Below are 47821 nucleotides of genomic sequence, written 5' to 3' on the forward strand. Positions count from 1 at the left end.
TGCTGCCCTGGTGCGGCTCGCCCTGCCGCTTGTCCTGCCGCTCGTCGCCGTCGTGCTGGCGGCGGTGAGGCTGGTCCGCTGAACCATTGAATCCCACCGGGAACGGACCTACCGTTTAAGGACATCCAAGGGGGTGGCCAGAATGGAAATTCATCTGTGGTGGCTCGAGCTTGACCTGCCGGCGAAGGAGTGGCTGCGTGAGAACCTCGAGGCGGAAGCGGTGCCGGAGCATGTCCTGGCGGCGGTAAGGGCCGCAGGGGGCGAGGTCGCCAACGGGACGCTGACCGGGAGGGAGTGGAACTTCATCGAGACCCAGTCCGAGTTTGTTGACTAGCCCGCGCCGGCGCGTCGCCCGCGGCTTGAGTGCGTCCAAATGTGACATTGACTGCCACGGTAGGACAGAAGTCCCGCGGTAGGGGACAATGGAAAGGATGACTTCCCCCAAAAACGCCCCCGCACTTGCCGACGCGCCCGCAGCAACGGCCGCCAAGCTGCGCCCCGCCCGCCGCGCCGCCCAGGTCAAGCCCGCCACCGAGGGCTGGCAGCAGGCGAAGGATCCGGGGGGCCGCCCGCTGCTGCAGTTCAAGTCCCCGCGCGTGTCGCAGCCCCCGACCCACCTGGCTGACCTGACGCTGGCCGAACGCGAGGCGAAGTTCAAGGAGATGGGCCTGCCGGCGTTCCGCGCCAAGCAGCTCTCCGTGCACTACTTCCAGCACTACACGACCGACCCCGAGCTGATGAGCGATCTTCCCAGGGACCGCCGCGCCGAGATCACGGCCACCATGTTCCCCAAGCTGCTGACCGAGGTCAAGCGCCTCACCACGGACAACGGCGACACCATCAAGTTCCTGTGGCGCCTCTTTGACGGCTCGCTCGTGGAGTCCGTGCTCATGCGCTACCCCGGCCGCGTCACCCTGTGCGTGTCCAGCCAGTGCGGCTGCGGCATGAACTGCCCGTTCTGCGCCACGGGCCAGGCCGGGCTGACCCGCAACATGTCCACGGCCGAGATCCTGGATCAGATCGTCCAGGCGAACCGGGTCATCGCCGAGGGCGGCCTGGGCAACCTTCGGCGCGACGGCGGGCACGACGCCGAACGCGTCACCAACATCGTCTTCATGGGCATGGGCGAGCCGCTGGCCAACTACAAGCGTGTCATGAACGCCGTGCACCGCATGGTGGCCGACGGCCCCGAGGGCCTGGGCATGTCCGCCCGCGGCATCACCGTCTCCACGGTGGGCCTGGTCCCGGCCATCAACAAGCTGGCGCAGGAGGGCGTGGCCGTCACGTTCGCCCTGTCCCTGCACGCGCCCGACGACGAGCTGCGCGACGACCTGATCCCGGTCAACGACAAGTGGAAGGTCGACGACGCCCTCGACGCCGCCTACAACTACTACAAGGTCACCGGCCGCCGCGTCTCCATCGAGTACGCGCTGATCAAGGACATGAACGACCACCCCTGGCGCGCCGAACTCCTCGCCAGGAAGCTCAACCAGCGCGGCCGCGGCTGGGTCCATGTGAACCCGATCCCGCTGAACCCGACGCCTGGCTCCATCTGGACCTCCTCCGAACCACACGTCATGCAGGAGTTCATCGACACGCTGATCGCGCATGGCGTGCCCACCACGCTGCGCGACACCCGCGGCAAGGAGATTGACGGCGCCTGCGGCCAGCTCGCCGCCGCCGAGTAGCGCCAGTCCGGTGCGGCCGGGGAAGGGCTACGTGGCCGTCCTTGTGACGTACGCCGTGGCGGAACCGGGCTCGATCTCGGTGCGGCCGGCGTCGTGGATGAGCGGCCCGGACGCCTTCCGCGCCCCCTTGCGGAAATCCCTGGCCGGCAAGTGGACCACGCCCACGGGGAACCCCGCGGCGGCCCAGGCATCCACGGCGGGCCTTCCGGCGTCGAGCAGCCACGCAAACAGGGCATGGGCGGCCTGCGCGGCGGCCTTCCCGGTGGACATTGCCAGCGAGCCGTTGAGCACTATTGTCAGCGCCCGGGGCGCCAGCGGCGGGCCGTCGGGCAGCTGCGTGCCGGACACCTGCAGCCTGGCCAGCAGCTTTGGCAGCGCATCCGCCGGCATCGGCGGCAGGCCCACGGCGCGCGCCGCGCCCACCGCGGCCAGGGCGTGGCCGGGGAAGGCCTCCTCGACCTTGGCGAACATCCTGGCATCGGCCCGGCGCACGGACTTCGCGAACGCCCCGGCAGCCCAGGGTGCCCAGCCGGGGTGGTCCGGCGCCTGCAGGTATGCCTGCACCGAGGCCAGCGCGGCTGCCGCAATGCCTTCGTCCCGGCCGGCCGGTTCCACCCGGTCGACGAGCAGGACGATGGGCTGGACCAGCTCGCGGCGGACAGGGGGCGTCATCTCAGTCACCGCACCAGCCTATGCCGCGGACTGCCTGGACCTGGCGCCGGGCGGCCGGAAAAACCGCACGACGCCCGGCCCGGCGGCATATGCTGGGAGGGTGAACCTCTTCCAACGGACAACCACCAGCCCCAGCGAAGAATAGGATTGCAACCATGACAGGAACCACCGTCAACACCAGCTTCGACTGGACCGCCGCCACGGCACTGCTCTTTGACCTCGACGGCGTGCTGACGCCCACCGCCCTGGTGCACGAGCAGGCCTGGCGGCAGCTCTTCGACGGCTTTCTGGCCGACACCGGCCACGCAGGCTACCGGGACAGCGACTACTTCGACTTCATCGACGGCAAGCCCCGCTTTGACGGCGTCCGCGACTTCCTGGCCTCCCGCAACATCACCCTGACCGAGGGCCCCCTGGATGACGACCCCGCCCACGACACCGTCCACGGCCTGGGCAACCGCAAGAACGCGGTGTTCAACGCCATCATCGAGAGCGGCGGGGTGAAGCCGTACCCGGGCTCGGTGCGCTTCGTGGAGGCCGCACTGGCCCGCGGCCTCAAGCTCGCCGTCGTCTCCTCCTCCCGCAACGCACCGGCCGTGCTGAAGGCGGCCGGGCTGGACCACCACTTCCCCGTGGTGGTCGACGGCGAACTGGCGGCCGGACGCGGGCTGCCGGGCAAACCGAACCACGACACCTTCAGCTATGCGGCGGAACTGCTGGGCGTGCCCACCCGGGACTGCGTTGTGGTGGAGGACGCCGTCTCGGGCGTCCAGGCCGGGAGCTCCGGCGACTTCCGCGCCGTGATTGGTGTGGACCGTGGCGCCGGGCGCCAGGCGCTGCTCGACGCCGGCGCCACCCTTGTGGTGGACGACCTCGCCGAACTGCTGTAGCCCCTGCCCGGCAGCCCCAGCTTGAGACTTCACTTCCTCCGGAGGAGAGAATAATTACATGGCACTGATCAATTCCGACCGCCAGCGCTTCCCCTGCGACCCCTGGAAGCTGGTGGAGACTTCCTTTGACCTGGACAGCGAAGGCACCATGGAGACACTCATGGCCCTGGGCAACGGCCACCTGGGAACCCGCGGTTCACATGCCTTTTCCGGCCCCGGGGTGCTGCCGGGCACGTTCATCAACGGCTTTTATGAAACCTGGGACATCCAACACGCCGAGAACGCCTACGGCTTTGCCCGGACGGGCCAACGCATTGTCTACGTCCCGGACGCCAGCAATTTCACCGTCATCATCGACGGCGAACACCTGCAGCTGACCGAGTCCACGGTCCTGGACTACCGGCAGAGCATCGACTTTGCCACCGGCATCTATGAATCCGCCATTGTTTGGGAGGCCCGCTCCGGCGCCACGGTCACCACCGTGCTGCGGCGCGCCGTCGGCTTTGAATCCCGCGGATCCCTGGGCATTGAACTGACGATCTCGGCGGACCAGGAAGTCTATGTCGACGTGACGAGCGCGGTCGTGGACCGGCAGGACCAGCCGGCCACCGAGCCGTCCCTCAACGACCCCCGGAGGCCCGGCCGCCATGCGGACAGGATCCTGCAACCGCTCTATCTGGAAGGGACCGGCGGCGCCCTGGACCTGGCGTGGGAGACGGCCTCCTCGCGCCAGCGCGTGGCCTTGGCCGTCCGCCACCAGATCAATTCGGAGGAGCAGCCTTTTGAGACCCTGGTGGCCGAAGACGTTTCAACGGTCCGCTATGTCCTGGCCGTCGAGGAAGGCAGGACGTTTCGGCTGGAAAAGACCGTGAGCTATGCGGTGGGCGGGGAAAGCGCCGCAGAAGACCGGGGCGCGGTGCTTGCCGCCGAAGCAGGCGCGGCGCTGCTGGACGTCGAGGCCATCTTCGCTGACAGCGCCGACCATTACCGCCGCTACTGGGAAATGGCGGACATTGTGGTGGGCGGGGAACCTGAGCTGCAGCAGGCCGTGCGCTGGAACCTGTTCCAGCTGGCCCAGGCCACCGCCCGGGCCGGCGTTTCCGGCATCCCGGCGAAGGGCGTCACGGGAGCCGGCTATGAAGGCCACTATTTCTGGGACCAGGAGATCTACCTGCTGCCCTACCTGACCTACACCAATCCGCACGCAGCCCGGCAGGTGCTCGAATCGCGGCACCAAATGCTCCCGACGGCCCGCCGCCGCGCCGCGGAGCTGAGCGTGGACGGGGCCCTGTTTGCCTGGCGCACCATCAACGGGCTGGAGGCAAGCGCCTACTACGCGGCCGGCACGGCGCAGTTCCACATCGCCGCCGCCATCGCCTTTGCCGCCAACCGCTATGAATGGGCCACCGAGGACCCCACCTTCCGGGAAGAAATAGGCGCCGACCTGCTCATTGAGACGGCCCGGATGTGGGTGTCCCTGGGTTTCTTCGGCAAGGACGGCATGTTCCACATCCACGGCGTCACCGGCCCGGACGAATACACTGCCGTGGTCAACGACAACCTGTACACCAACGTCATGGCCCGCTTCAACCTGCGCAAGGCGGCCGCCGTCCAGGGACGCCCGGACGTCTCCGAGCGGGAACGGCAGGTCTGGGAGCAGGCCGCCCGCCGCATGTCCCTGCCCTACGACGCGCACCTGGAGGTCTACAGCCAGGACGCGGACTTCATGACGCTCGAGCCGTGGGACTGGTCCACACCCAGGGACAAGTACCCCCTGCTGCTGCACTTCCACCCGCTGGTGATCTACCGCCACCAGGTGCTCAAGCAGGCCGACACGGTGCTGGCCATGTTCCTGCAGTGGCAGGACTTCACGGACGAGGAAAAGCAGCGCGCCTTCGACTTTTATGACCCGATCACCACGGGGGACTCCACCCTGTCCGCCTGCGTGCAGGGCATCATGGCCGCGGAGGTGGGCTATGGCCAAACCGCCTTGAAGCATTTCACCGAAGCGGTCTTCATCGATCTTGACAACACCCACGCCAACACCGTGGACGGGGTGCACATCGCCTCGGCCGGTGGGATTTGGAGCTCCCTGGTGTGTGGTTTCGCCGGCATGCGCGACCAAGGCGACAAGTTACACTTTGACCCGCGACTGCCCCTCGGCTGGGAAAGCCTGTCCTTCAAGCTGACCGTGCGGGGAATCCTGCTGTCCGTTGCCCTGGCCGCCGACTCGATCACCCTCAGCCTCCAGGACGGGCGCGACGTCGCACCGCTGGCCGTGGACGTGCGCGGCACCACCTTGCTCCTCACCCCGGGCGACGACGTCAAGGTGCCCCTGCAGCCGGCGCCCGTGGCAACCAAGGCCGTGTTCCCCGGATCCTTCCCGACCACCGGCATCCCGATCATCGGCAAGGGCCTGTCCTAGCGGCGCCCGCAGTCGGCCATGGCCGTGCTTTCGGGTGCGGCGGGGGCCCGTGTGGCAAGCTGGAAGCTGCGGCCGCGCCGCCGCGCCGCCGCCGTTTCCCGCCAGGAGCCTGCCATGAACCGACCGCTGACCGTTGCCGCACGCGCCCAGGTGCCGCCGTTTGCCGTGATGGACATTCTGGCGCGGGTGGCCGAGCTGCGTGAGGCGGGCCGGAACGTCGTTTCGCTGTGCGCCGGTGAGCCCGGCGGCGGAGCGCCGTCGGGGGTGTCGGCAGCGGCCGCGGCCATCCACGGAGCCGGGACCCCACTGACTTATACGCCGGCACTCGGCATTTCCGAGCTCCGGGATGCCATTGCGGGCCACTACCGGCGCTGGTACGGCCTGGACATTCCGGCGCGCAATGTCGCCGTGACGACCGGCTCGTCCGGGGCTTTCCTCCTGGCCTTCCTCTCCGCGTTCAATGCGGGCGACCGCGTGGCCCTGGCACGCCCCGGCTACCCGGCCTACAAGAACATACTGCGTGCACTCGGGATCGAGGTGGTGGAGCTGGACTGCGGCCCCGACACCCGCTTCCAACCCACGCCCGCGCAGCTTGACGCCGCCGTCCGCGACCACGGCCCGCTGTCCGGGCTGGTGCTGGCCTCGCCGGCCAACCCCACGGGAACCATGGTCTCCCGGGAGGAGCTGGCTGCCCTCGCGGCGTGGTGTGCTGGCAACGCGGCCCGCCTGATCAGCGATGAGATCTACCACGGCATCACCTACCCCGCCGCGGGCGACCCCGATCCCCGGGGCGTCTGCGCCTGGGAAATGGACCGGTGCGGCGTCGTCATTTCCAGCTTTTCCAAGTACTGGGGCATGACGGGCTGGCGGCTGGGGTGGGCCCTGGTGCCGGACGACCTCATCGGGACAGTGGACGCGCTCGCCGGCAATGTGGCCCTGTGCCCGCCCGCCCCGGCCCAAATGGCGGCCGTGGCGGCGTTCAGCCCGGAATCCTATGCCGAGGCCGATGCGGCCGTGGCGGAATTTGCCCGCACCCGCGCCTTCGTGCTGGCGAACCTTGGCCGGCTGGGCTGGGCCGGTGCCGCCCCGGCCGACGGCGCCTTCTACCTCTATGCCGGCCTTGGCGCCGCCATGGACCGGTTTGCCGACTCGGCGGCCTACTGTTCGGCCCTGCTCGAAGCAGCGGGCGTGGCCGTGGTGCCGGGGCTCGACTTTGACACCGTCGGCGGCGGCCGCACGGTACGGCTGAGCTTTGCCGCGGGGTATGACGCCGTCCGCGAGGGTGTGGAGCGGATCGCGGCCTTCCAGCGGCCCGGGGCTTAGCGACGGCTCCGGAAGGCAACTGGAGTCCGTAGCCGCTACGGGGTGACGTGGAAGGCCCCGAAGGAAACCCGCCTGCCGTCCTTGTCCGGCAGGACCAGCGTGTCGAGGCCGTTCCCGGTTCCTTCGGGGACCGTGACTGTGACGGTACCGCCCGTGTCGGCCAGGAACCGGCCGAACCGCTGCCCGTGCCGGTTCAGGTACACGTAGCCCCACTGGCCGGCGGGCGCGCCCTGCACCGCGGTCCTTAACCACCCAGCCCTGGGCGGCCAGCCTCGCGAAGGCTTCCGTCAATGACGTGCCGCCGACGACTGGCGCCGCGCCGCCGCCGTACGTGGTGACGGTGATGGGCGCGTCCGTGGTGCCATAGCCCCAAAAGGGGGTGTCCGAGGCCGCGCAGCTGGTGCCTGCCTTCACATGGATGGTGGCACCGGCGGAGATTTCCGCCTGCCGGAACTGCTCGAGCGGGTTGAACGGGCGGTCCCGCGTTCCCGTGCCCGCCAAGGGGGCCGAACAGTCAAGAGGGAGGTCCCCGGCCGGTTCCGGGACGGCGGCCAGTGTCCCGTACGGCGAGATGTTGGAGAGGAACGCGGGCGCGCGTGTGGCGGTGACAGTGATGCGGAACTCCTGGGCCGTGACGGTGGAGGCGAACTTGTGGATGCGCAGGACGCCGATGTTGCCGACGTGCTCGCTCAAGGCGATGCGATCCACTGCCTGTGGCGACCCCAGGTCGATTTCCGCGGTGCTGCCCTGGGCCAGGGCCTTTTGGCGTTCGGCCGGGAAACCCTGCAGGGCGGCCGGTGATTTCGGCACATCGGTGGGGTGGGCGAACCACCCCTGCGTGGGCTTCATGTCCGCCTCGGCGGGCCACCAGTGCAGGCTGTTGGCGGCGCCGGACTGCACCGACTGGATCATGGAGGTGCGGGCGCCACGATTGGCGTCCGTCTCACCGGGTACGGCGCTGATCTTGCCGCCGTCGGCGGGGACGCTGACGGGGACCACGTTCCATTCGTTCTGGCGGGCGGTGCCGTCCTCGTTGCCGATCCAGCGGACGTCGTTGCCGCCCACGGCCACCACGGCCTTGGGCTGGAGCTCAAAGTCTCCCGCGTGGAACACTGACGTGGCCGCGGCAAGGCGGACCTCATGCAGGGTGCCGGTGAAGCCGCGGTCGGAACCTTGGGGGTTGACCTCATTGCCAAACACGAAGGCCGACCCCAGCCCGGGCGCAATTTGGGCAGGGTCGTCGCTCGTGACGGGCGGAAGGACGACGCCGTCGAGCATCACCGAGAGGGTGGTGCCGAGGCTGACGGCAGATAGTGGAAGGACAGCGCGTGCTCCTGCTTCCGGGCCGGGTAGTCCGCTTCCTGCATGTCGGTGCACCACCTCGAAGCCCCGGACAGGGAGTCGAAGCCGTATCGGAGCCTGCCGTTCTGGGCGCCGATGTAGAAGTTGCCGCCGGCGGAAACGATCGTGGACATCGTGGCGGATCCGGTGGGGGTGAACGTGACGTCCCCGAGAAAGCCCAGGTCCGTGGGGTCGTGGCGCGGCCCTGCGTTCCGCCGCCGAGCTGCACCCCGGACTGTGCCACCTGCAATTCGCCCCCGTCGATGCGCCGGAGCACGCCGTGCATGATCCCGCCGCCCGGGCGGGCAAGGCAGGAATGATGAGCACCGCCACCATGGCCACCGCGGCCACCGCGGCCAGGGCCGGGATGCCGCGGTGCCGCGGTGCCGCACGATTGGTCCCGCGCTTTGCCTTGATTTGCCGCAGAACATCCTCGCGGTCCCCTTTGTGCTGTTGGTGGTCCGTCGGCCCCGCGACGTGCCTGGCAAGGACGGGGTCGTTACAGTTCACCTTCGCGTACATATCAGCTGTATCTCGTCCAAGCTAACGGTAGGTCCTGATTCTAAGGAGGGTTTTGCGCATAGTTACGCGCAATGGGCGTTTTTTGGGGTGACTCCAATAAGGTGGCCGACCATACATCCGATGCATGGACTGGGCCGTTGTAGCACGGGCGCCACGGGGCCGGATTCACGGGCGCCATCCCTCCACAGGCACGGCACGGCCCTCCGCCTTCCACAATTGCCGCCTCGGCGGTGGATTGTCCGCTGGCGCAGGCAGATGCTGGAGGCAGGAGAAGGGGGAGGCAATGGATGCAAGCTCTGAAGGTGCCCAATTGATCGCCGGGATGGAAAGCGAACTTCACCAGCTTTCCGAGGCCATGACCATGCCGCGGCCGCGCGAGTGCCTGGCCTGCTACGTCTTGCGGATGCTCGAATTCGGCTGCCATGGACGGCACTGGATGGGACGCTACCGCGCCATGCGGGCGCCCCGGGCAACGGCCCTGGAGCGGCGGATGGCCCAGAAGGGCGGATACTGCGACTGCGAGATGTTGATGAACGTCGTCTTTCCCAACCCCCGCTACTTCCGGGTGGATGAGGATGGGGACATCGTGATCGACCCGAAGCCGCCGTGCCTTGGCGTGCGCGGTGGCTCCACGCAGCCCTGCGCGCTCTGGGTCGGCCGGGGCCTGGGGCGGGGCCTGTATTCCTTTTGACGGGCCCTGGCCGCAGCCCCGTCCATGCCATAGGCTCGGTGCACCAGGGCAGCGCAGCAGTTCGACGACGGCGTTGGGCGTCCTGCATGGGTGGAGAGGCGGCGGATGTGACGGGCGATATTTCAGACCGGGATGATGTTGGCGGGCCGGGCGCCCCGGACTTGCGGGCCCGGTTCCCGGGGCAGGCTGTTGTTGCCGAGCTCCTTCGCCGGCAGGGCCAGATTCCGCCACGACGCCTTCTGGCGCGGCTGTTTGGGGCAAGTCCGCTGACGCCCGACACCTCCGCCTGGTTCAAGGGTGCCTTGGGCGAATTTGAGGTGGGACGGTTGCTCGCCGGGCTGGGGCCGGGCTGCACCGTGGTACATGCCGTCCCCGTCGGCGCCGGAACATCGGACATCGACCATGTCATTATTGGCCCGCAGGGTGTCTTCACCGTGAACACCAAAAACCATTCCGGGCAGAAGGTGTGGGTGGCCGGCGGCACGTTCATGGTCAACGGGAAAAGGCTGCCGCACATCCGCAACTCCCTTTTCGAGGCCAACCGGGCCGCAAGGATCCTTGGCAGGGCCGTGGGGCATCCAGTGGCGGTTACGCCCATGGTGGTGGTGGTCAGCCCCCTGCGGTTGAACATCAAGCGGAAGCCGGATGGCGTGGAGGTGGTTGACGCCCGCGGGCTCCCTCGGTGGTTTTACCGGCAGCCACAGAGGCTTGCGGCGCAGGAAGCGGCACAGATTGCTGCGGCGGCCTGCCGGCCATTGACGTGGCACCGTGATCCGCCGGGCGACGGCGACCCTGCACTCTTAATGGCCCGGTTCGAGACCTTGCGCCGTGACGTCGCGAGTTCGCTGCGACGCCGGATGGTGTGGGGAGCCGCGATGGTTGCCGGCCTTTTTGTGGCCATACCGGCCATCTACCAGGTGTATCTTGATCTGCTGGTCCGTTAGAGGTCGGTCGACGGGTTACCGGGCGGATGGCGTCCGGGCAACGCAGGTGGCACCCCAGGTGCGCCAAATGCGCCGCTGGGGTGCCGCCGCCGTTCCTTGGCGGCTACTTTTTCAGGTAGTCCACCAGGGACTCGGCGATGCCCGTGTAGGTCCCCGGGGTGAGGGCGAGCAGGCGGGCCCGGGCTGCTTCGGACAGACCCAGGCCTGAGACGAACTCCTGCATGCGCGCGGCATCCACGCGGCGGCCGCGGGTGAGGTCCTTGAGGCGCTCGTACGGGTCCTCCATGTTGGGAACGCCGGCCAGGGCCTCGGCGCGCATGACCATCTGGATGGCTTCGGCGAGCACCTCCCAGTTGTGGTCAAGGTCGTCGGCGAGCACGGACTCGGCGGTGTCCAGCCGGCCCAGGCCGCCCAGGACATTGTTGATGGCCAGCAGGGAGTGGCCGAAAGCGACGCCGATGTTGCGCTGGCTGGAGGAGTCCGTGAGGTCGCGCTGCCAGCGGCTCGTCACCAGGGTGGCCGCGAGGGTGTCCAACAGGGCGTTGGAGATCTCCAGGTTGGCTTCGGCGTTTTCGAAGCGGATCGGGTTGACCTTGTGCGGCATGGTTGAGGAGCCGGTGGCGCCCGGAACGGGGACCTGCACAAAGTATCCGATGGAGATGTAGCTCCAGACGTCCGTGCACAGGTTGTGCAGAATGCGATTGAAGCGCGCCATGTCGGCGTACAGCTCCGCCTGCCAGTCGTGCGATTCAATCTGGGTGGTCAGCGGGTTCCACGTCAGGCCCAGGCCCTCGACGAACCCGCGGGAAACGTCCTGCCAGCTGGCTTCCGGCACGGACGCGTAGTGGGCCGAGTAGGTGCCCGTGGCGCCGTTGATCTTGCCCAGGAACTCCGTGGTCGCGATGCGGTCCAGCTGGCGGGTCAGCCGGTGGGCCGTGACGGCCAGCTCCTTGCCGAGCGTGGTGGGCGTCGCCGGCTGGCCGTGGGTCCGCGAGAGCATCGGCACGGCGCGGTTCTCCTCGGCCATGTCGGTGATCTTGGCAACCAGGCTCCTCGCGGCCGGAAGCCAGACGTCCTCCACGGCGCCCTTGACGCCCAGGGCATAGGAGAGGTTGTTGATGTCCTCGCTGGTGCAGCCGAAGTGGACCAGGGGCTTCAGGCGCTCCAGTCCCAGGGCAGCGAGTCGGTTGCCGATGAAGTACTCCACGGCCTTGACGTCGTGGACGGTGATCTTTTCAATCTCCGCCAGTTCAGCGATCGAGTCGTCGTCGAACTCGGTGACGATTGCGCGCAGGCCCTCCTGCTGTTCGGGGGTCAGCGGCTCAGCGCCCCGCAGCACCTTGTTGCTGGTCAGGTGGATGAACCATTCCACCTCGACCCCCACACGGTCGCGGTTCAGGGCCGCCTCGGACAAGTAATCCACCAGCGGCGCCACGGCGCCTGAATACCGGCCGTCGAGCGGGCCCAGGGCGATGCGCCCGGGGTGCGCGGCCAGGGACAGGCGGCCGGACGGGATGCGGGAAATGGCGGAGGGGGAATCAGACATGGCCCAATTCTTTCACGAACCGCGGATTCTTCGTCCAGTGTGTCCCCGGGCCATGCCTGGGGCCGTGCCGCTCCCTGCACAGCCGCCGCGTCCCTCCACCTTGTCCCCACTCCGGGCTGGGGCACTGGCCCGGGCCCCGGGCCATGCCTACTGTCGGAAGGGAGGCCCCTCCGGGAATGGATGTGGGCGTGGGCGGAGCGGGGAACAGGGGAGGTTGGGCCATGGGGTACTCGCCGGGCCTGTCCGGTGGACAATTCAGCGGGGCGGGGCGCGACAATGGGCGGATTGGTGCTGGGGGCCCGTTCGGCACACAACACTGTGCGGGGCCGTCCGTCTTTTGGGCACCGGACACGTCTCCCGGGGACGTGTCCGCCCTGGCCGGACGGCTGTCGCGGCTGGCCGGCGAGATTGACGCCGGCCGCGCCAGACTGTCGGCAGCCGCCGCCCTGGAGTGGTCGTCGAAGGCGGGGGAGGCGTTTCGCGGGGAGGCCGCTTTGCGCGGATCGGCCCTGGCCGGCGCCTCCTCGGACGTCAGGGCGGCTTCCGACTGCGTGGCGGCCTACGCCCGGGCCCTCGATGCGTTGAGCGCCAGGGGCCCCGGAATGCTTGGAGGTTAGGACGTGGCCGGACAAAGCGACGGCGAAACCAGTTTCAGCATCACCGGCGGCGCCGGCCGGGTGCACTACACGCTGACGGAAATAGAGGCGGCGGCCGGCCGCATCAACCTGGTCGCGCAGGACATGGGGGAGGTGGCCGCCACCCTGGACAGCGAACTCGAGTGGATTTCCAGCTTCACGGCACGGCTTCAGGCATCCGGCCTGCAGGGAGCCGAGGCCACGCACTTTGCGGCGGGGGTGGCCGCGGGTGGACTTGCCTCGGCTCAGGGATCAGTGGCGGCCGCGGCCCGGGGAGTGCAGGAACTGGCCGCGCATGCATCGGCGGCCGCCCGGCGCTATGAGGAAGCCGAAGCGGAGACGGTGGCGCGCGAAAGGGCCCGGCGCAGCAGGGCGCTTTTCGACGGTGTGCAGGCCTCGACGGCGGGCATCTTCCTTCCACTCGTGCTGTGGTGGCAATACCACGTGCTCCGGGATGGCGCGGACCGGCAAGGGATGCGGGACACCGCTGAGGACATGCTCAACGACGGGCCCGCCTACATTGCGGGCCTGCTGGGGCCGGCGGTCGGCCTGGGCTACCTCCTGGGCCGCTCGCCGATCGAAGGAAGGGGCCGGTCCGGAGCGTTGCCCGCCGCCGGCGTGCGGAAGTTTGTCGACTGGAGCGGGCTGGCCAGGCCGGGGCACCTTGAATTGCGGGCGGTTCCGGCCGGTGAATGGCATGGCCGCGCCGGGGACTGGCGCCCCGGCCATGCCGTCCCGGACTTGTCCGGGGACGTCCAGCTCGCGGTCGACCCCAGTGTGTCCGGCCTGCTCGCCGGCAGCCAGGACGCCTACGGATACCCTCCGGGGTCCATTGCGGTGGACCGCCTTGACCGGCCCGACGGAACACGGGCGTGGATCGTGCACCTGCCGGGCACGGAGGACTGGTCAAAGGTGGACAGCGCCAATCCCTTTGACTTCGAGGGAGACCTGGAAGGCATGACCGCGGGGCAACAGACCCTGTTCGAACAGCAGCAGATCGTGGTCCAGGAGCTGATGAGGCAGGCCTTGGCGGATGCCGGGGCCCTGCCCACGGACGACGTCTTGATCACCGGCCACAGCGGCGGAGGGATCCACGCGGCGGCCGCTGCCGCAAATCCGGCGTTCCTGGCCGATTTCAACGTCAAGATGATCATCATTGCCGGAGCCCCGGCCAGAAACCTGCCCGTCGCCCCCAACGTCCTGGTCCTGGACCTGCAAAATGATGACGACCTTGTTGCGGCCGCGGACTACGGCCCGCCGCCCAACTCGGTGAACCGGGTGACGGTGACGTCCCACCGGCCTGGGGCTGCCGAAGGCAAGGGCACGGGCGACGTCATCAAGGATGCCCACGACCTTGGGAACTACATCGACGACGCCACGGCGCTGGAGCAGAGCAACGACCCCGGCATCAAGGCGGTGCGGGACAGCGTGGGGCTCTTCCTGGGAACCGCCGCGGCCGGCGGCGGTCCCGCGACCGTGTCGCGCAAGGTCTACCAGGGCAGGGACGCCGATGGCCCGAAAACCGAAGCGAAATCCAAGCCGGTCATGCCGACAGTCCCCAGGCCCATGAAGCCCGGCCGCCTGTTTCCGGAACCGGACATTCCACCTCTTCCGCTCCCCGGGGCGGGAGCGGCGGTTACCGGCGGGCCCGGGACCGTGTCAGGCCGCCCATGAGCATGGAGACGAGGCTGATGATGAGCGCAGCGAGGACGGCCGTCCAGAAGAAGTGGTCAATGGTGAAGTGCACCGGCGTGTACGAACTCAGCCACGAGGTCAGCCACAGCATGGCCGCGTTGATGACGATCGTGAACAGGCCCAGCGTCAAGATGGTCACGGGAAGGGACAGGATCTTCACCACCGGCTTCACCAGGGCGTTGACCACGCCGAACACCAGGCCGATGAAAACAAAGGCAAGCACCTTGTTGACGGTTGCATTGGACGTGTCCAGGCCGCTGGTACCCGTGTTCACCACCGCCACGCCGGGAAGAATCCAGGCGGCAATCCACAAGGCAAGGGCGTTGACGAGGACCTGCAACACAATTCTCTTCATGCTTCAATGCTTTCACACGCCGCGTTCCGCGCCCAGCCCTGCCTGCTGACTTGGGCCGGCTGACTTAGGCTAGGGGCATGACCTTGAACAGCCAAGCCCAGCAATCCGGCGTCCACCCGCGCCCCGTCGTGGGCCGGCTGCCCAAATACGCGGCCGGCAAGCCGCCGGTGGAGATCCCCGGGCTGGAAAGCTTCAAGCTGTCGTCCAACGAGAACCCGCTGGGCCCGGTCCCGGCGGTGCTCGAGCTCCTGCACGGCACGCTGGAGGTGCACCGCTACCCGGACACCAGCTGCACGGCACTGCGCACCGCGCTGGGCACGTTTTTGGACGTCCCGGCCGACGACGTCGTCACCGGCGCGGGGTCCCTCGGCGCCCTGAACCAGATCCTGGCGGCCTTTGCCGGGGCCAACGACGACGGCACCGCCGACGACGTTGTCTACGCCTGGCGTTCCTTCGAGGCCTATCCCATCTGCGTGGGGCTCGCCGGCGCCCGCAGCGTCCAGGTCCCCGTCCGCGCCGACGGCACCCACGACCTGCCCGCCATGGCCGCCGCCATCACCGAAAACACCAAGGTGGTCCTGCTGTGCACGCCGAACAATCCCACGGGCCCCGTGCTCCGGACCGCTGAAACGGAAGACTTCATCCGCGAGGTGCGCTCCGACGTCGTCATCGTCATCGACGAGGCGTACCAGGAATTTGTCCGCGCGGAGGATGCGGCGGACGGCATCGCGATGTACCGCAAGTACCCCAACGTCGTGGTGCTGCGCACCTTCTCCAAGGCCCACGGCCTGGCCGGGCTCCGCGTGGGCTATTCGGTGTCGAACCCGGAAGTCACCGCCTACCTGCGCGCCGCCGCCACCCCGTTCGCGGTGTCCGGCATCGCCGAGCGGGCCGCCGTCGCATCGCTGGAGAACTACGGCCAGGTTGTGGAAAGAGTACAAAGCCTGGTGGATGAACGCGACCGCGTCACAGCGGGCCTGAAAGCACTCGGCTGGGACATTCCGGAGGCCCAGGGCAACTTCGTGTGGCTCAACCTGGGGGTCGACACCCCCGGATTTGCCGCGCTGGCAGGCGAACACGCCCTCTCCGTGCGGGCGTTCGGCACCGAGGGCGTCCGCGTCAGCATTGGCGAGGTGGAGGCCAACACCCGGTTTCTGGAGATCTGTGCCTCCTATACAAAAGCGCCGCGCGGTTCCTAGCGATTAACAAAGGCATGCAAAGCGGGACTGTGCCGATACAGTTGTAAATCGAAATTGGAAATATATGCACTTCACGGAATACATTCCCATGGAGGCATATATCGACACCAACGAGCCGGCACAGTGGACCCCACGGAGCTGCTGCGGCCCGGCAAACGAGGAGACGGTATGGGCTCTGCCCAGCAAGCAGCGACCGGCACGAGGCCTTCCGCCGGCGTGCTGCAGGCCAACGCGGTAGGCGCTGGCGACATGGTCCAACTGCTGGACGAAGGGGGGATGCGCCATGCGGACGGCGTATTCAGCCCCTACATCGACGCCCTGGACGCCGGCACGCTGCGCGGGTTCTACCGGGACATGGCGCTGGTGCGCCGCTTTGACGCGGAGGCGACCGCCCTGCAGCGCCAGGGTGAACTGGCCCTGTGGGTGCCCGTGGTGGGGCAGGAAGCCGCGCAGATCGGCTCCGGGAGCGCCATGGCCACGGCCGACTACGCCTTTCCCACTTACCGCGAGCACGGCGTGGCCCTCACCCGCGGGCTGGATCTGGCTGACCTCCTCAAGCTGTTCCGCGGCGTCTCCAACGGCGGGTGGGACCCGCGGGAAAGCAACTTTCACCTCTACACGCTGGTGCTGGCCGCCCAGACGCTGCATGCCGTTGGCTACGCCATGGGCATCCAGCGCGACCTGGCGTTGGACAGCGCCGCCGAGCCGGCCGCCGTCGTCGCCTACTTCGGCGACGGGGCCAGCAGCGAAGGCGACGTGCACGAATCCATGGTGTTCGCCGCCTCCTACAGCGCGCCCGTGGTGTTCTTCTGCCAAAACAACAACTGGGCCATCTCCGTCCCCTTCGAGGTGCAGTCGAAACTCCCGCTGGTCAACCGCGCGGGCGGTTACGGGATGCCCGGCATCCGCGTGGATGGCAACGACGTCCTGGCCGTGTACGCCGTGACACGGTGGGCGCTGGAGCATGCGCGCTCCGGCAGGGGCCCCGTCCTGATCGAGGCCTCGACCTATCGGATTGGCGCCCACACCACCGCCGACGACCCCACGAAGTACCGCCTGAACGAGGAGGAGGACTCGTGGAAGGCGAAGGACCCGCTGGAGCGCCTGGAAAGGTACCTGCGTGCCGAGGGCCTGGCCGGTGACGACTTCTTTGAGCAGCTGGGAAACGACGCCGATGAGCTGGCTGCCCATGTCCGCCGGGCTACGCTGGCGCTGGGCGGGGCGGACATTCGGCAAAAATTTGCCACCGTCTATGCCGAGGCCCACCCACTGGTGGCCGAGGAACTGGCCTGGTTTGAAAACTACGAGGCGTCCTTTGCCGACGCCGGTTCCCCGACTTCGCAAGGCGGTGCCGCATGACCACCATGACCATTGCCAAGGCGATCAACGAAGGGCTGCGCGCCACCCTGGAGAACGACCCCAGGAGCTTCCTGATGGGCGAGGACATCGGCTCCCTGGGCGGCGTCTACCGCGTGACCGAAGGCCTCAAGGCCGAGTTCGGCGCGCACCGCGTCATGGACACGCCGCTGGCCGAGTCCGGGATTGTGGGCACCGCGATCGGCATGGCGCTGCGCGGCCACCGGCCCATCTGCGAGATCCAGTTCGACGGCTTCGTGTTCCCGGCCTTCAACCAGATCACCACCCAGCTGGCCAAGATCCACACCCGCTCCGACGGCCAGCTCAGCGCGCCCGTGGTCATCCGCATCCCCTACGGCGGCGGGATCGGCAGCATTGAGCACCACTCCGAGTCCCCCGAGGCGCTCTTTGCCCACACGGCCGGCCTTCGCATCATCACCCCGTCCAACGCCAACGACGCGTACTGGATGATCCAGCAGGCGGTGGCGTGCAAGGACCCGGTCATCTTCTTCGAGCCCAAGCGCCGCTACTGGCTCAAGGGCGAGGTGGACACCGAGCACCCGGCGCAGGACGCGTTCACGGCCCAGGTGGTCCGCGGCGGCACGGACGCCACCATCGCGGCCTACGGGCCACTGGTCCCCGTGGCCCTGGCCGCGGCCAACGCGGCAGCCGAGGACGGCCACAGCGTGGAAGTCATCGACCTGCGCTCCATCTCGCCCATCGACTTTGACGCCGTCGAGGAATCCGTGACGAGGACGGGCCGGCTGGTGGTGGCCCACGAGGCACCCACCTTCGGCGGGATCGGCGGGGAAATTGCCGCTCGGATCAGCGAACGCTGCTTCTACTCCCTGGAGGCGCCGGCGATCCGCGTGGGCGGCTTCCACATGCCCTATCCGGTGGCCCGCGCCGAAGAGCACTACCTGCCGGACATTGACCGCATGCTGGAGGCGTTGGACCGCGCCTTCACCTACTAGGAAGGCCAACATGCCCCAGCGCTCCCTCTTCAACCTGCCCGACGTCGGCGAGGGCCTGACCGAGGCCGAGATCGTCTCCTGGAAGGTCAAGCCGGGCGACGTCGTCGCCGTCAACGACGTCATCGTCGAGATTGAAACGGCCAAGTCCATCGTGGAGCTCCCCTCGCCCTACGCCGGACCGGTGGCGGAGCTGATGGTGGCCGAGGGCGACACCGTGGCGGTGGGCACGCCCATCATCGCCATCGGCGCGGGCGCCGGCGCACCCGCGGCGGTGCCCGCCCCCGCAGCTGCGGGGCCGGTTGCCGGGGAGATGAAGCCCCTAGTGGGGTCCGGCCCCAAGGCCGACGCCGTGAAGCGCCGCCCGCGCACCGGCTCGGCCGCCGCCGTGGTCCGCCCGCCCGACGCCGCCCCGGCGCCCGCTGCCGCCCAGGCACCCGCCCGGGTCCCGGCGTCGAACGTCAACGCGGCGGGCGCGGCCAACCGCGTGCTGGCCAAGCCGCCGGTGCGCAAGGCGGCGAAGGACCTGGGCATCAACCTGGCCGACGTCTCGCCCACGGGCCTGCGCGGCGAAGTCACCAAGAAGGACCTGCGCAGCTACCAGGACCAGCGGACGGCCGAGCAGGACGGGGCGGCCACGTTCTGGGCGCCGGGCGCCGGATCCGGGCTGGCCGGCGACCCGCGCGTGGAGCGCATCAAGGTCAAGGGCGTGCGCAAGGCCACCGCGAAGGCCATGGTGGAGAGCGCGTTTTCGGCACCGCACGTGAGCATCTTTGTCGATGTGGACGCGTCGCGCACCATGGAGTTCGTCAAGCGGCTGAAGGCTTCCCGCGACTTCGAGGGCATCAAGGTCTCGCCCCTGCTGATCCTGTCCAAGGCCGTCATTTGGGCGGCTGCGCGCAACCCCTCGGTCAATGCGACGTGGACGGGTGAGGAAATCATCATCAAGCACTTCATGAACCTCGGGATCGCCGCCGCCACGCCCCGCGGGCTCATGGTGCCGAACATCAAGGATGCGCAAAAGCTGTCCTTACGGGAGCTGGCCATTGCGCTGAACTCGCTCGCCACCACGGCGCGGGCAGGCAAGACGCAGCCGGCGGACATGCAGGGCGGCTCGCTGACCATCACGAACATTGGCGCCCTGGGCATCGACACCGGCACGCCCATCATCAACCCGGGAGAGGTGGCGATCGTGGCGTTCGGCACCATCAAGCAAAAGCCCTGGGTGCTGGACGGGGAGGTCATCCCGCGCTGGATCACCACCCTGGGCGGGTCCTTCGACCACCGCGTGGTGGACGGGGACCTGTCCGCGCGCTTCATGGCGGACGTGGCGGCCATCATGGAGGAGCCGGCGCTGCTGCTTGACTGAGGCGCCAGCGGTGCCGGGGCAGCCATTTCGCCGCGGATTTCCTTCGCCGCACGCCGGGGAACCTTCCACCGGCCACGGGCGCGGCACCGTGACCCGCCGCAGGACGCGGCGGCCGGCTGCCTGGCTTGTCTCCAGATTGGCCCGTTGTCAGGGCCGGGGCGCCATGGCCGTCGCCATGGTGGTGCTGGTGGCGGTCGGCGTGGGGGCTGCTGCCCACGCCGGAGTTCCCGCCGCGGTTCCGGTCAAGACCGTCCACGTTGACACCATCGGCGACTCCCTGAGCGCCGGGTACAAGACGCCCGGCAACACCTGGCCCGGGCAGGCCCAGGCACTCCTCGCCGCCAAGGGCCGCAAGGCGGAGATCACCAACGCCTCCGAAAACGGGGCGGGCTACGTCCGGCCCGGCGAGCTCGGGGACCTCTTCCTGGACCTGGTGAACCGGGCAGTGAATTCGCAATCCCAGCTGGTGGTGCTTTTCGGCTCGGACAACGATGCCGGGGCGCCGGGTCTGGCCGCCGCCGCGCAGGACCTTGCCGGCGACCTGGAACACCCCAATGCGGCCGGCGAAACATACCTCGCCCAGCATATGTCGGCCATCATGGCCCCGGTCATCAGGTCCGCCGCGTACCGGGACCGGTTGCGCAGGCGATGACACCCCGCTTCGACAGGCTCAACCACCGCTTGCCGGGGTCTCGACGCGTTCCCAGAGCCCGCTGCTCGCGCAGCGGCACCGGGATCAAAGTGCCGCGATGGCCTCCGCCAGCACGGGTGCCAGCCGCTTCACGCCTTCGCGCAGGGTTTCCGGCGGGACGGCGCTGTACGCGAGGCGCAGCTTGTTGCTCGGCCCCTTGGCCGCCGTGAACGCGGCACCGGGCACGAACACCACACCGGCGTCGATCCCCCGGTGCAGCAGGGGGTAGGTGTCGATCCCTTCCGGCAGGGTGAGCCACACGAAGAATCCGCCTTCGGGCCGGGTCCAGGACACGCCGGCGGGCATGAATTCATCAAGTGCCGAGAGCAACGCCGCGCAGCGGTCCCGGTACAGGCTGCGGTACGTGCTGATCTGCCCCTGCCAGTCGTAGCTGCCCAGGTAGTCGCTGACCAACAGCTGGTTGAATGTGGGCGGGCACAGCGTGACCGCCTCGCTGGCCAGGTAGAACCGCTGCAACAGGTGCGCCGGCACCAGCGCCCAGCCAATGCGCAGCCCCGGCGCAAAGATCTTGGAAAACGAGCCCAAGTACAGCACGTCCTCCGGGTTCGCCGCGCGCAGGGGTGCCGGCAGGACGCCGTCGAACTTCAACAGGCCGTAAGGGTTGTCCTCCAGCACCAGGATGTTGGCTTCGCGGCAGATGTCCACGATCTCCTGGCGGCGCTCCGGGGCCAGCATCACCCCGGAGGGGTTGTTGAAGTTGGGGATCGTGTAGAGCAGCTTGATGCGCCTGCCCTCCGCCTGCAATGCCGCGATGCGGGTGCGAAGCTCGGACGGGATGATGCCGTGCTCGTCGCCGGCCACCGGCTGCACGTCCACCTCGTACGCCTCGAAGGTGTTCAGCGCGCCCACATAGGTGGGGTCCTCGAGCAGGATGACGTCGCCCGGATTGCAGAACACCTTCGCCGCAACGTCCTGCGCGGACTGTGACCCCGCCGTGATGACAACGTTGTCCGGGTCGGCGTCGAGGATGCCCTCGGCCGCCATGACCTCGCAGATCTGGGTCCGCAGCTCCAGGGTGCCCTGTCCGCCGCCGTACTGCAGCGCCTCCAGCCCGCGCTCGGCAATGATGCGCCGGGCCGTCTCGCCCAACCGCTCCAGCGGCAGGGACGCCAGGTTCGGGTTCCCGCCGGCGAGCGACACCAGCCCGGGCTGCATGGAAATCTCAAAAACGTCGCGGACGGCGGACTGCTTGATGTTCGCCGCACGGGCGGAAAGCAGCGCGTCGTGGCGGTGCGCCGCACCGGCGGACCCGTCCACGGCCTGCGCGCGCGCCAGGGCGTCGACGGTTTCCTCGGCCAGCAGGTCCCCGGGCAGGTTGTTGGGCGGTGTTTCATTGGGCAGGGACTCGGCGGCAGCATTGGCGCCAGCGGCTGAAGTGTTCACGATGTCAGGATACAACCGAAGTTGCTAAATAAGCATCAAAAGTTTTTCACCAGGCCTTGTCACTTCAAGCTGAGTGCCTGGCTCAACGTTTTTCCGTTGATCGTGATGGCCACGGGCGCGCCCGCCGCGTCCTTGGCCGTGAGCAGCAGCTGCTGCTCCACGCGGGGAATGTCGCACTCCCCGCCCATTTTCAGGGTGCCGACCAGATGCGCCGTGATGGATGCCCCGGTGCGCGTGACCGACTGCACGGCCAGGCGCGACCGCCACAGGGCATTGTCGAGGCCCGACTGCCCCAGGTGCTGCGAGTGGTCCGCCAGCAGCGTCCGCAGCGCACCCTCCACCGGGTCGGTAAAGCTGATCGCCGCGCTGGTCACGGCCACGGCGCTGTCGCCGCAGCCCACCGGAGGCCCGGAAACCCCGCCATCGCCCTGCGCAATGTAGTACAGCGTGGCCGAGGCCGTGGTCGGCATGACCGTGGGGCCGTCCCCCGCGGCGGTGCCGCCCAGGGAAGATGCACCCAAGGTCGCGGGGGGAGCCGGGGTGCGTGCCGCCGTCGTGCTTCCTGAAGCGCACGCGCCCAGGGCCAGCACCGCGCAAGTGGCCAGGGCCAGGGCCGGGTGCCTCCAGGTTCGTGACATGTAGCCCTCCCGTGGTGGCCGTCGACGTGGAAGCGGACCGGAGGGACCGCATAAAACCAGCGTAGGCGGGCCGCTTCGGCAGCCACAGGGCGGTGGCCCAAGATGCGCACAAGAGCAACGTCATTGCGCCGCGGTCACGGCGCAGCGCCACACGGTCACTGGCCGATCACGGGCGCCAGCCGGCCCCGAACACCACCGGGACAAGGTGGAGCCGCGGCTCATCGATCATGCCGGCCGCCAGGTGGTGGTTGATGGTTTGGGCCCCGCCACTAATCGGGACATCGCGTTCCCCGGCTGCGGCGCGAGCCAATTCCATGGCCGCAGCCGGGCTGTCGCCGACGAAAGAAAATGTGGTGCCGCGGGTCCTCGCCCCACCAGCCGCGCCACGGACCTTTCACCGTGGCGTCCCAGGTTCCCCGGGGGCCGCGGACCGGGCCAAACATGTTCCGGCCGATGATGACAGCGGGACATCACAGCTGACCAGGCTCATGGCAGGCTTCGCAGGAATTCGGCGATCCGGTTGGCCATCACGTCCGGTTCCCAGCTGTGGTTGGCGGCAGGGATGGTGGCCATGCTCCCGTGCGGGACGTTGGCGGCGATGGACTCGGCGGCCAGGGGCATGATGGGCAGCGTCTGCTCGCCCACCACGGCCAGCGTCGGTGCCGTGATGGCGGACCACAACTGCGCGCGGGGCGCCGACTGGGTCCAGGCCAGGGACTCCGTGTCCGGCTCCAGGGACGGGCCCATGGCCGTCATGACGGGCCATCCCGGGCTCTTCCGGGCGCCCTCCAGCCATTCAGGCGGCATGTCCTTCATGTAGTACGCAATGACGTCGTCCCCGATCCCGGCCGCCAGCTTTTCGCGCAGCCCCACCAGGTTAGCGGCGCTGTCGGTGCCCTGTTCCGCCCCCAGCGGCACCTCCCAGAGAACCAGGGCGGAGACGGGCAGGCCCGCGGCAGCGGCGGCGAGGCAGATGGATCCACCCGAGGAACTGCCAAAGAGCGCCGCGGGTGCCCCTGCCGCATCGATGAGCGCGCGGAGGTCGTCGATGGTGTCCGCCAGCGTGAACGACGGCGCCTGGGCGCTTTCGCCGCGGCCCCGCCGGTCGTAGTTGACCACAGTGAAGCCCTGGGCGGCCAGCATCGTGGCCATGGCGACAGTGTTTGGGTCGAAGCCGCGGAACTGCATGGCCCCGCCCACCAGGATGACGGGCGGGCCCGACCCTTCAACGGTGTAGGCGATCCGGGTGCCGTCGCGCGAGGTGGCAAAGCTGCTCATGGGGGACTCCTTAAAGGTCTCTGGACGGCACGCTACGCGGGTGCGTGCGTGCCGTCCAGAGTTTCCTGCCCGGACGTCCTGGCTGCGAGGAGTCCTAGACCAGCTGGTGCCAGTCCTCCGCAAGGGGCAGGCCGTGGGCGGTGGAGACCGAGTGGTGGGCCACCTGGCCGCCCGCCACGTTCAGCCCGGCGGCCAGTGCGGGGTCCGCGTCCAGGGCCGCGGCGACGCCGAGGTTGGCCAGCGCCACGGCGTAGCGGAGCGTGACGTTGGTCAGCGCATACGTGGACGTGTTCGGCACCGCGCCCGGCATGTTGGCCACGCAGTAGAAGATGGAGTTGTGCACCTTGAACGTGGGGTTTTCATGCGTGGTGGGGTGCGTGTCCTCGAAGCAGCCGCCCTGGTCCACGGCGATGTCCACCAGCACGGAACCGGGCTTCATCTTCGCCACGAGCTCATTGGTGACCAGCTTCGGCGCCTTGGCCCCCGGGATCAGCACCGAGCCGATCACCAGGTCCGCCTGCACCAGGCAGCGCTCGATTTCCAGCGCGTTGGAGGCCACGGTCTTCAGGCGGCCCTGGTAGTGGTCGTCCAGCTGGTGCAGGCGATCGATGTTGATGTCCAGGATGGTCACGTCGGCGCCGGCGCCGATGGCCATGGCCGCGGCGTTGGTGCCGGACACGCCTGCCCCCAGGATCACCACGTTGGCCGGCCGGACGCCGGGCACGCCGCCGAGCAGGATGCCCTTGCCGCCGGCCGGGGCGGTCATGCACTGGGCGCCCACCTGCACGGAGAGGCGCCCGGCCACCTCGGACATGGGGGCCAGCAGCGGCAGTGCGCGGCCCTGCTGGACTGTCTCATAGGCGATGGCGGTGACGCCGCTGTCCATGAGCGCGCGGGTCAGCTCCGGCTCCGCGGCGAGGTGCAGGTAGGTGAACAGGACCAGGCCCTTGCGGAAGTGCGGGTACTCAATGCTGATGGGTTCCTTGACCTTGACCACCATGTCCGCCCGGCCCCAGACCTCCGCCGCATCGCTGACAAGTTCCGCGCCCGCGCCCTCGTATTCGGCGTCCTCGATGCCCGAACCCTGGCCGGCACCCCTCTCCACCAGGACAGTGTGGCCGTGCCGGGTGAACTCGTGCACGCCGGAGGCCGTCATGGCCACGCGGAACTCGTTGTTTTTGATTTCCTTGGGGACGCCGATAATCATGGTTTTTCCTTTTGGTCTGGTGGCCGCTGCGGTCAAATCCACCACGGCCTGGTACCTCCAAGACTAGGTCCGGTTTGTGGACTGGCTCACGGGACCGCGGCCTTCCGTCCGTCCGCCACCGCGCCATTCCGGGTATTTTCCAGTCATGGTCTCGACAAGTGTCGAATGTGGCCGGTCCAAGTGTCGCCCGTTGTCTGTTTTGGGCCGTACGCTGGATCCATGCGGAACCAGGAGATCGAAGAGCTGGTGGAGCGGCTCGCCGTCGAACTGGGCCGCGGGCTCTCACTGGAGGACCTGGACGGTCTGCTGCTGGCCTACAGCTCAAACCAGTCGCACGCGGACAGGGTGCGGGTGAACTTCCTGCTCAGCAAGCGGGTCCCGGCCGACGTCAGCACCTGGCAGCTCTCCCACGGCATTGCCGCCGCGGTCCGCCCCGTGGTGGTGCCCGCCAATACGGAGCTGGGCATGTTGGGGCGCGTCTGTGTGCCGCTGCTGGTCCGCGGTTTCCGCGTGGGATACCTCTGGGTCCAGCAGGACGCCCAGGAGCAAAGCGCGACGGCGATCCTCGCCCAGCTGCCCCAGGTCCGGGACTCGCTGGACCTCCTCGCCACGCTGCTCCTCGACTCGAACACCGCCGAATCAAGCCAGCGCCGGGCCCGCGAGCAGCAGTTTCTCGCCGCCGCGGACGGCGACAGGCATGCCATTGACGTCATTGCCGAATGGCCGGAGATCCGCCAGCGCGGGCCGTGGCAGGCGGCCACGATATATGCCACGCCCGGCATGGACACCGGCCCGCGGGCGGTGCGGGACCCCCTGGCCGCGGCCCTGGTCAACCGCAGCGCCGGCCTCCAGGCGACGGTGGGCATTGACGACGCGCTGTTTACGGCCGGGCTGGGCAGCCATGCCGTGATGCTGTTCCGTGCCACGCGGGGCCGCACGGCGCATGCCGCCGTCCTCGGGCGCTACGAGGGCGAGCTGGCGAAGCGGACGGGAGTCCCGGCGTCGAACGTGGTCATGGGCATCGGGGAGCCGTTCGGCTCGCTGCGCGCGCTGCCGGCGGCGTACCGGGAGTCGCGGATTGCGGCACAGGCGGCCGCCGTGGACCCCGTGCTGGGGTCGATCCTCGACGTGCGCGGGGCCGGGGTGTATGAGGTCCTGGCGGGCGGCGCGGCCGACCCGGAGGACAGCGTGTTTTACCGCCTGGTCAGGGACAGGCCGGACGCCGTCGAGCTGTTCCCCGTCTTGGAGCTGCTGTACGACAACGACGGCGCCGTCGCCGGGATTGCGGAGCGGCTCCACCTGCACCGCTCCACCGTCTACAACAGGATCGCGCGGGTGCGCGGGATCATCGGCGCCGACCCCCTGGCAGGACGGGTCCGCCTCGAGCTGCACCTCGCGCTGAAGGCGGCGCGCTGGGCAGCCCGCCCGCGGATCTAGGGAAACTGTGCTGCACTTGTTGCCGAAAATCGCGCCGGAAACAGCAACAGGTGCGTCACAGTCTGCGGGCCAGGGTGCGAAGGCGGCGGCCTCGTCACACCCCGCGTTGAGCACCGGGTGCTCCTTCAGGGCCGCCGCCACGGCCACCGCGATGAACGGCAGGAATGTCGGCTTTACGCCGGGGCGGGGCTTGGTCCCGCCGTCCCGGCCTGCACGGTGGCAGGGACGGCCGGGACAGCGGTGGTTTGGGGTGCCGGCACCTGGTCGATCCCTGCAGTCGCGTCCTCGCGGACCAGGATGCTTTCCAGGATGCCGGCAAAGGGGGACGGCAGTGCGGTGTCGACCTTGTCGGTGGAGACTTCCACAAGCGGCTCGTCCAGGTCAATGGTGTCGACCACGGCCTTCAGCCAGCGGGTGACCGTGCCCTCGGTGACGCTTTCGCCCAGGGCGGGCGGCGGCACCAGCTCAGGCACGGGTCTCCTTTGTCTGGACAAGCTCGGCAGGCTCGACCGCCGGGACCACGGCGTGGCGCAGCAGCTTGCCCGTCGGGGTGACGCCGTCGATCTCGGCGCCGGCCAGGAAGGTGCGCCGGACCACCCCGGTCAGGGATGCGCCGTCGTACGGGGTGATGGGGTTCTTGTGCTTGAGCCGGGTCACGTCCACCACCTGCGCCTCGTCGGCGGCGAAGATGGAGAAGTCGGCGTCGGCGCCCACGGCCAGGCGGCCCTTGGACGCCAGCCCCACCAGCGCGGCGGGCGCGGAGGACATCCAGCCGACCACCTTTTCCAGCGGGATGCCGCGCTTGCGGGCCTCGGTCCAGATGAGCGGCAGGCCCAGCTGGAGCGAGGACACCCCGCCCCATGCCACGGCGAAGTCGCCGTTGTCCAGATCCTTCAGGTCCAGGGTGCTGGGGGAGTGGTCGGAGACGATGCAGTCGATGGTGCCGTCCTCCAGGCCCTGCCACAGCTGCTCGCGGTTGCCGGCCTCGCGGATGGGCGGGCAGCACTTGTAGGCGGTGGCGCCGTCGGGCACGTCCTCGGCCTGCAGGGTCAGGTAGTGCGGGCAGGTCTCCACGGTGATCCGCACGCCCTCGGCCTTGGCGGCGGCGATCAGCGGCAGGGCCTCGGCGGAGGACAGGTGCAGGATGTGGGCGCGGGCCCCGGTGCGCCGGGCCGCGTCAATGACCCGGGCAATGGCCGCGTTCTCCGCGGCGCGCGGACGGGAGGCCAGGAAGTCCGAGTAGTGGCGGCCGGGCACGGGCGTGATCTGCTCGATGGTCCGGGAGTCCTCGGCGTGCACAATGAGCAGCGAGCCGAAGGAACCGATCTCCGCGAGGTCCTTTTCCATCTCCTCGGCCTCCAGGTGCGGGAACTCGTCCACGCCGGAGTGGATGAGGAAGCACTTGAAGCCAAACACGCCCTCTTCGTGCAGGGGGCGGAGGTCGGAAGTGTTGCCCGGGATGGCCCCGCCCCAGAATCCGACGTTGACAAACGCCTGCCCCGCGGCAGCCTCGCGCTTAAGCTCAAGATGGGGGACCGTCGTCGTCGGCGGGATGCTGTTCAGCGGCATGTCCACCACGGTGGTGACACCGCCGGCGGCCGCGGCGCGGGTGGCGGAGGCGAAGCCCTCCCAGTCGGTGCGGCCGGGTTCGTTGATGTGGACGTGGCTGTCCACCAGGCCGGGCAGCAGGGTTTCATCCGCGGCCAGCTCGATGGTTTCACGGCCCGCCAGGCCCGTGCCGAGGGGCTCGACGGCGGCAATCACTCCGGCGTTGATGCCCACCTCGTGCGCGGCGGTGCCGCCCGGGGTGAGCACTCGCGCGCCGCGGATGACGAGGTCAAAGGTTGTTGATTCAGACGGGGTTGATTCAGACAAGGGAGGTCTCCTCTTCCAGGGCCGCGGCCAGTTCCATTCCAATGGTTGCACCGATCCGCTTCAGGAGCTCCCCCGCGTGGCTCATGCAGCGGGAGGCATCGGGTTCAAGATCGGTCAGGGCAAACGTCCGGTCAAAGCCGGCGCCGCGCAGTGTCGGTTCGTTCAGGGTGGTGCGGCCGCAGACGGCAAGCGTCCGCACGCCCGCCAGGTGTGCCGCCGCGGCAACGCCCACGGGTGCCTTGCCGCGCAGGCTCTGGTGGTCCAGGCTGCCCTCGCCGGTGACCACGACGGCGGCGCCCGGCAGCCGCTGCGCCAGTGAGGTGAGTTCCATGACGACGTCGATGCCCGGCCGGCGGGTTGCGTTCAACACGGCCAGGGCCGCGTAGCCGGTGCCTCCGGCGGCCCCGGCGCCGGGGTGGTCGCTGGCATCGACCGAGTGCATGCCCAGCTCATTGGACAGCACCCGGAAGTACCGTTCCAGGGCGTTTTCCAGCTGGTCCACCTGGGCGCTGCTCGCGCCCTTTTGGGGTCCAAACACGGCGGCCGTGCCGTCGGGGCCCAGCAGCGGGTTGTCCACGTCGCTGGCCAGCGTGAACCGCGTGCCGGCCAGCCGGGGGTCAAGGGTTTCCAGCACGATCCGCGACACGGCGGCAAGGGCGGCGCCACCGCGCGGAATGGGTCGGTCCTTCGCGTCGAGCAGCTTCGCGCCGAGGGCAGCCAGCATGCCGGCGCCGCCGTCGGTGCAGGCGCTGCCGCCCACGCCGAGGACAATCTCGGTGCAGCCAGCGTGCAGCGCCGCCGTCACCAGCTGGCCCGTGCCAAAACTGGACGCCGTGAGCGGTACCAAGGTGCCGCCGTCGAGCACGTGGAGCCCGGAGGCGGCCGCCATCTCGATGACGGCGGTGGTGCCCCTGACCGCGAGATCCGCGTCAACCGGGCCGCCCGTGGGTCCCTCGACCGTGGCCGTGACCCGGGTGAACCCGGCGGCGACGGCGGCATCGACGGTGCCCTCGCCGCCGTCGCCCAGCGGGACCAGCTCGAGCTCCAGTGCCGGGTTCGCCGACCGCAGGCCCGCGGCCAGGTGCCGGGCCACCTCGGGAGCGGACAGGGACCCCTTGAACTTGTCCGGGGCCAGGATGACGCGCATGGCAGCTGCCTAACCCTGCAGGGCCAGGATGGCGGTGGGGGCGTCGGCGGAGGATTCGGCCAGGCCCTCGAACTCGGTCATGTTGTCCAGCTCGGAGCCCATGGAAATGTTGGTCACGCGCTCCAGGATGGCCTCGACAATCACGGGAACCTGGAATTCCTCCATCAGTTCCTGCGCCCTGGCGAAGGCGGCCGGGAATTCCTCGGGGCGCTCCACGCGGATGGCCTTGCAGCCCAGGCCCTCGGCCACCTTGACGTGGTCCACGCCGTAGCCGTTGGTTTCCGGGGAGTTGGTGTTCTCAAAGGCCAGCGACACCTCGAAGTCCATGTCGAAGCCGCGCTGGGACTGGCGGATCAGGCCCAGGTAGGAGTTGTTGACCACCACGTGGATGTACGGCAGCTTGAACTGCGCGCCCACGGCCAGTTCCTCGATCATGAACTGGAAGTCGTAGTCGCCCGAGAGCGCCACCACCTTCTGGCCGGGCTTGCCGCGGACCACGCCCAGGGCGGCGGGGACGGTCCAGCCCAGCGGGCCGGCCTGCCCGGCGTTGATCCAGCGGCGCGGGCCAAAGACGTGCAGCATCTGGGCGCCGGCAATCTGGGACAGGCCGATCGTGGAGACGTAGGTGGTGTCCTCGCCGAAGGCCGTGTTCATCTCCTCGTACACGCGCTGCGGTTTCAGCGGCACGTTGTCGAAGTGCGTCTTGCGCTGCATGGTGCCCTTGCGGGCAGTGCATTCGGCTGCCCACCCCGTGTAGTCCGGCGCCGTGCCGGCGGCCTTGCGTTCGCGGGCCACCTCCAGCAGGATGTCCAGGGCGGCCCCGGCGTCGGAGGCGATGCCCAGGTCGGGGGTGAAGACGCGGCCGATCTGGGTCGGGTCGATGTCCACGTGGATGAAGGTGCGGCCCTTCCGGTACGTGTCCAGGCCGCCGGTGTGGCGGTTCGCCCAGCGGTTGCCGATGCCGATGACGGCGTCGGAGGCCAGGAAGGAGGCGTTCCCGTAGCGGTGCGAGGTCTGGATGCCCACCATGCCGGCCATCAGGGGGTGGCTGTCCGGGATGGCGCCCCACGCCATCAGGGTGGGGATGACCGGGATGGACAGCAGCTCGGCCAGTTCCACCAGCTTCTCCGACGCGCCGGCGTTGATGATGCCGCCGCCGGCCACGATCAGGGGGTGACTGCCGGCGAACAGCATGTCCAGGGCCCTTTCGGCCTGCTTCCGCGTGGCCTTCGGCTTGGCGGCCTCCAGCGGCTCGTACAGGTCGATGTCAAACTCGATCTCGGCCATTTGGACGTCGAACGGCAGGTCCAGCAGCACGGGGCCCGGACGTCCCGAGCGCATCAGCCCGAACGCCTTCTGGAACGCGCCGGGCACCTGGCCGGGCTCCTTGACGGTCATGGACATCTTGGTGACGGGCGCCGCGATGGTCTCGATGTCCACGGCCTGGAAGTCTTCCTTGTGCAGCTTGGCCAGGGGGGCCTGGCCGGTGATGCACAGGATCGGCACGGAGTCGGCCCAGCTGGCGTACAGCCCGGTGATCATGTCGGTCCCGGCCGGGCCGGAGGTGCCCAGACAGACGCCGATGTTGCCGTCGGCGGCACGGGAGTAGCCGTCGGCCATGTGCGAGGCACCCTCGACGTGGCGGGCCAGCGTGTGGCGGATGCCGCCGTGGGCCTTCATGGCCGAGTACAGCGGGTTGATGGCGGCGCCGGGCAGTCCGAACGTCTCGGTGGCGCCTTCCTTTTCCAGAATTGCGACGATCGCGTCAACTGCGCGCATCTTGGTCATGGTGTGCTCCTTGGGAGAAAGATTTGGGGTGGTTTTGGGTGTGTTGCAGGCGCCGGCGCCGCTTTGTGGCGGACGACGCCGGTTCCTGCACTGGGTGCCTGGTGCGGCAGTTGGCCGGGCGGCTGGGTGTGGTTCGGCGGCTATTGGCGGCCGGAGGTGGCCAGGGCCTGCTTGAAGAGGCCCGAGTGGTCCAGGCCGCCGTCGCCCTGGGCAACCATGGCGGTCACCAGCTGGGCCACGGCCGCGCCGAGTGGGACGGCGACGCCGGCTTCGCGGGCAGCGGCGGTGACGATGCCGAGGTCCTTGTTGTGCAGGGCCAGGCGGAAACCGGGGTCGAAGTTGCGGTCAAGCATCTTCTGCCCCTTCTGGTCCAGGACCTTGGAGCCGGCAAGCCCGCCGCCGAGGACCTTGAGGGCGGCGTCAGTGTCCACGCCGTAGGCCTCGAGGAAGACGATGGCTTCGGAGAGTGCCTGGATGTTGACGGCCACGATCAGCTGGTTCGCCGCCTTGACTGTCTGGCCCGAACCGGAGGGGCCCACATGGACAATGGTCCTGCCCACGGCGCTTAGTACGTCAGCGGCGTCCGCGAAGTCCCCGGCGTCGCCGCCGACCATGATGGAGAGGACCCCGTCGATGGCGCCCTGCTCCCCGCCGGAAACGGGTGCGTCGAGCGGGCGGATGCCGGCGGCCGCCGCGTCCCCGGCGAGGCGCTTGGCCACGTCCGGGCGGATGCTGCTGGCGTCAATCCACAGGGTTCCCTTGCGGGCGTTGGCGAAGACGCCGGCGTCGCCGCCGACCACCGCCTCGACGTCGGGGGAGTCCGGCACCATGGTGATGACGGCGTCGGCGTCCTTGACGGCGTCGGCAATGCTGGTGGCGGCGCGGCCTCCGGCGGCAGCGAGCTTGTCGGTGGCGGCCTGGCTGCGATTGTAGCCGGCGACCGTGAATCCGGCGTTGACGAGGTTGACCGCCATGGGCAGGCCCATGATCCCGAGGCCGATGACTGCGATGTTCTTCATGAGGGGTCCTTAGGGGAAAGTGTGGGGGATTAGTTGCTGGCGGCGGGTTCGCGGATGGCCCAGGTGAAGGCGTCCGCTGCGGCGGCCTTGTATTCAAGCCCGATGGGGCCGGCGTATCCGAGTTCGCGGCTGCGGGTGATCCACTCGCCGAGGGGGAGCGTGCCGGTGCCGGGGGCGCCGCGGCCGGGGTTGTCGGCGATCTGGATGTGGCCGAAGTCCTTGGCGTGGCTTTCAATGACGGCGGCGACGTCGTCGCCGTTGACAGCCAGGTGGTAGAAGTCGGCCAGCAGCTTGATGTTCTCCGCGCCGGTCGTGGCGATGACCTCCAGCGCGTCCTGCGCGGTCTTCAGCGGATAGGCGGGGGTGCCGGAGACCGGCTCCAGCAGCACGGTGCCGCCGATCGTGGCGACTCCCGCGGCGGCCGCGCGCAGGTTCTCCAGTGCCGCCTCGTCCTGCGCCTCGGGGGACTGGCCGTTCTGGCGGTTGCCGTAGAGGGCGTTGAAGCCCTTGCATCCCAGGCGGCCGCCGATCCCGGCGACAACGTCGATGTTGTCCCTGAATTCCTGCTCGCGGCCGATCCAGGAGACCAGGCCGCGGTCGCCTGCCGGCATGTCGCCGGCGCTGAAGTTCAGGCCCGTGAGCTGGACGCCGGCGTCGGTGATGGCGCGCTCAAAGGCGGCGACCTCGGCGTCGGCGGGGACGGAGGCGGCAAAGGGCCACCAGAACTCCACGGCGTCGAAGCCGGCGGCCTTGGCCGCGGCGGGGCGCTCCAGCAGGGGCAGCTCGGTGAGGAGGATGGAGCAGTTCACTGTGTACGTCATCGTGGGGTCCTTCCGCGGAACGTCGGCGTTCCGTTGTCTTGGTCGACTCTTCCCTCAGATTTTCATCTTGTGGAATTTAGATTCTGCTTTATGAAAAGTTTAGGCAATGTGGGGAGTGTAGTCAAGGGGCTGCGCACCTTGGATGTGGCCCACGGCATCATCCGCCGGGGCGAACGGGACGGCGACGTCTGACCCCTGAAATCAAAAATGCCGCCGCTCCCGCAAAATGCCACCGGTCTGGCGGCGGCAATTTGCGGGAGCGGCGGCAAAAACCACGGAACCCCTATGTCAGCTTGACCTGGCGGTTCATGTCCTTGTACAGCAGGTAGCGGAACTCGCCGGGGCCGCCGGCGTAGCAGGCCTGCGGGCAGAAGGCGCGCAGCCACATGAAGTCGCCGGCCTCCACCTCAACCCAGTCGTTGTTGAGCAGGTACATGGCCTTGCCCTCCAACACGTACAGGCCGTGCTCCATGACGTGGGTCTCCGGAAACGGGATGACCCCACCCGGCTGGAACGAAACGATGTTCACCTGCATGTCGTGGGCCAGGTCGGAGGAATCCGTGAAGCGGGTGGTCTTCCAGGCGCCGTCGGTGTCGGGCATCGCGGTGGGTTCCACCTCGGCGTCGCTCGTGACGAAGGACTTGGCCTCGTAGCCCTCAAGCCGCTCGTAGGCCTTGCGGATCCACTGGAAGGTGACGACGCCGTCGGAGACGTTCTCCAGGCCCCACGCGTCCCCGGCCGCCAGGTAGGCGTAGCCGCCCTCCTCCAGCTGGTGCAGCTCGCCCCCAAGGGTCAGGTTGACCCTGCCCTGGGTGACAAAGATGACGCCCTCGACGCCGGACTCGAACTCGGCGCGCGGTGCCCCGCCACCAGGGCCGATCTCCACGATCAGCTGCGAGAAGGTGGTGGCGAAGCCGGAGATCGGACGGGCGATGATCCAGGACCGGGTGTTGGTGAACCCGGGCAGGTTGCTCGTGACGATGTCCGTCATGACGCCCTTGGGGATGACCGTGTAGGCCTCCGTGACAATGGCGCGCTCCGTGGTGAGGTGCGTCTGCGGCGGCAGGCCGCCTTGGGGGGAGTAGTACTTGCCCATCAATGGCTCCTTAGTGGGAAATGGGTGCGAGCCGCGGGTGGGCCAGCCGGGTCAGTTGGGTTTGGTCCAGGCCCGTGGACGCGCGGACCTCATCCGCGCCGACGGCGCCGCAGACCAGCCCGCGCAGGACGAAGTTGGCCAGGGCGCGGGCCGTGGCGGGCTCGTCCATGACGGCACCTTCGGTGCGCGAGACGTAGTTGGCGAGCCGGGCCGCCGCCGACGGCAGGCCCTGGCGGTAGAACGCGTAGGTGGCCAGGAAGCGGCTGGGCAGGTGTGCCGGGTGCATGTCCCAGCCCTGGTAGTAGCCGCGTTCCAGCGAGCGGCGGACCAGCCGGCCGTGCAGCCGCCAGGCGTCCTCCGTGCCGTCGCCCAGGGGGATGACGTTGCTGGAGCCGTCCGAGAGCCGGATGCCGGTGCCGGCCACGGCCAGCTGCATCACTTCCTTGGCGAAGTCCGCCGCGGGGTGCTCCATGGACTGGTACTGCGCCGCGATTTCCAGCGACGCGCTGTAGTCGTAGGTGCCGTAGTGCAGGGCGCTGATCCGCCCGGGGACGGCATGCGCCAGCCGGGCCACGGGCGAGGTGCCGTCCGCGCCGAGGATCAGCTGGGGCGTTTCCACCTGCACCTCGAAGCGGAGCCTGCCGGCGGGCAGCGAGTGTGCGGCCTCGAGACGGCCGACGGCGAAGTCCATCGCCTTGACCTGGTCCACCGTGGTCACCTTGGGCAGCGTCAGCACCAGTCCGTCGGGCAATTCGCCGGCTTCGGCCAGGGTCGAGACAAACAGGTCCAGGGTGCGGAGTCCGCGGGCCCGGGTGGCCGCCTCAAGGCTCTTGATACGGATGCCGATGAACGGCGGGGCGGTGCCGGCGGCAACAGCGGCGGCGACGGCCTTGCCGGCCGCAACGGCGTCGGCGTCCTCCGCCTCGTCGCCGCGGTTGCCGTAGCCGTCCTCAAAGTCCAGACGCAGGTCCTCGATGGGTTCCGCCGCCAGTTTTGCCGCTACCCGCGGGGCCACCCCGGCGGCCAGTGCGCCGTCCTGGCCCAGCAGGGCGCCCAGGCGTTCCAGCCCGCCATGGGCCTCGGCCGCGGCCTGGGCCTGCCGGCCCCAGCCGGCCGCGAGGTCCGGGGTGAACCGGTCGGCCGGGACGTAGACGGTGTGCACGGGTTGGCGGGAGCCGTCGTCGCCCGGGTAGTTGCGGTCCAGCAGCCGGTCCGTGGCCTGCAGTGAGGCGTCTATTTGTGCCAGGTCGCCCGCCGAGAGGGACCGGGCCGGGCTCATGAGCCGGCCGCCAGTTCGTAGGCGGGGACGGTCAGGAAGTCCGTGAAGTCCTCCGACAGGCAGATGTCCGCGATGAGGTCGCTGGCGGGCTTGTAGTACTTGGCGAAGGCGTCGTCGCCCACCTCGCCGTGCAGCTTGGCGGTCTCCTCGGCCAGGATCGCCGTGACGAGTTCGCGGGTGACGGTCCTGCCCGAATCGGCGAGGGTGACGGCGTTGTGGATCTGCTGCCACACCTGGGAACGGGAGATTTCCGCCGTGGCGGCGTCCTCCATGAGGTTGTGGATGGCCACGGCGCCGCTGCCGGAGAGCCAGACGGCCGTGTAGGCGACGGCCACGTAGAGGTTCAGGCGCAGCCCTTCCTCGGTGACTGTGCCCTTGGTGGAGGCGATGTCCAACAGCTGGGCAGCCGTGACGGAGACCTCGGGGCGCTGCTTGTCCAGCTGGTTGGGGCGCTCGCCGAGGACGGCGTCGAACACCTCCTGGCAGACGGGGACCAGGTCGGGGTGGGCCACCCACGAGCCGTCGAAGCCGTCGTTGGCCTCGCGGGTCTTGTCCGCGCGGACCTTCTCGAACGCGGCCGCCGTGACCTCGGGCTCGCGCCGGTTGGGGATGACGGCGGCCATGCCGCCCATGGCGAAGGCGCCGCGGCGGTGGCACGTCTTCACCAGCAGCTCGGTGTAGGCGCGCATGAACGGCGCGGTCATGGTGATCTGGCCGCGGTCCGGCAGGACGAAGGCGGCGCCGGCGTCGCGGAAGTACTTGATGATGCTGAACAGGTAGTCCCAGCGTCCGGCGTTCAGGCCCGAGGCGTGGTCGCGCAGTTCGTAGAGGATCTCGTCCATTTCAAAGGCGGCCGGGATGGTCTCGATGAGCACGGTGGCCCGGACGGTGCCCTGCGGGATGCCGAGGTAGTCCTGGGCAAACACAAAGACGTCGTTCCAGAGCCGGGCCTCGAGGTGGCTTTCCATCTTGGGCAGGTAGTAGTACGGACCCTGGCCGTTGGCGAGCAGCAGCGTGGCCGTGTGGAAGAAGTGCAGGCCAAAGTCCACCAGCGCGCCCGAGGCGGGTTCGCCGTCGACCAGCACGTGGCTTTCCTCCAGGTGCCAGCCGCGCGGGCGGGCCACGACCACGGACAGCGGGGCATCCGTGCGGAGGCGGTACTCCTTGCCTTCGGGCGAGGTGTACGCGAGCGTGCCGAGCGCGGCGTCGCGCAGGTTCAGGACGGCGTCCACCACGTTGGCCCAGAGCGGGGTGCTGGCATCCTCGAGGTCGGCCAGCCACACCTTCGCGCCGGAGTTGAGGGCGTTGATGGCCATCTTGGCGGGTGACGCCGGACCGGTCATCTCCACGCGGCGGTCCGCCAGGGCTGCTGGGGCCGGGGCCACCTTCCAGTCACCGGCACGAACGTCCGCGGTTTCCGGCAGGAAGTCCAGGCCGCCCGTGGCGGCGACGTGCCCGCGCTTGGCGGTGCGCTCGGCCAGGCGGTCCTTGCGGGCCGGGTTGAAGCGGCGGTTCAGCTCGGCGACGAACGCCAGGGCTTCCGGAGTCAGGATTTCGCCGGCGCGGGGGATGGGTGTGGTGTCGGTGACGGCAACCGATGCTGTGGGCAGGGAGATTTCGGTCATGACTGCGTCCTTTCGTTCGATGTTCCTGCCGCGGCAGCCACGGCGGAGGCGACGTCGCCGGCCACATGCGGGTCGAAGACGCTGGGGATGATGTAGCTGGCGTTCAGTTCGGATGCGTCCACGCGGTTGGCGATGGCGGAGGCCGCTGCGACCAGCATATCGTCGGTGATGTCGGCCACGCCGGCATCGAGGAGCCCGCGGAAGAACCCCGGAAAGGCGAGGACGTTGTTGATCTGGTTGGGGAAGTCGCTGCGGCCCGTGGCCACGACGGCCGCGTGCCTGGCGGCGATGACCGGGTCCACCTCGGGGGTCGGATTCGCCATGGCGAACACGATGGCGTCCGGGGCCATGGCGGCCACCTGCTCCTCGCCGATGACGTTGGGACCGCTGACGCCGATGAAGACGTCGGCCCCCGTCATGGCCTCGTGCAGGGTGCCGTCGAAGTTGTCGGGGTTGGTGTTCTCGGCCAGCCAGGCGCGGTGCGCGTCCCTGTGTTCCTCGTTGCGGTGGATGGCGCCGTTGCGCCCGCACGCCACAATGTTGGTGGCGCCCTGGGCGATGAGCAGCTGGATGATGGCGTTGCCTGCCGCGCCGACGCCGGCCACCACGATCTTGACGTCGCCGATCTTCTTCTCCACCACCTTCAGCGCGTTGGTGAGCGCGGCCAGGGTCACGATGGCGGTGCCGTGCTGGTCGTCGTGGAAGACCGGGATGTCCAGTTCCTCGCGGAGGCGCCTTTCAATCTCGAAGCAGCGCGGCGCGGCGATGTCCTCGAGGTTGACGCCGCCGTAGACGGGGGCGAGGGCCTTGACGATCATGATGATCTCCTCGGTGTCCTTCGTGTCGAGGCAGACCGGCCAGGCGTCGACATTGGCGAACTGCTTGAACAGTGCCGCCTTGCCTTCCATGACGGGCAGGGCCGCGGCGGGGCCGATGTCGCCGAGGCCCAGGACGGCGGTGCCGTCGGTGACGACGGCGATGGTGTTGCGCTTGACCGTCAGGTTGCGGGCCGCGGAGGGGTCCTCGGCGATCGCCATGCAGACGCGTGCGACGCCGGGCGTGTAGGCCCGCGAGAGGTCGTCGCGGTTGCGCAGGGCCACCTTGGGGACGACCTCAAGCTTGCCGCCCAGGTGCATCAGGAAGGTGCGGTCGGAAACGTGGAGGACGGAGACGCCGTCGAGCGCCTCAAGGGCGTCGCGGACACGGTCCGCGTGCGCGTCGTCCGTGGTGTTGGCGGTGATGTCCACGGTGATGCTGCCGTGGTGGGATTCGGTGACGTCCAGTGCGGTCACTGCGGCGCCCGCCGCGGCCGCCGCGGCGGCAAGTTCACTGGTGACCGTGAAGTTGGAGGGTGCGCTGACACGCAGGGTGATGGAGTTTCCGGGGCTGGGGTTCGCCATTGAATGTCCTTTGTGTGGGCCCGTGGGGCTGTCGGAATTAACCTTCGTTTTCGTATGATGGATATTATTATCTATCTAGTGAAAATACAAGCTCCGCCCACCGGTGGTTCCAAATCCCTCGGGGTGATGTATCTTTAGGAGTGAAACACAGTTTTCACGATGTGGATAAAAAGGTGGGGCCCACGCGTCCCACGCAACCGGGAGTGGTGGCAATGGCGGCAAAGGCAAATGGCGGCGTTCAGTCCGTCGAGCGGGTGTTTGAACTGCTCGAGCTCATCACCGACGCCGGCGGCGACGTGACGCTCAGCGAGCTCTCCGGCTCCACGGACCTGCCGCTGCCCACCATCCACCGGCTGCTGCGCACGCTCGTGTCCCTCGGGTACATCCGCCAGCTCCCCAACCGCCGCTACGCGCTGGGGCCGCGGCTCATCCGGCTGGGCGAGGGCGCCAACAGGCAGCTCGGCGCGCTGGCCCGCCCGCAGCTGAAGACGCTCGTGGACCGGCTGGGCGAGACAGCCAACATGGCCGTCCTGGAGTCGGACATGGTCATCTACATCGCCCAGGTCCCCTCGCCGCATTCCATGCGCATGTTCACGGAGGTGGGCCGCCGCGCCCACACCCACGACACCGGCGTCGGCAAGGCGCTCCTGGCCCAGCTGGACAACGACACCGTGCGCGGCATCATCGCCCGCCAGGGCATGCCCACGCCCACGCCCAAGAGCCTGGGCACCATCGAGGAACTGCTGGCAGACCTTGAGGTGATCCGCCAGCGCGGCTACTCCATTGACGAGGAGGAGCAGGAGCTCGGCGTCCGCTGCTTCGCCATGGCCGTGCCGCAGGCCCCCACCCCCACGGCCATCTCCGTCTCCGGCCCCGTCACCCGCGTCGACCAGGCGTTCGCCGACCGCGCGGTGCCCATGCTGGAGGCCGCCGCCGCCGTCATTTCGGCGGAGATGAACAGCAACTAGCCACCGCCGGGGATCAACCGCCGTTCACCAGCCTGCGGGCCGCGCGGCTGTGTTCGGCGATGAGCGTGCCCAGGTCAAGGCCCGGGATCTGCCCGTCCACCACGCGCCACTGCCCGCCCACCATGACCCGGTCCGCCCGGTCGGCCCCGCACAGCAGCAGGGCCGCCACGGGGTCGTGGGAGCCTGAAAACCGCAGCTCGTCGAGCATGAACAGGGCCAGGTCTGCCTGGCGGCCGGGGGCAATCTCGCCCAGGCTGTCCCGCCCCAGCACCCGGGCCGAGCCGCGGGTGGCCCAGCCCAGCGCCCGCTCCACGCTGACGCCGGCGCCGTAGCGGAGCCGCTGCAGGTAGAGCGCCTGGCGGGCTTCCTGGATCATGTTGGACGCGTCGTTGGAGGCCGACCCGTCCACGCCAAGTCCTACCGGGACGCCGGCCGCCTCGAGTTCCAGGATGCGGGCCGTGCCGGACGCCAGCCTCATGTTCGACGTCGGACAGTGGGCCACGCCGGTGCCGGCGGCTCCCAGCCGGGTGATCTCGGCGTCGTCAAAGTGGATGCCGTGCCCCACCCACGTGCGGTCTGTCAGCCAGCCCACGCTCTCCAGGTAGTCCACGGTGCGCAGGCCAAAGCGCCCGCGGCAAAAGTCCTCCTCGTCAAGGGTCTCGGCCAGGTGCGTGTGCAGCCGCACGTCCAATTTTTCGGCCAGGGCGGCGCTCTCCGCCATGAGGTCGCGGGTGACGGAAAACGGTGAGCACGGCGCCAGCGCTATCTGGATGACGGCATCCTCGCCGCGTTCGTGGTAGGCGGCCACGAGCCGATCGCTGTCGGCCAGGATCACCTCCGGGTCCTGGACGGTCGATTGCGGCGGCAATCCGCCGTCGTCCTCGCCCAGGGACATGGAGCCCCGGGTGAGGGTGGCCCGCATGCCCAGTGCACGCACAACCTGGACCTGGATGTCGATGGCCTCCTCGAGGCCGCCGGGGAACAGGTAGTGGTGGTCGGCGGCCGTGGTGCACCCGGAGAGGAGCAGCTCGGCGAGGGCCGCCGTGGTGGCCAGTTCAAGGTCCCGGGGGGTCAGGCGCGCCCATACGGGGTACAGGTTCTTCAGCCACGGGAACAGCTCGGCATTGGCCACGGGCGCCCAGGCGCGGGTAAGTGTTTGGTAAAAGTGGTGGTGGGTGTTGACCAGGCCCGGCGTGATGACGTGCCGGCCGGCGTCGAACACCTCTTCGCACGGCACGGCGGGTGATTTGCCGGTGCCCACCACCTCGGCGATGGTGCCGCCGGAAATGACCACCCCGCCGCCGGCGTCGAGGTCATTGGCGGTAAAGGCGGCGAGCGGGTTCTTCAGCCACAGGCGCTGCTTGGCGTGGGCTTGATTCACGGTGTGGATCCTTGCGGTTGGAGGGGGCGTCCCGCTGTCGGCCAACAAAAAAAGCCGGCACCTTGCGGGTGCCAGCTCAGTGTTGGCCTGTCTGCTGATCCAGGCGGGCCGACGTGGCGGCCCGGTTTCAACCTAGGCGACGGCCGGACGGGATGTCAACGGCCCGCCGATTTCATGATGCGATAACGAGTTTCCAAAAAACTGTTGCCTGTCTCACATCCGGGTGTTAGTGTCTTCATCAAGTCTATGGCGGGCGCCCCTCGAAGGGCCGCTATCTACCGGGCGTATCTTGAATCCCCAACCAAGTGCACACCGGTACATGGAGGCCCCCGGGCCTCCCGCAAGGACCTGAACAACCGGGTGCTCACAAGTGACAAGGAAGTCACCATGAATACCAGTCATAGCGGCCAGGACCACCTGGCCCGGGCAGTGGAGTTGGCTGTGGCCAACGTCCTGGACCACGGCGGGCCATTCGGCGCCGTCATCGTCACGGCGGACGGGCGGGCCTTTGAGGGCATCAACCGCGTCACGGCCAACAACGACCCCACCGCGCACGCCGAGGTCACCGCCATCAGGAGTGCCTGCACGGCGCTCGGCACCTTCGACCTCTCCGGCGCCACCCTCTACACCAGTTGCGAGCCCTGCCCCATGTGCCTGGCCTCGGCCCTCTGGGCCCGCGTGGACAGGGTGTTCTACGCCGCCGACCGGCACGACGCCGCCAGGGCAGGCTTCGACGACGCCGTCTTCTACGACTACTTCGACACCCCCGTGGAGCAGCGGCCCATGCCCGTGCGGCAGCTGGCGCCCGGCGCCAGCGACCCCTTGGCCCCGTTCACCACGTGGACGGGCCTCGCCACCCGGATTGACTATTAGGGCGGGGATCCTCACATGTCACTCTTGAACAAGACCGGGCAAGATGGGGCCGGCAAGGAAACTGTGAAACCCGAAGGCTCCGCCCAGGCGGCGCCCCGGCGCGGACTCTGGCACTCCATTGACCGCTACTTTGAAATCACGGCGCGCGGCTCCAACGTCCTGCGCGAATTCCGCGGCGGCCTGGCCACGTTCTTCGCCATGTGCTACATCGTGGTCCTCAACCCGCTGATCCTCAGCTCGGCGGACGGCTCCGGCCACACGCTGGGCATACCGCAGGTGGCGGCCGTGACCGCCGTCGTGGCCGGCGTGACCACCATTGTGATGGGGGCCTGGGCCAAGTACCCCTTTGCGCTCGCCGCCGGGCTGGGCGTGAACGCCTTCGTCTCGGCCACCATCGCCACCACCAGGAACCTGACCTGGCCGGAGGTCATGGGACTGGTGCTCATTGCCGGGATCGTCATGTTCGTGCTGGTCATCTCCGGACTGCGGGAGGCCGTGATGCGGGCCGTCCCGGCCGGGCTGAAGACCGCCATCGTGGTGGGGATCGGCCTGTTCATCGCCATCATCGGGCTCGTGAACGCCGGGTTTGTCCGCCGCATCCCGGACGCCGCGCACACCACGGTGCCGGTGCAGCTGGGCCAGGACGGGAAGCTGCTGGGCTGGCCCACGCTCGTGTTTGTGTTCGGTCTGGTGCTGACCATCATCCTGGTGGTGCGCAAGGTCAAGGGCGGGATCCTGATCGGCATCGTCGCCTCCACGCTCTTTGCCATGGCAATCCAGCTCTTCACCCACACGGCCTCGAGCCAGGGCGACCCTTCCGGCTGGTCCCTCATGGTCCCGGCCGTACCCGGCACGTTCTTTTCCCTCCCGGACCTGTCCCTGATCGGCAGGGTGGACCTCTTTGGCGCCTTCGCCCACCTGGGGCTCATGTCCGCCCTGCTGCTGACCTTCACCATCCTGCTCAGCGTATTTTTTGACGCCATGGGCACCATGACCGGGCTGGCCAGCGAGGCGGGCCTGGTGGATGAGAACAACAACATGAAGAACGCGAACCGGGTGCTGCTGGTCGACGCGGCGGGCTCCATGGCCGGCGGGTTCGGCTCCGTTTCCGCCAATGAGATCTTTGTCGAGTCGGCGGCCGGCATAGCGGAGGGCGCACGCACCGGTCTGGCCAGCCTGGTCACGGGCGGTCTGTTCCTGCTGGCGGCGTTCTTTGCGCCCCTCGTGGCAATCTTCCCGTTCGAGGCCGTGGCGCCCGCCCTGGTGATCGTCGGATTCATGATGGCCTCGCAGGTCCGCAAGGTCGACTGGAGCGACTACGGGATCGCCATCCCCGCATTCCTGACCTTCATCCTGATGCCGTTCACATACTCGATCGCCAACGGCCTGGGCGCCGGGTTCATCGCCTACGTGATCATCCGGGTGGTCCAGGGCAGGGGCCGCGAGATCCATGCGCTGATGTGGGGCGTGGCCGCCGCCTTTGTGGTGTACTTCGGCATCGGTCCCATCCAGCAGCTCCTCGGGATCCACTAGCCGGCGCCGGGCCGGGTCCCGCGGGGCCCGGCCCTACATCCGCACAAACCGTCCATCCACCCAGGAGGTTCCCATGGACATGAACACCATCGAGGCAGTGGTTCCCACAACGGACCCCGCCGCCTGGCGTCCCGGGGACGCCTGGCTGGCCGGCGGCACCGTGCTGTTTTCCTACGGCAGCACCACGCTGCGCCGCCTGTTGGACCTGACGGAGGCCGGCTGGGAACCCGTCACCGTCACCCCCGACGGCATCGAGCTGGCCGCCACGTGCAAGATCGCCGAGCTCTACGCCCTGCCGGACCGCCCCGGGGTGCCGGCCGGCTGGACGGGGCTGGAGCTGGTGCGGCCGTGCTGCGACTCGTTCGTGGCGTCATTCAAGATTTGGAACGCCTCCACGGTGGGCGGCAACATCTGCACGGCCCTGCCTGCCGGACCCATGACCTCGCTGTGCGCCGCCCTCGACGGCGTGGCCACGGTCCTGGAGCCCGGCGGCGGCAGCCGGCATGTCCCCGTGGCGGAGCTGGTGGTGGGCGACGCCCGCACCAGCCTGGCCCCGGGCGAACTCCTGCGCAGCATCCACCTGCCCGCGGCCGCCCTGGAATCCCGCGTGGCGTTCCGGCGGCTCTCGCTGAGCAACCTGGGCCGCTCCGGTGTCCTCGTGATCGGCCGCGCACCGCACGACGGCGGACTGGTCCTGACGGTGACCGCCTCCACCAGGCGCCCGGTCCAGCTGCGCTTCGCGGCCGCCGGCGCTGGCGGGTTGGGCGCTGCCGGGTTGGGTGCCGCGGGGTTGGGTGCCGCGGCCCTGCGCCGTGCCCTGGACGCCGCCATCCCCGTGGAGCTGTACCACGACGACATTCACGGCCTGCCGCAGTGGCGCCGCGACATGACCTACCGGCTGGCCGAGGAAATCCGGGCCGAACTGCTTGGCGCCTCGGCTCAAACCACCAGCGAAGGGGGCTGAACCATGGCCATGGACATCAACGGCACGCCGCACGCCAACGAGCCCCGGCCCGGGCAGTGCCTTCGCACCTTCCTGCGCGAGGAAGGCCTGCTGGGCGTCAAAAAAGGCTGCGACGGAGGCGACTGCGGCGCCTGCACGGTGCACGTGGACGGCACGCCGGTGCACAGCTGCATCTACCCGGCGGTCCGGGCCCAGGGAAAAGCCGTCACCACGGTCGAGGGCCTGGCCGACGGCGAAGGGCTGCATCCAATGCAGGAACAGTTCCTGGCCGCGCAGGGCTTCCAGTGCGGCTTCTGCACCGCCGGCATGCTCATGACGGCCGCCACCTTCGAGGACGCCCACAAGGAAGACCTCCCCCGGAACCTGAAGGGAAACCTGTGCCGCTGCACGGGCTACCGCGCCATCGGGGATGCGGTCCTGGGCGTGTCCACGGAGACAGGGTCTACGGCGGCGGCGGAGGCCTGCGGCCATGCGGCGGGCGACGGCACTTCTGCCGGCCGCCCCCTATCGGGCCAGGTGGGCGCCAACCAGGGCGCGCCCGCCGGACCCGCCGTGGTGACGGGCACCGCCCGCTACACGCTCGACGTCGACCCCGCCGACTATCCGGGGCTGCTGCACATGAAGCTGGTCCGCTCCCCGCACGCCCATGCGCGGATCACCTCCATAGACGCGTCGGCGGCCCTGCGGCTGCCCGGCGTGCATGCCGTGTTCACACACCTGGACTCCCCGCAGCAGCTGTTTTCCACGGCCCAGCATGAGCTGTACACGGACGACCCCGACGACACCCTGGTGCTGGATTCGGTGGTGCGCCACGTGGGCCAGCGCGTGGCCGCCGTGGTGGCAGATTCCGTCCAGGCGGCCGAGGCCGGCGTGCGCGCCGTGGTGGTCGGCTATGACGTGCTGCCCGCCGTTTTCGACCCCGAGGAGGCCCTGCTCCCCGGCGCCCCGGCCGTGCACGGTGACAAGGACGGTGCGGCCAGCCGCATTGGCGACCCCGCACGGAACATCGTCGCCGAGCTGCACTCCGAGCTCGGCGACGTTGCAGCGGGGCTGGCGGCGGCCGACGTCGTCCATCAGGAAAGCTACAGGACGCAGCGGGTGCAGCACACGGCGCTGGAGACCCACGCGTCGATCGCGCACCTGGACCGGGAGGGCCGGCTGCACGTGAGATCGTCCACGCAGACGCCGTTCCTGACCCGGCGCGCGCTGTGCCGCGTCTTTGGCCTGGCGGAGGAGGACGTGCGCGTGGTGGCGGGCCGGGTGGGCGGCGGCTTTGGCGGCAAGCAGGAAATGCTGACGGAGGACGTCGTGGCGCTCGCCGTCCTGGCGCTCAAGCGGCCGGTGCAGCTGGAATACACGCGCACGGAGCAGCTCACCGCGTCCACCACCCGGCACCCCTTCACCATCAGGCTGCGGGCCGGGGCGAGGCGGGACGGCACGCTGACGGCGCTGGCCGTGGACGTGGTGACCAACACCGGCGCGTACGGCAACCACGCCCCCGGCGTCATGTTCCACGGCTGCGGGGAGTCCCTGGCCGTGTACCAGTGCCCCAACAAGAAGGTGGACGCCCGGGCGGTCTACACGAACACGGTGCCCGCCGGCGCGTTCCGCGGGTACGGGCTGAGCCAGATGTTCTTTGCGGTGGAGTCGGCCATGGACGAGCTGGCAGCGGGCCTGGGCATGGATCCCATGGAGTTCCGGCGGCGCAACATGATCCGTGCCGGGAACCCCATGCTGTCGACCTCCCCCGAGCCCGAGGCGGACGTCCACTTTGGCAGCTACGGGCTGGACCAGTGCGTGGAGCTCGTGGCGGACGCCCTGCGGCGAGGGGCCGAGCGGTATCGCGAGGCCGGGCTCGGGGAGCTGGGGCCGGAGTGGGCCGTGGGGACGGGCACTGCGCTGTCCATGATTGACACCGTGCCGCCGCGCGGGCACTTTGCCCATTCCGTGCTGCAGCTGTTGGCCGACGGCACGTTCAGGGCCAGCGTGGGTACGGCCGAATTTGGCAACGGCACCACCACCGTGCACGCCCAACTGGCGGCGACGGCGCTCAACAGCCGGGCGGAACTGGTGGAGGTGCGCCAGTCGGACACGGCGCTGACGGAGCACGACACCGGCGCGTTCGGCTCCACCGGCACCGTGGTGGCCGGCAAGGCGACGCTGCTTGCCGCCCAGGACCTGGCCGCGGAGATCCTCAAGGTTGCCGCGGACGGGGCGGGGGCGGATGTTGCCGCGTGCCGCCTGGTGCCGGGGGCCGTGGACTGCGGCGGCGTGCTGCTGCCGCTTTCCCGCGTTTTTGCGCTGGCCGCCGCGGCCGGGCGCACGCTGCGGACGGAGGGGCGCTGGGGCGGCACGCCCCGCTCGGTGGCGTTCAACGTCCATGGCTTCCGCGTGGCCGTCAACACCGGCACGGGGGAGCTGCGGATCCTCCAAAGCGTGCAGGCGGCGGACGCCGGCGTGGTGGTCAACCCGCGGCAGTGCCGGGGACAGGTCGAGGGCGGCATTGCCCAGGCGCTGGGCGCCGCCCTCTATGAGGAGGTGCTGGTGGGGCCCGACGGCGCCGTGACGACGGACATCCTGCGCCAGTACCACATCCCCACCTTTGCTGACGTGCCGCGCAGCGAGGTCTATTTTGCCGTCACCCATGACGCCTTGGGGCCGCTGGGCGCCAAGTCGATGAGCGAGAGCCCGTTCAACCCGGTGGCGCCGGCGCTGGCCAACGCCATCCGCAATGCCACCGGCGTCCGGTTCACCCGGCTGCCGCTGGCCCGGGATGTCATCTACCTGGGGTTGAAGGCCGCAGCCGCTGCAGGGGCTGCCGCACCCCCGGTGCCCGTGCTGGAGCCGCGGCCATAGCGCGGCGCGATCGCGGTGAACCGGTGTCGGCAACGCAGCCTTCCGGCAACCTGGCACCCGGGCGCAGGCCAGGCAGGCAGGCTGGCAGCTTAGCTTTGCTTGCGGGCGTGATCGTGGACCGGCGAAGCCAGGTGGCCGTTTAGCAGGTGCAGGTCGGATTCGGTGTCCAGGTCGGCGCCGTCGAAAAGGTCGCCGCAGTCCACCAGGTCGATGAGCCCGGGGTGGGCGCGCAGGAAGTCCCGGGCCCCGGCGTCGCCCTTTGAGGCGGCAGCCGCCCTGGATGCCAGGGCCGGGTCGAAGATGATGGGGTGGCCGCGGTGCAGGCCGGGACTGTCCGGGGACAGGGCGCCGGACGGGTAGCCTGCGGCCGTGACCCGGCCCGGGCGGTGCGCGGCAATCAGCCGCGACACAAGCGCCGCCGTGACGCCGGGCTGGTCCACCAGGGCCACCAGCACGGTGTTGCCCGGCGAATTGCCCGCGGCCGCGGCCACGCCCAGGCGGAACGAGCCGCCCATGCCGGACGCCCAGTCCTCATTGGGCACCAGCCGGCAGCCGGCCAGGCCCGGAAGTGCGGCGACCTCCGCGGCCCCGGCACCCACCACCACCACAACGCCACTGCAGCCGCCGTCCCGCAGGACGGCGGCCGCATGCTCCACAAGTGTGCGGCCGCTGAAGGGCAGCAAGGCCTTGGGCCCGCGCCCCAGCCGGGTGCCGGCCCCCGCCGCCAGCAGGACCGCCGTCGTGTTCACCATGGCATCCAATCTATCCCCGCCCGCTCCGGGGTTTCGACGGGCCCAGCCACGGGGGAGGTGTTGGGGTTTAGCTGTCGCCTCCGGCGTTGCCGGTGGTGCCGGCGTTGACGTTGTTCAGGTCGTATTTTTCGGCGGCCTGGCGGGGTGTGCCGGGGTCGATCGTGCCT

43 protein-coding genes and 1 pseudogene are annotated in these 47821 nt (G+C 69.2%); 22 read left to right on the forward strand and 22 right to left on the reverse strand.

Going from position 1 to position 47821, the window contains the following annotated elements; all coding sequences use genetic code 11:
- Positions 1-142 precede the first annotated feature (142 nt).
- On the forward strand, positions 143-334 hold the full coding sequence (locus G6034_RS16510) for a hypothetical protein (RefSeq protein WP_176636210.1): 192 nt from the start codon (positions 143-145) through the stop codon (positions 332-334).
- A gap of 97 nt (positions 335-431) precedes the next feature.
- Positions 432-1688, forward strand: coding sequence for a dual-specificity RNA methyltransferase RlmN (gene rlmN, locus G6034_RS16515; RefSeq protein WP_176636211.1), 1257 nt, complete (start codon positions 432-434; stop codon positions 1686-1688).
- Between the two features lie 27 nt (positions 1689-1715).
- On the opposite strand, the gene G6034_RS16520 is transcribed toward rlmN, so the two are convergent.
- Positions 1716-2360, reverse strand: a complete 645-nt coding sequence (locus G6034_RS16520; RefSeq protein WP_176636248.1) for a peptidyl-tRNA hydrolase — start codon at positions 2358-2360, stop codon at positions 1716-1718.
- Between the two features lie 155 nt (positions 2361-2515).
- On the opposite strand from G6034_RS16520, the gene G6034_RS16525 reads away from it, so the two are divergent.
- The 3 genes from G6034_RS16525 to G6034_RS16535 all read left to right on the forward strand — a co-directional run bounded on the left by G6034_RS16525 (position 2516) and on the right by G6034_RS16535 (position 6998).
- Positions 2516-3250 (forward strand): HAD family hydrolase, encoded by a 735-nt coding sequence (locus G6034_RS16525; protein ID WP_176636212.1) that lies wholly within the window; start codon positions 2516-2518, stop codon positions 3248-3250.
- Between the two features lie 58 nt (positions 3251-3308).
- Entirely contained in the window at positions 3309-5675 is a 2367-nt protein-coding gene (locus tag G6034_RS16530) for a glycoside hydrolase family 65 protein (RefSeq protein ID WP_176636213.1), read from the forward strand.
- A gap of 114 nt (positions 5676-5789) precedes the next feature.
- The gene (locus tag G6034_RS16535) at positions 5790-6998 is read left to right on the forward strand and encodes an aminotransferase class I/II-fold pyridoxal phosphate-dependent enzyme (RefSeq protein ID WP_176636214.1); all 1209 of its coding nucleotides are present in this window, start codon (positions 5790-5792) and stop codon (positions 6996-6998) included.
- 35 nt (positions 6999-7033) lie between these two features.
- Here G6034_RS16535 and G6034_RS16540 read toward each other — a convergent pair whose 3' ends face one another.
- Positions 7034-7234 (reverse strand): hypothetical protein, encoded by a 201-nt coding sequence (locus G6034_RS16540; protein ID WP_176636215.1) that lies wholly within the window; start codon positions 7232-7234, stop codon positions 7034-7036.
- Between the two features lie 415 nt (positions 7235-7649).
- Between G6034_RS16540 and G6034_RS16545 the strand changes: the two genes are divergently transcribed.
- Both G6034_RS16545 and G6034_RS16550 read left to right on the forward strand, forming a co-directional pair.
- The gene (locus G6034_RS16545) at positions 7650-7799 is read left to right on the forward strand and encodes a hypothetical protein (RefSeq protein WP_176636216.1); all 150 of its coding nucleotides are present in this window, start codon (positions 7650-7652) and stop codon (positions 7797-7799) included.
- Between the two features lie 69 nt (positions 7800-7868).
- Entirely contained in the window at positions 7869-8114 is a 246-nt protein-coding gene (locus G6034_RS16550; protein ID WP_218064003.1) for a hypothetical protein, read from the forward strand.
- Positions 8115-8275: 161 nt separating this feature from the next.
- On the opposite strand, the gene G6034_RS16555 is transcribed toward G6034_RS16550, so the two are convergent.
- On the reverse strand, positions 8276-8473 hold the full coding sequence (locus G6034_RS16555; RefSeq protein ID WP_176636218.1) for a hypothetical protein: 198 nt from the start codon (positions 8471-8473) through the stop codon (positions 8276-8278).
- A gap of 671 nt (positions 8474-9144) precedes the next feature.
- Here G6034_RS16555 and G6034_RS16560 point away from each other — a divergent pair.
- Both G6034_RS16560 and G6034_RS16565 read left to right on the forward strand, forming a co-directional pair.
- The gene (locus tag G6034_RS16560; protein WP_218064004.1) at positions 9145-9552 is read left to right on the forward strand and encodes a DUF2695 domain-containing protein; all 408 of its coding nucleotides are present in this window, start codon (positions 9145-9147) and stop codon (positions 9550-9552) included.
- Positions 9553-9659: 107 nt separating this feature from the next.
- The gene (locus G6034_RS16565) at positions 9660-10496 is read left to right on the forward strand and encodes a nuclease-related domain-containing protein (RefSeq protein ID WP_343038122.1); all 837 of its coding nucleotides are present in this window, start codon (positions 9660-9662) and stop codon (positions 10494-10496) included.
- 103 nt (positions 10497-10599) lie between these two features.
- Here the strand turns inward: G6034_RS16565 and purB are convergent, their stop codons facing one another.
- Positions 10600-12042, reverse strand: coding sequence for an adenylosuccinate lyase (gene purB, locus G6034_RS16570; RefSeq protein WP_176636220.1), 1443 nt, complete (start codon positions 12040-12042; stop codon positions 10600-10602).
- Positions 12043-12263: 221 nt separating this feature from the next.
- On the opposite strand from purB, the gene G6034_RS19575 reads away from it, so the two are divergent.
- Together G6034_RS19575 and G6034_RS16580 are read left to right on the forward strand one after the other, a co-directional pair.
- A complete protein-coding gene (locus G6034_RS19575; protein ID WP_218064005.1) occupies positions 12264-12659 on the forward strand; it encodes a hypothetical protein in 396 nt (131 codons plus the stop codon).
- Positions 12660-12662: 3 nt separating this feature from the next.
- Entirely contained in the window at positions 12663-14351 is a 1689-nt protein-coding gene (locus G6034_RS16580) for a hypothetical protein (protein WP_176636222.1), read from the forward strand.
- Here G6034_RS16580 and G6034_RS16585 read toward each other — a convergent pair.
- Positions 14314-14727 (reverse strand): phage holin family protein, encoded by a 414-nt coding sequence (locus tag G6034_RS16585; protein ID WP_176636223.1) that lies wholly within the window; start codon positions 14725-14727, stop codon positions 14314-14316. The two genes, G6034_RS16580 and G6034_RS16585, sit on opposite strands and share 38 nt — an antisense overlap.
- 77 nt (positions 14728-14804) lie before the next feature.
- On the opposite strand from G6034_RS16585, the gene G6034_RS16590 reads away from it, so the two are divergent.
- The 5 genes from G6034_RS16590 (at position 14805) to G6034_RS16610 (ending at position 20274) form a co-directional block, all read left to right on the forward strand.
- A complete protein-coding gene (locus G6034_RS16590; RefSeq protein ID WP_176636224.1) occupies positions 14805-15926 on the forward strand; it encodes a histidinol-phosphate transaminase in 1122 nt (373 codons plus the stop codon).
- A 168-nt stretch (positions 15927-16094) separates the two neighbouring features.
- Positions 16095-17285: a pyruvate dehydrogenase (acetyl-transferring) E1 component subunit alpha gene (pdhA, locus tag G6034_RS16595; RefSeq protein ID WP_425485538.1), complete on the forward strand. Its 1191-nt coding sequence runs from the start codon at positions 16095-16097 to the stop codon at positions 17283-17285.
- Positions 17282-18256, forward strand: coding sequence for an alpha-ketoacid dehydrogenase subunit beta (locus G6034_RS16600; protein ID WP_176636225.1), 975 nt, complete (start codon positions 17282-17284; stop codon positions 18254-18256). Before pdhA ends, G6034_RS16600 begins: the two co-directional genes overlap by 4 nt.
- A 10-nt stretch (positions 18257-18266) precedes the next feature.
- On the forward strand, positions 18267-19622 hold the full coding sequence (locus tag G6034_RS16605; protein WP_176636226.1) for a dihydrolipoamide acetyltransferase family protein: 1356 nt from the start codon (positions 18267-18269) through the stop codon (positions 19620-19622).
- Between the two features lie 163 nt (positions 19623-19785).
- The gene (locus G6034_RS16610; RefSeq protein ID WP_176636227.1) at positions 19786-20274 is read left to right on the forward strand and encodes an SGNH/GDSL hydrolase family protein; all 489 of its coding nucleotides are present in this window, start codon (positions 19786-19788) and stop codon (positions 20272-20274) included.
- 84 nt (positions 20275-20358) lie between these two features.
- On the opposite strand, the gene G6034_RS16615 is transcribed toward G6034_RS16610, so the two are convergent.
- The 5 genes from G6034_RS16615 to ald all read right to left on the reverse strand — a co-directional run bounded on the left by G6034_RS16615 (position 20359) and on the right by ald (position 24840).
- Positions 20359-21633 (reverse strand): aminotransferase-like domain-containing protein, encoded by a 1275-nt coding sequence (locus tag G6034_RS16615; RefSeq protein ID WP_176636251.1) that lies wholly within the window; start codon positions 21631-21633, stop codon positions 20359-20361.
- A 143-nt stretch (positions 21634-21776) separates the two neighbouring features.
- On the reverse strand, positions 21777-22355 hold the full coding sequence (locus tag G6034_RS16620) for a hypothetical protein (RefSeq protein ID WP_176636228.1): 579 nt from the start codon (positions 22353-22355) through the stop codon (positions 21777-21779).
- A 166-nt stretch (positions 22356-22521) separates the two neighbouring features.
- Entirely contained in the window at positions 22522-22671 is a 150-nt protein-coding gene (locus G6034_RS19950) for a dihydrofolate reductase family protein (protein WP_246296181.1), read from the reverse strand.
- A gap of 170 nt (positions 22672-22841) precedes the next feature.
- Positions 22842-23633 carry an alpha/beta fold hydrolase gene (locus G6034_RS16630; RefSeq protein ID WP_176636229.1) on the reverse strand — a complete coding sequence of 264 codons (792 nt, stop codon included), beginning with the start codon at positions 23631-23633 and terminating at the stop codon, positions 22842-22844.
- A gap of 94 nt (positions 23634-23727) precedes the next feature.
- Positions 23728-24840 carry an alanine dehydrogenase gene (gene ald / locus G6034_RS16635; protein WP_176636230.1) on the reverse strand — a complete coding sequence of 371 codons (1113 nt, stop codon included), beginning with the start codon at positions 24838-24840 and terminating at the stop codon, positions 23728-23730.
- Between the two features lie 219 nt (positions 24841-25059).
- Here ald and G6034_RS16640 point away from each other — a divergent pair, with 219 nt between their 5' ends.
- Complete coding sequence (locus G6034_RS16640; RefSeq protein ID WP_176636231.1) at positions 25060-26277, forward strand: PucR family transcriptional regulator; 1218 nt, start codon at positions 25060-25062, stop codon at positions 26275-26277.
- 176 nt (positions 26278-26453) lie between these two features.
- On the opposite strand, the pseudogene G6034_RS16645 reads toward G6034_RS16640, so the two are convergent.
- The 10 genes and pseudogenes from G6034_RS16645 to G6034_RS16690 form a co-directional block, all read right to left on the reverse strand.
- A pseudogene (locus G6034_RS16645) lies at positions 26454-26750 on the reverse strand (biotin/lipoyl-containing protein); the annotation flags it as partial.
- A complete protein-coding gene (allB, locus tag G6034_RS16650; RefSeq protein ID WP_176636232.1) occupies positions 26743-28152 on the reverse strand; it encodes an allantoinase AllB in 1410 nt (469 codons plus the stop codon). The pseudogene G6034_RS16645 and the gene allB, both read right to left, overlap by 8 nt.
- On the reverse strand, positions 28145-29299 hold the full coding sequence (locus G6034_RS16655) for a glycerate kinase (protein WP_176636233.1): 1155 nt from the start codon (positions 29297-29299) through the stop codon (positions 28145-28147). Before G6034_RS16655 ends, allB begins: the two co-directional genes overlap by 8 nt.
- A gap of 9 nt (positions 29300-29308) precedes the next feature.
- Complete coding sequence (gcl, locus tag G6034_RS16660; RefSeq protein ID WP_176636234.1) at positions 29309-31087, reverse strand: glyoxylate carboligase; 1779 nt, start codon at positions 31085-31087, stop codon at positions 29309-29311.
- Between the two features lie 140 nt (positions 31088-31227).
- Positions 31228-32106 carry a 2-hydroxy-3-oxopropionate reductase gene (locus G6034_RS16665; RefSeq protein ID WP_176636235.1) on the reverse strand — a complete coding sequence of 293 codons (879 nt, stop codon included), beginning with the start codon at positions 32104-32106 and terminating at the stop codon, positions 31228-31230.
- 29 nt (positions 32107-32135) lie between these two features.
- A complete protein-coding gene (locus G6034_RS16670; RefSeq protein ID WP_176636236.1) occupies positions 32136-32927 on the reverse strand; it encodes a hydroxypyruvate isomerase family protein in 792 nt (263 codons plus the stop codon).
- Between the two features lie 283 nt (positions 32928-33210).
- A complete protein-coding gene (locus G6034_RS16675; protein ID WP_176636237.1) occupies positions 33211-34023 on the reverse strand; it encodes a bifunctional allantoicase/(S)-ureidoglycine aminohydrolase in 813 nt (270 codons plus the stop codon).
- Positions 34024-34033: 10 nt separating this feature from the next.
- Positions 34034-35302, reverse strand: coding sequence for a DUF6986 family protein (locus G6034_RS16680; RefSeq protein ID WP_176636238.1), 1269 nt, complete (start codon positions 35300-35302; stop codon positions 34034-34036).
- Entirely contained in the window at positions 35299-36927 is a 1629-nt protein-coding gene (gene aceB, locus G6034_RS16685) for a malate synthase A (protein ID WP_176636239.1), read from the reverse strand. The genes G6034_RS16680 and aceB overlap by 4 nt, the downstream gene beginning before the upstream one ends.
- Positions 36924-38327 carry an NAD-dependent malic enzyme gene (locus G6034_RS16690; RefSeq protein WP_176636240.1) on the reverse strand — a complete coding sequence of 468 codons (1404 nt, stop codon included), beginning with the start codon at positions 38325-38327 and terminating at the stop codon, positions 36924-36926. Before G6034_RS16690 ends, aceB begins: the two co-directional genes overlap by 4 nt.
- A gap of 212 nt (positions 38328-38539) precedes the next feature.
- On the opposite strand from G6034_RS16690, the gene G6034_RS16695 reads away from it, so the two are divergent.
- Positions 38540-39295, forward strand: coding sequence for an IclR family transcriptional regulator (locus G6034_RS16695; protein ID WP_176636241.1), 756 nt, complete (start codon positions 38540-38542; stop codon positions 39293-39295).
- Positions 39296-39308: 13 nt separating this feature from the next.
- Here G6034_RS16695 and G6034_RS16700 read toward each other — a convergent pair whose 3' ends face one another.
- Positions 39309-40676, reverse strand: a complete 1368-nt coding sequence (locus tag G6034_RS16700) for an 8-oxoguanine deaminase (RefSeq protein WP_176636242.1) — start codon at positions 40674-40676, stop codon at positions 39309-39311.
- Between the two features lie 387 nt (positions 40677-41063).
- Here G6034_RS16700 and G6034_RS16705 point away from each other — a divergent pair, with 387 nt between their 5' ends.
- From G6034_RS16705 to G6034_RS16720, 4 genes are all read left to right on the forward strand, one after another.
- Positions 41064-41549: a nucleoside deaminase gene (locus tag G6034_RS16705; protein WP_176636243.1), complete on the forward strand. Its 486-nt coding sequence runs from the start codon at positions 41064-41066 to the stop codon at positions 41547-41549.
- 15 nt (positions 41550-41564) lie between these two features.
- A complete protein-coding gene (locus tag G6034_RS16710) occupies positions 41565-43082 on the forward strand; it encodes an NCS2 family permease (RefSeq protein ID WP_176636244.1) in 1518 nt (505 codons plus the stop codon).
- Between the two features lie 73 nt (positions 43083-43155).
- On the forward strand, positions 43156-44046 hold the full coding sequence (locus tag G6034_RS16715; RefSeq protein ID WP_176636245.1) for an FAD binding domain-containing protein: 891 nt from the start codon (positions 43156-43158) through the stop codon (positions 44044-44046).
- A 3-nt stretch (positions 44047-44049) separates the two neighbouring features.
- Entirely contained in the window at positions 44050-46902 is a 2853-nt protein-coding gene (locus tag G6034_RS16720) for a molybdopterin-dependent oxidoreductase (protein WP_176636246.1), read from the forward strand.
- An 89-nt stretch (positions 46903-46991) separates the two neighbouring features.
- On the opposite strand, the gene nboR is transcribed toward G6034_RS16720, so the two are convergent.
- Positions 46992-47654, reverse strand: a complete 663-nt coding sequence (gene nboR, locus G6034_RS16725; protein ID WP_176636247.1) for a nicotine blue oxidoreductase — start codon at positions 47652-47654, stop codon at positions 46992-46994.
- Between the last annotated feature and the right edge of the window lie 167 nt (positions 47655-47821).

Source organism: Arthrobacter wenxiniae (assembly GCF_013376105.1).
Taxonomy (GTDB): Bacteria; Actinomycetota; Actinomycetes; order Actinomycetales; family Micrococcaceae; genus Specibacter; species Specibacter wenxiniae.

Bases quoted from the DNA above. Each gene is read 5' to 3' on its own strand.
- G6034_RS16510 (WP_176636210.1), top strand. From the start codon at position 143: ATGGAAATTCATCTGTGGTGGCTCGAGCTTGACCTGCCGGCGAAGGAG.
- rlmN (WP_176636211.1), top strand. From the start codon at position 432: ATGACTTCCCCCAAAAACGCCCCCGCACTTGCCGACGCGCCCGCAGCA.
- G6034_RS16520 (WP_176636248.1), bottom strand. From the start codon at position 2,360: ATGACGCCCCCTGTCCGCCGCGAGCTGGTCCAGCCCATCGTCCTGCTC.
- G6034_RS16525 (WP_176636212.1), top strand. From the start codon at position 2,516: ATGACAGGAACCACCGTCAACACCAGCTTCGACTGGACCGCCGCCACG.
- G6034_RS16530 (WP_176636213.1), top strand. From the start codon at position 3,309: ATGGCACTGATCAATTCCGACCGCCAGCGCTTCCCCTGCGACCCCTGG.
- G6034_RS16535 (WP_176636214.1), top strand. From the start codon at position 5,790: ATGAACCGACCGCTGACCGTTGCCGCACGCGCCCAGGTGCCGCCGTTT.
- G6034_RS16555 (WP_176636218.1), bottom strand. From the start codon at position 8,473: ATGTCCACGATCGTTTCCGCCGGCGGCAACTTCTACATCGGCGCCCAG.
- G6034_RS16560 (WP_218064004.1), top strand. From the start codon at position 9,145: ATGGATGCAAGCTCTGAAGGTGCCCAATTGATCGCCGGGATGGAAAGC.
- purB (WP_176636220.1), bottom strand. From the start codon at position 12,042: ATGTCTGATTCCCCCTCCGCCATTTCCCGCATCCCGTCCGGCCGCCTG.
- G6034_RS19575 (WP_218064005.1), top strand. From the start codon at position 12,264: ATGGGGTACTCGCCGGGCCTGTCCGGTGGACAATTCAGCGGGGCGGGG.
- G6034_RS16585 (WP_176636223.1), bottom strand. From the start codon at position 14,727: ATGAAGAGAATTGTGTTGCAGGTCCTCGTCAACGCCCTTGCCTTGTGG.
- G6034_RS16590 (WP_176636224.1), top strand. From the start codon at position 14,805: ATGACCTTGAACAGCCAAGCCCAGCAATCCGGCGTCCACCCGCGCCCC.
- pdhA (WP_425485538.1), top strand. From the start codon at position 16,095: ATGGGCTCTGCCCAGCAAGCAGCGACCGGCACGAGGCCTTCCGCCGGC.
- G6034_RS16600 (WP_176636225.1), top strand. From the start codon at position 17,282: ATGACCACCATGACCATTGCCAAGGCGATCAACGAAGGGCTGCGCGCC.
- G6034_RS16605 (WP_176636226.1), top strand. From the start codon at position 18,267: ATGCCCCAGCGCTCCCTCTTCAACCTGCCCGACGTCGGCGAGGGCCTG.
- G6034_RS16610 (WP_176636227.1), top strand. From the start codon at position 19,786: ATGGCCGTCGCCATGGTGGTGCTGGTGGCGGTCGGCGTGGGGGCTGCT.
- G6034_RS16620 (WP_176636228.1), bottom strand. From the start codon at position 22,355: ATGTCACGAACCTGGAGGCACCCGGCCCTGGCCCTGGCCACTTGCGCG.
- G6034_RS19950 (WP_246296181.1), bottom strand. From the start codon at position 22,671: ATGGAATTGGCTCGCGCCGCAGCCGGGGAACGCGATGTCCCGATTAGT.
- G6034_RS16630 (WP_176636229.1), bottom strand. From the start codon at position 23,633: ATGAGCAGCTTTGCCACCTCGCGCGACGGCACCCGGATCGCCTACACC.
- ald (WP_176636230.1), bottom strand. From the start codon at position 24,840: ATGATTATCGGCGTCCCCAAGGAAATCAAAAACAACGAGTTCCGCGTG.
- G6034_RS16640 (WP_176636231.1), top strand. From the start codon at position 25,060: ATGCGGAACCAGGAGATCGAAGAGCTGGTGGAGCGGCTCGCCGTCGAA.
- G6034_RS16655 (WP_176636233.1), bottom strand. From the start codon at position 29,299: ATGCGCGTCATCCTGGCCCCGGACAAGTTCAAGGGGTCCCTGTCCGCT.
- gcl (WP_176636234.1), bottom strand. From the start codon at position 31,087: ATGACCAAGATGCGCGCAGTTGACGCGATCGTCGCAATTCTGGAAAAG.
- G6034_RS16665 (WP_176636235.1), bottom strand. From the start codon at position 32,106: ATGAAGAACATCGCAGTCATCGGCCTCGGGATCATGGGCCTGCCCATG.
- G6034_RS16670 (WP_176636236.1), bottom strand. From the start codon at position 32,927: ATGACGTACACAGTGAACTGCTCCATCCTCCTCACCGAGCTGCCCCTG.
- G6034_RS16675 (WP_176636237.1), bottom strand. From the start codon at position 34,023: ATGGGCAAGTACTACTCCCCCCAAGGCGGCCTGCCGCCGCAGACGCAC.
- G6034_RS16680 (WP_176636238.1), bottom strand. From the start codon at position 35,302: ATGAGCCCGGCCCGGTCCCTCTCGGCGGGCGACCTGGCACAAATAGAC.
- aceB (WP_176636239.1), bottom strand. From the start codon at position 36,927: ATGACCGAAATCTCCCTGCCCACAGCATCGGTTGCCGTCACCGACACC.
- G6034_RS16690 (WP_176636240.1), bottom strand. From the start codon at position 38,327: ATGGCGAACCCCAGCCCCGGAAACTCCATCACCCTGCGTGTCAGCGCA.
- G6034_RS16695 (WP_176636241.1), top strand. From the start codon at position 38,540: ATGGCGGCAAAGGCAAATGGCGGCGTTCAGTCCGTCGAGCGGGTGTTT.
- G6034_RS16705 (WP_176636243.1), top strand. From the start codon at position 41,064: ATGAATACCAGTCATAGCGGCCAGGACCACCTGGCCCGGGCAGTGGAG.
- G6034_RS16710 (WP_176636244.1), top strand. From the start codon at position 41,565: ATGTCACTCTTGAACAAGACCGGGCAAGATGGGGCCGGCAAGGAAACT.
- G6034_RS16715 (WP_176636245.1), top strand. From the start codon at position 43,156: ATGGACATGAACACCATCGAGGCAGTGGTTCCCACAACGGACCCCGCC.
- G6034_RS16720 (WP_176636246.1), top strand. From the start codon at position 44,050: ATGGCCATGGACATCAACGGCACGCCGCACGCCAACGAGCCCCGGCCC.
- nboR (WP_176636247.1), bottom strand. From the start codon at position 47,654: ATGGTGAACACGACGGCGGTCCTGCTGGCGGCGGGGGCCGGCACCCGG.